The following is a 43,869-nucleotide window of genomic DNA, read 5'->3' on the forward strand; positions in this document are numbered from 1 at the left end:
ACGTTACGGCCGTTCTTCGGATTGATAATATAATAATAAGTGCCCGGCGACAGGTAATTCCCTTTGTATCTGCCATCCCAGGGAACAGGGTAGCCAATTGATGAAAATACTTTTTGACCGTACCGGTTATACACTTCGACCGTATTGTTAGGATATTCATCTAAATATTTCACATCCCAAACATCATTTCTGCCATCGCCATTAGGCGTAAATGCATTGGGTATCACCAGGTATTTTAAAACCTTCACCATAACATCAGCCGAGCTCGAACAGCCATCTGCTGATGTTACAGTTAACCGGTAACTGGTATTTTCTGTAGGGCTCGCAACCGGATTTAATACATCATCATGATCTAAGCCTGTAGCAGGATACCATTTATAACTCAGGTTATGGCCCGTCGCCGATGTATTCAAGGTAACTGTAGCACCTTCAAGCACAGTTGGTGCCCCGGCTGAGCTTACTGTTGGTGATGGGTATACCATAATTTGTTGTTTCACAGTATCAGGACAGCTATTGGGAGTAGTATAAATATAGCTTACCTCAGCAGTGCCTGTACCGGCAACAGCCGGATCAAATAAGCCAGCCCTACTTACGCCCTTACCTGAATACCCCCCACTACCCTGCTGCCCTACTATACTTAAAGGCGCAAGCTGTACGGGTGTGGCTTCGGGACAAATTGACGGCACCTGCATCAAAGTAATAAGGTGGGTAGCTTTTACAACTAAAGGAAATTCCTGAATATTGGCACAAACGCCACCCGAGTAGGCTGCTACATGCACATTAAAAGTACGGTCGCCATCGGTAAATATGGGATAAGTGTAGCGCAGTTGCTGCCCATAAGTTGGATGTTCATACACCTGTAACGAGGAAGCATCTCCCATATCAAAAGTCACCTCCAGCCGGGTTATGTTACCAAAGTTAACCGAAGACCGGTTTTCAAAGAAAACTTCTTTATTACTACATACCGCTGATGGATCTTTTAACACCACGTTTGCTTTAGGAATATCGCCGTTAACTACAAAGGTTTTGGTTTTGGTATAGCTACAGCCATATTTTGAAGTTACTGTTAAAGTCACCTGGTAGTCATCACGCGCCTGGGTATAATGATGCCTGGGATTTTTTTCAGCAGATATATTATTGGCAGCGGTGGCGTTAATGTCGCCAAAATTCCAATGGTAAATAAAATCGGCCTCCGTGTGGTCGGCAATAATGCTACTGTCTTTAAATTGAACATAATCAGCAACGCACGCGTCGGGCAAAATAAAATCAACCACAGGAAGTGGGGTTATCACTACTGTTTTTTGTTTAACCGGGCCTGCACATCCGTTGGCGTTCAATACGGTTAACTTTACATTGTAAGTGCCCCCAATCGGGTAAACGTGTGTAAAAGGAGACTTATCTGTTTTTATTACAACTGCCGTACTGTCTCCAAAATCCCATATCCATTTTGAAATTGTACCATCGCCGGCAACAGACTGATCGGTAAAAGTTATATCCTGTGCAGGACATCCGGATGCAGCTACCTCAAAGTTTGCCACAGGCAAATTACTGATATTCACCGTAGCAGCATCCGATATATCGGCACAGCCATTTTCGTTGGTAATGGTAACCCTTACTGTGTAATTGCCAGCCTTTGTATACAAATGCGACGGGTTTTGTACTACATCGGTGCGCCCATCGCCAAAATCCCACAACCAGGTTTTAATTTCGCGGCCGTTAGTTGCCGATGTATCCCTAAAAAATGTGGTATCGCCCAAACATACTCCCGAAAAGTTGAACTTTGAAACAGGCGGGTCCGAGATGTTGAAGTCGAGCTCGACATCTTCGTCCGAACCACATTCATCGGCAACCGGGTTAAATACAGTTGCCAATATAGAGTAATCGCCGGCTTTATAAACCTGGTCGGCTGCATACTCATATAAATATAATGTTTGCCCGCCCTTTACCGACGTTGATTTTACAACCGGGTTGCTATCATTATAAGTAATACCATTTTTAAAATCCCATTTGATGTGCGTTGTTTTGTAAGGAAGGGTTAATTGTATTTTGTAGGTTACGCCAGAGCAGCCATTTAACGTAGCAGTATTGGTTTTGGGGTCATCCAGCGCTATAAACTGGGTTAAATTTTTCAAGTTGGTGCCCGCGGCGTAACCGTATGATTCGGCGTTGCCGAAGCCATACGCAATGGCGTTAAAACCATCGGATGCGCTAATGTGGTGAACGCCATTATAAACATATATCTGGGCATATGAATAAGCTGGATTATTGCTAACCGGAGTAAATTCAGTATACGGCTTACCGTCAAGCGCAAAGGTGGGTACGGCGGCTGTTTTAATAATTACATTAATATAGTTATTGGCAATCCTGAAATTACCGGTTGAATTTAAGGTGACATGATCAAGCGTTTGTTCAAGCGGATTAAGATAAATCATTTCAGGATCGCCTATATCCTGCGCGGTATCAATACAGTTAATTGTTTTAAATTGAGTTACGGCATACTGCACAACCTGTACAGGTTTATCGGCTTTAATAACATTGGGGCTGGTTGAATTAAACTCGTAATAACGTCCGTTTACAAAATCCGACGGTGAAAGGTTAGTACCATTCAGGTTTACCGTTGTGTTATCATCGCTTTTAACGATCCTGAAAACATCATAATAGCGGCTTTTTAGGGGCGCAGTGATATAATTTTTGCCCCAGGCTGCCGTTGGATAAACCTGTTGAAAAAGATTATCAGATGTATTGTTTTTGGTTATACAACCGATAAGTATTTTTGAACTGCCCGAAAAAACAGCCACTTTTTTACATGTGCCTGCTTGTGTGCTTATAGTACGGATGCGCGTACCTGTTAAATCATTATTTGCCAGTCCCTGGTACACCTGGCCTTTGTTTAAAATTACAGTAAAAGGCTTACCCGGAAGTTCGCCATTAAGCAGGTAGGTGGTTGGTGTTATTTCTACCGTAGTATTATCTTCGGTACCGATAACTGCAAATGTGGAATAAGACGGCCTTTTTTCGCTGCTGAGCGAATTGGATTGCTGGGTGTAACTAATAGAAAGATAATCTTTACCCAGCACATTTACAGGCAGTAAAAGTGTGGCGCCCGAAACGCTTTGAGCGAAAATATGGGCATAAACGGCAACCGGTTTTTGGGCTGTAATGTGAATACCTTTTAAACTTAATCCCTGTTGATCGATAAATGCGCTTGCGGGTATTGCAACAGTAAGTATCTGCCGTGCAACAACATCATAGCTTTGCGAAAAAGTACCATCGGCAATGGCAACCGTTACCCTGGTATTTACATCGGCGGTAATGTAAAGATCCATTTTACTTACAGTACCATTAGGATCGCTTGTTGTAGGTGGATCAATATGATCCATATAAACCGTCCAAAATTCGGTACCCTGGTTTGAAAAACCATTTTGCGCGTTTGCACCTGAATTAAAACACAATAAAAAAAGAGAAACAGATGCGAGATATGAGATTCGAGATTTGAGACTATTAAGTACTGTTAAACATAAACAATCGCACAAATTAGCTTTGCAAATCGTTTTCATGTCAATATTAGCTTTGAAATGTAAGATTTGAAATACTAAACATGTACAGATAATTAATATGTAGTGTGATGCCCGTTAAACCTACCTAAATTATCCCCCGGTTTTATGAAGCGATTCCAGTTCGAGGTTTGCTATTTGCAATTTATAGGTTAGCTCCTTATTTTCCCGTCGTAGCTCATATATTTCTATAGCATTTTGAATATAAATTTTTAGTTCGTCGTTTTGCCAGGGTTTTACCAGGTATTTGTAAACCTGCCCGCGGTTAATTGCATCCATTACCGCATTAACATCCGAAAAACCTGTTAAAAGTATGCGAATAGTATCGGGATACAAAGGTAAAATTGACTCTAAAAATTCGATACCCGTTGTAACGGGCATACGCTGATCGGTAATTATAACGCCTATTTCATAAGTTTGCAGCACCTGGAACCCCTCGGCTGCCGATTGTGCTGTATAAATATTAAAACTTCGCCTAAACGCCGCCTTAAAACTATTTAAATTATTTATCTCATCATCAACATACAACACTCCAACGGGCATGGCAAAAACTTAGGTAATAAATTGGTTCAATAATCGGTATGAAAAGTAAATTTATATAAAGTTTTAATCTTTGCGCGTTTTTTAACAAAAATTGCGGAGAAACGAGAAAAACCGGACCTATATTGCCTGGTATGGATGGTCAAAATTTATAAAAAACAATTCCCACAAATTAAGGCGAATTCCGCAAATCGGGGTTTGCAAAACCGCTTTTATTTGTGGGTAAACCATACAAATTTATAAGCATCTTTTTATATTTTCAAAACCGCAGTTTATTCATGCACAAACGGGTAAAACAGGGCAATTAAACTCAACTTTTCAATCATAAATATGCTATTTATTGAAACAAAAAGTGCATTTATTTACACAAAAACAACATGAGGATATTTTGCGCAAAAAATCAAAAAAAACAGTCTGAAAAACCCGGTATCTCGAACTTTGAAACTGCCAGGCCGGATACTCAAATCCTTAAAAAAACTTCTCGGGGTTTGGTACAAGGTTTAAAAATGACTCGAAATTTTGTTCGTAGTGCGATTGATCGAGCTTATAATAAAACGCTCCTTTTTTTGAGGATAGCTTATCCTTTTCGGGTTGCTTAACCAACAAGCCGGTTGATAACAGTTTACGGCTGAAATTCCTATCGTCGAATTTAGTTTGATAAACCCCTTCGTACAGCGCCTGCAATTGCGGGATGGTAAATTTTTCGGGCAAAAGCTGAAACAGTATCGGGTGAAGCGCTGCTTTATAGCGCAGCTGCCTTAGTGCCAACCTAACCATTTGGGCATGGTCAAATATCAAATCGGGCATTTCATCCAGTAAAAACCATTCCGGGTGATATTCTTCACTCAATTGTTTTTCGTACTGGTGAATATCTATCAACGCAAAATAAGCTATAGAAAGCGTACGTTCAACCGGGTCACGGTCGGGGCTGCCAAATACGCGGAACTGCTCCATGTACACATTTTTAAGCCCGGTACGCAGCTCTAAAACACGGTTAGCGGCATCGTCCGGCGATTCTGAGGGCTGAATAAAGCCACCCATCAAGCTCCATTTATGTTTTTCGGGCTCAAGGCCACGCTGAACCAGCAATAATTTGATATTCCAGCCGTCAAATCCAAAAATGATACAATCGGTAGCCACTAAAATGCGTTTCTGGCCGCTATACTTCTGCATAATTTAGTTAGAGTTTATTTGCAAGTGTAAAAATAATTATGCAATTATTTAGTGTTAATCCGACAACTATTTTGTAAGCCGGTATTATCGGGTGTATATCCCTGTAATACCGGGCTTACCCCGATTGCCTGAATTTTTAAACCATCACCGGTGATGCACTTTTCAAGTACCCCTCAAGCACCTTTGCAATCAATTTAGGAATGCCTACACAACATCTTATCCACAACTTCAACATCCGTTAATTTTATACTAATTTATTATATATCAATAAATTAGTATAAAAAAACAACCTAAAAAATATTTTCTGTAATCAAACAAGGGGCATTTATCGTCATGGATAAACGCCCCTTGTTTTGTTATGTACAAATTTACTAAAACGATGAAGTTGTGCAATTTAAGGCACATGGTTATCGCAGGTAATACGGCAAAAGGATAAATTATCCTATTCCCATTTTTGTTAAATCGTACATATTTATTGTCGGCGTATACATTTCGGTATCGAAGCGCACCATGAAAGTTTTACAGAGGCTTGTTATTAAAACCGAGCGGGACATCATCCTATAGCACCTGGAGGTTTATTTAAAACTCAAACTATCAGCAAATTACTATTCAGAAGCTATTTTTATTGCCAGCTGTACCAGCTTCAAAAAAGCGGCCCATGAGCCCCGCTATCCCCGGCACCAGGGCGATTAACCGGCATTGCGCAGCCACTGGCAGGGTTTTATATTCGCGACATAAGATTAACTTTGGTTATTGATAAAAAATGGCCGGTAATGTGTCGTTATCATTGCCTGCCTTAAGTTATCAGTGCACCATTAGCACTACCAATGCTTACATCAATATACCAATAATACCATCATTTATAAATAAACCCAATTACACCATTATCCTGTTTTATGAAAAAATATCTATGTTGCCTTATCTTGTTATCTGTCGCTACGGGCAGGCTATTTGCCCAGGGCAAACCTATTGATCTGACATCGCCAAATGGCGAGCTTAAGGTAACCATAACTACCGGCGACAAAATTTATTACTCCGTATATGGCAACGGTAAAGAACTGCTAACCAAAAGCCACCTGGGGCTTAATCTTAATGATGTTACCTTAGGCCAAAACCCCAAACTTCTGAACTCAAAGCGTATACACGGCGAAGAAACCATCAAACCATACATCTCCCTCAAATTTTCGACCGCTAAAAGCGTTTATAACGCTGTTCTGTTAAACTTTAAAGGAAACTACTCTGTAGAGTTCCGTGCTTTTGATGATGGGATAGCCTACCGCTTTGCCACCACAAAAAAGGGCGATATAACGGTAATGAGCGAGGATTTTGGTATAAACTTCCCTGAAGATTACGCGTTAACCCTGCAGCAGCCGGGTGGCTTTAAAACCTCCTATGAAGATGCTTATACGCACGTTTCATCGGCTGCATGGAAAGAGGCCGACAAAATGTCGACTCTGCCGGTGTTGATAGATACCAAACAAAACTATAAAATACTGGTCAGCGAAGCCGACCTTTCCGATTATCCGGGTATGTTTTTAAAAGGTACAGGCAGCAACGGCGCCGAAGCTACCTTTCCGAAGGTTCCGCTGGAATTTGGCCCCGACGGCGACCGGAGCCAGAAGATCTTAAAATCGGCAGATTATATTGCCAAAACATCCGGCACCCGTAATTTTCCGTGGCGGTATTTTGTAATAACTAAAAACGATAAGCAACTGTTAGAAAATACCATGACGTTAAGGCTATCGTCAAAAAGTGTTATTGGTGACGCAACGTGGATTAAACCGGGCCAGGCCAGTTGGGAATGGTGGAACGATGCCACCCCTTACGGTCCCGATGTAAACTTTGTTTCGGGCTATAACCTGGATACCTACAAATACTATATCGACTTTGCTTCCAAATACGGCGTTAAATACATTGTGATGGACGAAGGATGGGCCAAAAGCACAACCGACCCGTACACGCCTAATCCTAAAGTAGACCTGAAAGAACTAATTCGTTATGGCAAGGAAAAAAATGTGGGCATCATTTTATGGCTCACCTGGCTTACAGTACATAATAATATGGATTTGTTTAAAACCTTTCATGAGTGGGGCGTTAAAGGCGTTAAGATTGATTTTATGGACCGCAGCGACCAATGGATGGTAAAGTACTATGAAGATGTAGTTAAAGAAGCGGCCAGGAACCAGGTTTTTGTCGATTTTCATGGTGCCTTTAAACCTGCGGGGCTCGAATATAAATATCCAAACCTCATATCGTACGAAGGCGTACGCGGCCTTGAACAAATGGGTGGCTGCTCGCCCGATAACAGCACCTACCTGCCATTTATACGTAATGCCGTAGGCCCTATGGATTTTACACCGGGGGCCATGATAAACATGCAGCCCAACGTTTACAGCGCACAACGCCCCAATGCAGCTGCCATAGGCACCAGGGTTAACCAACTGGCCATGTATGTGGTATTTGAAAGCGGCATACAAATGCTGTGCGATAACCCATCGCTTTACTACCGCAACGCCGATTGTACCGAATTTATAACCAGCGTGCCCACCACCTGGGACGAAACCCGGGCATTAATTGCAGATGCCGGCCAGGTTGCAGTGGTAGCCAAACGCAAAGGCGAAAAATGGTTTATCGGCGGCATAACCAATGGCAAAGAAAAAACCAGGGAACTGGAACTGAATTTCGATTTTTTGGATAAAGACAAAACCTATACCATAACATGGTTTGAGGATGGCATAAACGCCGGTAGCCAGGCTATGGATTACCGCCGTAAAACCAAACAGGTAAAAGCCGGCGATAAAATGACCATCACCATGGTACGTAATGGTGGTTTCGCGGCTGAGTTAAAATGAGTTTCTTTTTAGTAGCCCATTGTTGAAAAATTGGATGACCCGGATGAACTATCATCCGGGTTATTTTGCGTTTCAGCAACGTTTAATCAGGATCCTGAGGGCTTAGGCTGTGCAACAATTTTTCCACTTCATCACCATAGTTTTCGGTGTAGCCAAATTTCAGGGCAAGTATAAAGTTTTGTTTTGCTTCAATTTTGTGTCCTTGCTCCATCAAAACAATACCTCGGTTCTTGTACGCGTAAGAATTTCCCTTATCCAGCTCAAGCGATTTATTAATCATGCCAAGCCCTTGCTCCTTCTCTCCCAGCCTGAACTTCGAGAAACCTAAGTTATTCCAGGCATAGGCAATTGAAGGATCTGCCTGTATAACCTGCTCAAATAAAGGCACCGATTCTGCATAACGCTCCTGCAATTGCAGGTTAAAGCCTTTGTTATTTAAAAACGATACGTTATCCGGCTGTACCTGCAAAAGAGCGGCTAACATCTCGCCGCACTCCCCGTACCTTCCCATCATACCATACAGAAGTGATAATGAAAGTCGTAAATCGGTATCATCGGGCTTAAGCTCTGCCAATTCAGTCATTAGCGACAATGCTAAATCGAAATCACGCAGCTTTTGGCTGGCGAAAGCCATTAACACCTTGAAGTGCATATAATTGGGCAAAAGACTTAAACCTATCAGGCATATTTTTAAAACATCATCAAATTGCCCATAAAAATAAAAGTTAAGGGCATTTCGATACAAAGCGTCAACCCGCTTCTTTTTCGATGCTTTTGACAAAAAAAAGAGTTCTGCTTTGCTATATGGTTTTTCCCGAACAGCTTGTACAGGAGATGGAAACCGTTTTACCGGTTTTTTAAATTCGGCTCCCGTAATATCTTCAATTAATATCCCAGCCTGGCAAAAAGCCTTGCTTACCTCATTATCATAACTTAAAATAGCCAGCAGCAGGTGTATGGTATTGGTTGGGGCAAAATCATCAATGCCCGATATTTGGAAAGCATCCTTTACAACACGTTCGGCCTCTACCGTTAAAGGCATTGAATGTCGCAGTGTTTGCTTGCCGGTTGCAGGATACAACGCTTTTATTTTTGTTTCCCAATAATCCAAATCACAATGCCCTAAGTATTTTGTAGCCTTGCATTTATTTTGCAACATGGCTACAAAAAGGTGGTCGTAATTGATAAAGCCATGATGCCAGGCGATAGCCAATTTGCGCGATTCGGCCGTAACTATCTCAAAGTCACTTTTAATTTTACCTGCCATTGTATCCCAAAATCATTTGCATAAATATAACAACCTTATGGAGAATGCTACGGCGAAATATCTTTTGCTCCCGCGAATTTAGCGCGCCGCAACTGATCGTATTCATAACTTACCTTCCAGCTTAAATTAGGTATACGACCGGTTGGTATTTACGACCTATATATAGTAACTTGGCCATATCAATCTCGGCCGTCAAGCTTTCGGCCCGGTAGATATCATCTTTTAGCAGAGGCGTTAAAAACTGTAATAGAGACCACTACTAATAGTACACCGGTTGTAAAAACGAGCAATGATCTCCATCACAAATACTACCACCTTAATCTACATCCCCAGAATTCAGTGAAACTATATACAGAAAAAATCAGCAGAGGAAAAGTAAGCAATATCACTGTGGTAACGGGAATTGAAGCTTTTTATCACATGGGGTTTGAAATCATCGAAGTAGAGCACTTTGACGATCTTGCCGTATCCCCGCACAACATCTTCTTTGGCAGCATAAGCTTCGTGCAAACTGCCTTGAATAAATTAGACTTTGAAATCCCTGAACATATTGACTACCCTGGTTGCCTTTCGAAATTTTATGGAAGGAAAATAACCGAATCTACAATAGATAAGATTGCAAATAATCCCGAATTGTGGAATGTATTTGTGAAACCCAGGCATAAACTTAAAAAATTCACGGGCAGGCATATTAAAACTACTTATGATTTAATCGGATGCGGTGATATAGAGGGCGATGTACCAATATGGGTTTCTGAACCTGTTGAGTTTATAAGCGAATGGAGGGTCTTTGTAAGATACAAGGAAATACTCGGTGTAAAACTGTACAAGGGAGACTGGAGAAACCAGTATGATTATAAAATTATAGAAGAAGCAGTTAATTCATATAAGAATGCACCCGCCGGTTACGCTATTGATTTCGGTTTAACAGCAGATGGAAGATTTTTGATTGTAGAGGTTAACGACGGATACGCTATTGGAAGCTATGGTCTCTTTTATATCGATTATGCAAAACTTATTTTTGCACGATGGGCAGAAATGACACAGCAGGAAGACCAATGTAACTTTTAAAACTTTCGCTCAATGTGTTTCGCTACCTACAATGAAACAAGCTCCTGTCTTGATTCTTGACTCTTGATTCTTAACTCTACTACCTAACTCACCCTCTTCCCATGCAGCAGCATATCAATCGCTTCATTTAAGCCACCTGCACGTATCACCTCGCCGGAGTTTACAAAGAAAATCTCGTCGGCATTTTCAATAGTGTTCAGGCGGTGGGCTATGATTACGCGGGTGGTGGTTTCGGGCAGTTTGTTCAGGATATCGCTCAGTAGTTTTTCGGTAATGGTATCAATGTTGGCGGTGGCTTCGTCCAAAATCAATATCTGCGGATTACGCAGTACGGCCCGCATAAACGCTATCAGTTGTTTTTGGCCAAGGCTAATGCTATCGCTGCTTGAAAGTACAGGAGTTTCCAGCCCGTTCTCAAAAATAGCCAGCAGGCCACCCAGGTTGGCATCAGTAATCACTTTCTCTAACTGTTCGTTGGTATGCTCCTTGTACATATCATTACTGTACAGGATGTTATCCTTTACAGTGCCGCTAAATAAAAACGGTTCCTGTAAAATAAATCCTATTTTAAGGCTGCGTTCTTCAGCGGTATAGGTACGGATGTCTTTACCATCCAGCAGTACCAATCCTTTTGATGGATCATACAGGCGGGCTATTAATGATGCCGTAGTGGTTTTACCGCCACCTGTTGGGCCAACCAGTGCGTAGGTTTTACCCCGCTCCAGCTTAAAGTTAATGTTATGCAATATCTCTTTGCTTTCATCGTAACTGAAATGCACGTTCCTGAACTCGAGTAATGCTGCATTAGGCTCGGTTATGCCAACCGCTATTTGCGGCAGGTCACTCTCCAGAGATAATATCTGCGAGATCCTGTCCCAGGCAGCCATGGCTGTCTGGAAGTTTGACCATAAAGCGGCAAGTTGCCTCAGTGGGTTATAGAACAAGGTGGTGTATGACAAATAAGCGATAAGAGCGCCTGGGGTAAACAATGATTGACTACCATACAGTTTATGAGTAATAAGGTAAATACCAAATGTAAGCACTATCAATTGGGCTATACTGGCAAACAAGCCATAAACCGGCACAAAAACGTTGTTAGCCAATCCCGCGCCGATGGCCTTTTCATAATTTTCACCGTTGGCGATAGCAAATCGCTTCCTGAAATAATCTCGGCGGTTAAAAGCGATAATCACCTTAAAGTTATTTAAACTTTCCTGGATCTCGCCGCTTAAGCCGCCGGTACTTTTTAAGTTGGCAGCGTTTTTAGCTTTAACCCATGGCGATAGTACAACAGTAAGTAACAGGATCACTAAAACGGGTGCTAATGCTGCCGCACCCAATTCAATGTGGATGACAAGCAAAAATATTCCCGCCCCTACCATGGTAGATATATTACCGATAAACTGCATCAGCGATTGCGAAAAAAACTGGTTCAGTTTATCTGTATCATTATTTACGCGGGATATAAGGTCTCCCGCCTTGTTTTGATTAAAAAAACCGACCGGCAATTGCTGCAGTTTGTTAAATATCGCGTTACGCAACGTAAACAGCATGCGCTGCCCCACGCCCCCCATCAGCGTAGTTTGCTTATAGCTGGTAAACAAGGCCGCGGTGTACATACAAAGTAATAAAATGGCGTTGTGTATAACGCCATCAAAATTTTTATGAAGCACATAATTATCGATGGTATGGCCGATAATGAAGGGGCCCAGAAGGTTCAGCGTGGAGTTGACCAGGATGGCTATTAACGCTATAATGAGCGTTCGCTGCTCGTGCGATATCAGTTGGATCAGCTTCCGCAGGCCTGCCCAGGTTGATGTTTTTGGCGCAGTTTTACCAAGCTGGTTAAGATCGTAATTCATTTGTTGATAATATTTTTTGTGATACTTATTTAGAAGTTCTGAGTCTTAAGTCCGAAGTCTTAAGTCGTGACTCCAAGGAAGTTTTTTACTTCCGACTTAAGACTCAAGACTTTCAACTTAATACTCAGGACTTAACCGATTCGTAATTACTTGTACTTTGTTGCGAGTTAAATATCTGTACGTAATCGGTACTGGTTTTCATCAGGTCGTCATGTACACCGCTGGCTACAATTTCGCCTTCCGTCAATAAAATTATCTGGTCGTAATGTTCAACAGAGGCTATTTTTTGGGTAACTGATATCAACGTTAAACCCGGATAGTTTTGCTGAATATTTGCAAGGATCTTTTTCTCGGTGTTGCCGTCTACCCGGGCGGTAAAATCATCCAGTAACAAAACTTTAGGGTTAACCGCCAATGCACGGGCCAGCATGATACGTTGTTTTTGCCCGCCCGACAAACTGGAACCACGTTCGGAAACAATGGTATTCAAATGCTCGGGCAAACTGCCGATGAAGTCCTTCAACTCCGCGGTGTCGATAGCCTTTTGCAACGATTCATCGGTAACTGTATCGCTGAAAGCTATGTTTTCGCGGATGCTCATATTAAATATAATGCTGTCCTGGAAAACAAAGCCTACCTGCCGGTGAAAGGATTCACTGTCATAAGCCGCTATGCTTTTATCATCATATAAAACCTCGCCGCTTGTTGCATTGATAAGCCCGGTTAGCAGGTAAAGCAATTGGGTTTTACCTGCGGATGTTGGCCCTATAATGGCAATTTTTGACCCAGCGGTAACTTTTAACGATATTTCCTTAAGCGCCAGTTTTTGTCCATAAACGACTGATACATCCTTCAACTCCACATTGCCGCGAAGTGCATCTTTTAAATCGCCCCCTTCGGCAACATCCGGTGCATCCAAAACAACGCTGATACGGGTATATGATGCACTGGCCTGTGCTATCAGGTTGCTCATAAAACCAAGCACAAATATGGGGAATATCAATAGCGATAAATAACTGTTGAACGCCGCGAAACTACCAAGGCTCATGGTGCTGTTTATTACAAAATGCCCGCCCATTACTAAAATGGTTAACCCGGCCATGTTGGCGGTAAAGGTTACTATAGGAATTAACCCGGCAAAAAAAGTCAGGATTTTTAAACCGTAGTTTTTGGCTTCGGTGTTAGCTGCCCAAAATTTATTAAACTCCAGCTGTTGCGAGTTAATAACTCTGATAAGTGCCGCCCCTAAAATACTTTCGTTGATAACTTTGTTAAGCGTATCTATTACCCCGCGGCTTTTCATGAATAGCGCCCGCACATTTTTCAAAACGTAAGCAAACGTACCACCTATAATGGGAATAATAACAATAACAGCCAGCGCCAAACGCCAGTTAATAGTGAGCAGCATTACGCTACAGCCAACAATGGTTATAATCGACGTAACTATTGATACCAGCGCCTGCGATACAAATAACTTTATAGAATCAATATCGGCCGTAAGATTAGTTAACAGTTTTGATGGATTGGCCTGCTCGATAAAGGCATGGCTTTGGCGCGATATTTTATCTGCCAGCTTTTCGCGCAAGTCCTTCGCTACCAGTTCTGACGAGTAAGTTTGTATCACACTCTGGATAGAGCTGAAAATAAACACCAGTATTGCCGCCAGTGAAAACTTTTTAATCACATCGTTAACTACAAACTGGTGATGGGTGTAGGCATCAATACCATTGGCAATTATTTTGGGCAGCCAAAGGTTAATTGCCGTAGCCGCTACAGAAAACACTAATAATAGCGTAACCCAACCCAGGTATGGCTTCAACAGGCTGAATACGCCGGGTGTTTTTTGATTTGGTTTGGTTTTATTGGGTTGCATATGCAAGTTATATTAGATGCCGTAAAAATATATTACAAATAAACGCTACTTTATTGGACGATTGATAATCAAAAACATTTTAACACGATTTAAGGATTTATCGGAATTTACAGGATTTTGAAAAAAATTGAATAGCTCCAAACTAAACTCTTTTTATTTCTTCGCTAAATTAAAGAAATGTAAACCTTTCTTAATGCCTCAATTCAACTACTACCAATCCGAAATAACTTTTCAAATATATTACCATTTAGGAATAAATAAAACTTTTTAGAAATATTTTTTTATTTTTATGCCGAAATAGGAACATCATGAAGCCCGTAGTCGAATTAATTAAAGCTTGGTCGGAATTTGAGGAGGTAAGTGCGGACCATACCGTTGAAACATTTTGCAGATACTACCTGCAAAAACAACGACCGCAGCCCAAACATCCGGGTAAAAAAGGCGAACGCATTATGAATGGTGCCTTCCTGTTAAAGACCATCGGCCGCATCATGAGTGCCTATAGCCTTTATTTTCGTGCGGCGGTAAAACATATTGCGCTCCCCCCTGCCGAAAGCTTCTACTATCTTAATGGCCTTAATCATTTAGGCGAGGTACGAAAAAGTGACCTGATCAACTACATGTTTGCCGAAACCACCACCGGTATGGAGGTGATTAACCGACTGATAACCGAAAAGAAAATTGACGAGCGTACATCGCCAGACGATAAACGTGCCAAACTCATTAAAATAACCGGAGAAGGACTGCGCGCGCTGGAGGAATATTACAAGATATCGGGCAAAGTTGTGGAAATGACTTTTAAAGGCGTAGATGATAACATTTTAATTGATTGCTTTGAAATGCTCCGCTTTTGCGAGCAACGCAACTCGGGCGTAGCCATCGAGCTGAAGAACAAGCCGTTTGACCAGATGTATGAGCAGGTGATGGCCGATAAACAAGTGTAATAAAAACATCGCTTTGCCAAAAGGTAGTTGGTTGAGCACATGTTCTATTCCCCTATAGGTGACGGGAAGATTATTCAACCGCTTTTAAATAAAATTATTCTATTGATGTCAATTTAAATAGCGTCAGCGTATCTTTGGCTATGCTTAGCCAGGAAGATATTCAATTTTATATTTCTATTTTAAAGGGAGTAAATATTATTGATATATACAGGCTTTTTAAAACAGCAAAAACAAAAAAAATACGGGCGGGAGAAATTTATATTCACGAAGGAACAGCCTCCACAAAGATGGGCCACATAAAAAAGGGCCTGATGAGGGCATACCAGTTAAAGCCCAATGGCGACGAAATAACAGTATTAATACGCTGGGAAAGCCAATTTGTTGGTTCGTATGATACCATCATGTGGCAAAAGCCTTCCCGTTTTATTTTCCAGGCCCTGGAAGATACCACGCTTACGGAAACGGATTATAACCTGGTGCAGGAAATGGCCGACCGAAACTCTTCGATAGGCGCCTACAGATCTATCTTCCAGGTAGATATGCTAAAGGAAGCAACAGATAGAATAGAATCTTTTGTGCTGCTGTCGCCTACAGAAAGATACCTTAAACTGATTCACGAAAAACCGGATATAGCTAACCGGGTGCCTGATAAATACCTGTCTACCTATTTAGGGGTTACGCCGGTTTCGCTTAGCCGTATTCGTAAAAGAATAGCTTACGGACAACAGCATTAATTAGCTTTTGTTAATTTTTTTAACGTGGCCCGCTTATAGGTTTGCAGTTGCATAAATGCAAAACACTATGAGCAATCAATATCATTTCCCTGCCGGCAATAACACGCTTCAAAGCTTAGCCGGATCATTCAAAGCAATAAAAGATCCGCTAAGCTATGTCTCCGGGGAAATAAAAAAGTTCGGGGGTACTTACTCCGGATTTATGCCTGGAAAAGGGCGGGTAATAGTTACCAGGGATAGCAGTTTTGTCAATTATGTCCTTCGGGAAAATCACACCAATTATCAAAAAGCCAGGCTGGATACAGATGTAGTTAACAAGCAATTAGGCACGAGCCTGCTTTTTGTAAACGGGGATGACTGGCGAAGACAAAGGCGGCTTATACAGCCTGCCTTTCACCATAACAGTATAAACCAACTGTATGAAACGGTGATGAATACCGTGAATACCTATATAGCCAATTTTCCGCAGGGGGCGCAGGTCGATGTATATCCGTTAATGCGTGAGCTCTCCTTTTCGGTGTTGCTCAATTCGTTATTTAATATCGATATGTCCCGTGAGATGACCGATGAATTGTGCCGGGGCTTTATAGATCTGCAGGACTTTATGGCCAAAGATGTTCTTCAGCCTTTCAGAAGATTTTTATACCCCGTAACAGGGGCCGAGAAAAAGCTGATTAAGCAATGGGATGGTATCAGGGATATGCTAAGAGGTATTATCGCGCAGCGGCGGACAGATGAAACGGGACATAACGACTTGTTAGCAATGCTGCTAAATGCTCGGTATGAAGACACCGGACAAGGAATGTCTGAAGAACAACTCATCAGCGAGTTGCTTATCCTGCTTTTTGCAGGGCATGAAACAACTGGCAGCACACTTTCATGGCTATTATATCTTATTGCCTCAAACCCGCAGGTTTGTGAAAAATTAATAGACACGACAGGCGAAATAGATATGTTGGACAGCCCGCGCGATAGCTATATAAATGCCATAATTAATGAAGGTATGCGCCTGTATCCTTCAGTGTGGATAAACGAGCGGGTAGCTATAAAAGACGATCAGTTTGGCGGCTTTTCGTTCCCGGCAGGCACCAGCATTTTAACTTATATTTATGGGATGCACCGGTATGAAGGTTATTGGGAGAGCCCGCTGACATTTAATCCCGAACGGTTTTTAACCCCGGAAGGATTAATTGATAAGAACATCAGAAATTACCTGCCGTTCGGCGCAGGTCCAAGAATGTGTGTCGGCAATAATTTTGCGATGGCCGAAATGGCGTTTGTTCTTTATGCTATTTTTAAATCGTTTAATATTAGTACTACAGAGAAAATCCCGGCAGCATGGCCATTACTCACTTTACGTCCACGGGAGGTTATACTCAATATTAAGAAGATATGATGAAAAGACCACTCAGGTTAATACACTATCTTTAAAATATCAATCTAATCATGCAATGTAAGAGGCTATTAAACGTCTGCCAGTGTTGATTATAAGAACTTATAAGCAATTTAATACACAACGAAGTTGCGGATTGCATAATATTGACTAACAAAGAGTTGGAGGAAAAAAATACTGGATAAGTGCTGATTTACAACACTTATCCAGTATGGTGGAGCCGGAGGGAAGGGGTTAGAACCTAATCCTATTTCATTGCTCGAAAACGAAGATTTTTTGTTTTTACTTAAAGATTTTCTTAAAGTAATTGATGCCATGGAAAAATCTAATCAATCAACCTATTTATGATAATTCTAATAGTTAGATTTACGTTGACCTTAATAACAATCTATGTTTGGCTTATTCAAAAGGAAAACGATCAAAGAATCAGAAACTCATCAATACCAAAATCAAGAATATCAATTTAAATGGTATGAGTTAGGTGATGAGAACCCATTTAATAAACACATACTCGATATCAGAAGCTTAACACAAAATACCTTGTCTTTTACTAGGGATAAATTCGTTGCAGAATTATTCAATAAACAAAGACAAAGTATCGGACAAGAATTAATTGGTTTTAAAATGGATGGCAGCCAGATGCTGGATGTAAATCTGGAGTATCCACATAATGGCTCGAAAATAGAGGGAGCTGCTTACAAGGCTAAGTGCATGGAAGACAAATGGGACATTTATGGTTGGAATGATATTATATACCTTACAAGAAGTTGGACTGGCGCGGTTGTTTATAAAGCTTTCATAAATGTATCAGATACAAATTTTTCAGTATACAAGATAGAATATGTCCCAACCGAGCATAAGCAAGACAAATTACTGGCTATAAATAATGTGCATTTTTTGATTAAAACACTTGCCTTTGGTGTTGTATACCCCCACATGGTTCCAATATCTTTATCGACAGATAAGGATATTGCATTATACTCCTTCAATCAATTTGGACATAATTGTTGGTACGCATCTTTTGATGAAATACTTGACACCACTTTAAAACCCAGAAAAGAGCAGAATTAATAACAAAAAACCGTAAGCCAAACATACGTTCAACTTACGGTAAGTAATTTTGTGGAGCCGGAGGGATTCGAACCCTCGTCCAAACATGGTATAAGGTAAGCTTTCTACATGCTTAGCTTCTGTTTAATTGTCGGGAACAGGAAGGTCAGTCGCTTACCTGTACCGTGTTCCGTAGGTGCTTTATCTCGCCCGCTTATCACACCCCAAGCAGGCCAGTTTCATTTGTCGATGCCCCTGATGCCGATCCAATGAAACGCAGAACCGGCGGGACAAAAGCTATGCTAATTCTAAATTAGGCAGCTAAGGCGTAGTTATTTTCGCCATTTGTAAGTTTGAGCGTTCAGATTAAAGCGCTAATTCACCCAACGCGCTGCATGCTTACCTACTTATCTCCATCCTGTCAATTCCGGTCGACCCCATTTTTTTGAGTTCGCAATTTGCCGGTGGGCAGTTTGCAGTTAAGGGTACAAAGGTAGTTAAAAAGTTGGCAGTTTTGAGTTAGCAGTTTGCAATATTTATATACGCATTGCTATTTTACGCACACAAATCAACCATTATAAACTACACGCTCGCCATTTACAGTTGCAAAACCCTTGTTCACGGCAATATTAATACCACTTAGCATAGCGCTTTCCACATTGGCGCCTATCCTGGCAAAACCAAACAGCTTCGCCCCTTCCCTTACGAGGTCGGCCCGGGCCAGGCTTACCTGGTTATGAAGAATTTCGCGTATCGCATTTGCTACCTCTTCGGGCGGCAGGTCATCAGCATCCCGTTTATCGGAATCGGTTTTGGCTACGCGGTAGATGCTATAGTTTTCGGGACTTTGGTCTACCTTCCAGAAATAAACATTGCCCCCTGCGGTTTTGGTTTGGGTAAGGTTCATCTGCTCAAATACTCCATCCAGGTGATTAACAAACCGCGCCGTTACCCGGCTAATTCCCCACGCTGCCAAAACCCGCCTGATGAGCAGATCCTTGCTTATGGGCGATTCTGTTTGCAATACATTAAATACCTGCGCTTTCAGCTTGCCACGGTTATGCTGCATAATAAAATCGTCGGCCGTTAGGGTATGAACAGTATCTAAGTGGCTAACCTCGTATTCCTCGGCAACTTTTGAAATAGCCGGGGCTGCCGGCGGGGCTTGCGTTTCCGCAGCAGCCTGGTTAAACGATGGTTTGTTGTTTAAATCTTCGGGGCGCGGTGGTACCGGTTTAGCTTTTTCGGTTACAGCCGGTTCGGCGGCTTTCTTTTTACTTTCTTCTGCCTTAGTAACCGCGTCCATTATGCCGCTGATAACCTTGTCCGGCTTCTCCCACCATTCTGTCGACCAGATTTTGTGCACATTCCATCCTAACGACTTTAACACATCAACCTGTACTATCTCCCTATCGCGCGAGGTGGTTGCCGCATGATAGTTTTTACCATCGGTTAACACACCTAAGATATATGCCGATGGATTTTCCTTATCCACAATGCCAAGGTCGATCCTGAAATCAGAACATCCTATCTGGCTGTGCACTTCATAACCATGTTTACGAACCGATTCGGCTATGCTCAGCTCAAACCCGCCATCTTCTTTTAGTTTTACCGATGCGCGTGGCGGCAAAGCGCTTTTTCCTTTTTCGGCATAAGCTAAAAATGCTTTTAGCCCTGCTACTCCTTCAGATGATGTGCGGTTAAGGTCTATCTGATCTGACCTTAAAGTTGAAAATACTTTCATCTCGTACCTTGCCCTTGATACGGCTACATTCAGCCTCCTCCAGCCGCCATCGCGGTTTACCGGGCCAAAGTTCAGGCTTACCTTCCCCTTCTCGTCCGGCCCATAGCCTATCGAAAACAGGATAACATCGCGTTCATCCCCTTGAACGTTCTCCAGGTTTTTGATAAACAGGGGTTCGCCGGTTTCCAGGGCAATCTTTTCCAGGTCGGGCCTAAGTACAAAGACCTCTGTTAGCATATCATCAATCAGCAGTTGCTGCACCGAGCTAAATGTTACAATACCAATGCTCCTTTTGGCCAGCAACGGATCAGACAATCGCTTAATCACCTCATCAACAATCGCTTTGGCTTCGTACTTGTTTTGCCTGCTCTTGCCTTTATCGTAGTGCCCTTCAACAGGCACAAAACTTACTTTGCTGGTAATATCATCTGTTGACGGAAAGGTAAGCAGCTTGTTATCATAATACTTGGCGTTGCTAAACGCAATTAAACTTTCGTGTTTGCTCCTGTAATGCCACAGCAAGTGTTGTGATGGCATGGATAGCGCGAGGCAATCGTCCAGGATGCTTTCAAGGTCTTCCTTCTCCACATTGTCCTCATCAAAGTTATTGGTGGCAAAAAAGCTGGTCGGCGGCATTTGTTTAGGGTCGCCAACTACTATTACATTTGTACCACGGGCAATGGCGCCAACTGCTTCGCAGGTGGGCAATTGGGATGCTTCATCAAATATCACCAGGTCGAACTTGGGGTTCCCGGCATCAAAATACTGGGCTACCGATATCGGGCTCATCAGCATACAAGGGGCCAGCCGGTGCAGCAAATTAGGAATGCCGTCAAAAATCTTCCGGATAGACATAGCGCGGCCATTATTCCTGATCACCCGCTGCAACATACCAATTTCCGAACTTTGTGAAGCCTCCTGCGTAAACGACGGGATGTTTGCTGCCAGCCTTGCATATAACTCCTGCCGGGTAAGCATTTCAAACTTGCTGCTCACCTCGCGAAATTTTCTTATTTTTTCGCCAAACAGGCCACTGTTAAAACTGGCCAGCTCCGGGTGCAGGCTTAATATATATTCGGCTGCCGAGCGGTAAAATCCTTTCTGAAACTGCCTCACCAGGTCGGCATTTGCCATATTACCTTTTTCGTAAGCGGTAAGCAAGGGGTCTAATCCCGCGGCCAGGGCTTTATCCCGTGTCAATGTCCAGTTGTACCAATCTTTCAATTCATCCAGGTGTTGCACCCACTTAACGGCCTCATCAATCAGGTCGGCAGTGTAATCGCCGGTAACAATGGGCAACGTGGCAAAGTTTATACCCAACAGTTGTTGAATTTGCCCTTCGGTAGTTGTCACTTGCTGTTCTGTAGCTAGTAAGCCGCTTAGCGTGCCGGAGTTTTGGATAATAAACGCCCTGCTGCCTTCGGTAAACTCGCGCGATAATGTCGCTCGCCACTCCCTTAACTGGGTAGCACCTACATGCGTTCCTGCGGCGCGGTTAATATTGATAACGGCGTCGCTGATACGGATCAACGCGTCCCAGTCGGGATCGCCATTTTTCCATAAAAAGCCGAGCAGGCCGGGTAAAAAAGAGGATTTGTCAATCACATCCTGTTCTGCACGGAAGGCTATCACCTGCTGCAAGTCCTGAACTATAGCCGATTTATCAATTTGCCCTGTGGCCGAAAGCGCACGCATATTTTTAACAATTGCCCGCTGGCCCAACCACCGTGGTAAAAACCATTTACCGTCGGCAATATTCCATTCAGATAAAATTCTTTGGGCTGGTATACTTAAAACCTCCTTTTGGTACCGGCCAAGCAAGGCCGAACGTAGTTTATCGCGCTGTTGCCCGTGGGTCGCAACGCCTACCACCTGGGCAAAGGTTTGCTCCAGGAAATCGGCCTGCAGCAATGAAGCCGGGATATCGGGCAATTCAAGCAGTAAGCTTACCAGGGTATGTAACGATTGCTGCTGTTCCTTGCTTTTAACCAACCCGTTTATTTTCAGCAACCTGCTTACACCAACAAGCTGGCTTTGGTATTTGCTTAAATGGTCAAGCAGGTGCTCAATCAATTGGCCGGCATCTTGCTTTACCTGGTTATTATACTGCTGCAAACGCATGTATTGCAGGGCATGATTGGCCGGCTGCCCTATCAGTGCACCGGCTACCTGTAATTCTTCGGCCACATCGTGCCAGGCAGTTAGCTTTGCAGGGTTTAGCTGCGCTATCGCGGCTGATGCAAAATATACCCTATCCTCCCCTTTTTCAAAACGGCTGTAGTTGCTAAACAGATCAAACAACGAATACCCGAACAGGTATTTTTTATGCAGCACTTCAACATAGGTATTCAACTCATTTCGCAGGGCAAACAGGCGGTCGGCCTCGTCGCGGTGGCTTTCGGGGGCGGCTTTACGGGCCACCTCGGTAGCTGCTTTCAGCTGCTCCAACACTGCTGTTTTTTTTGATTTGTTGGAATGTAGTTCGAGGCAGAAATCGCCTATGCCTATCGATTCCAGTCTATCTTCTACCACCTCAAGAGCAGCTTTTTTTGCAGCTACAAAAAGCACCCGCTTCCCTGCATATAAGGCATTGGCAATAATATTGGTAATAGTTTGCGACTTACCGGTTCCCGGGGGCCCGTGCAGCACAAAGCTTTTATCCTGGCCCGAACTCACGATGGCCTGCAACTGCGACGAATCGGTACTGATGGGGAGCGCGATATTTGCCGGGTGCAGCTGGCTATCCTGTATCAGCGATACATCGGCATTTTCCTGTGCCTGCCACTCCAGCTTGCCCGATACCAGGCTGGCTACCACCTTATTGCGATAAAGATGTTCGGCATTGTTATGAATATCGTTCCAGAGGATAAATTTACTGAACGAGAATGTACCCAGTACCGCCTGTTCCTCCACATCCCACCTTGATTTGGCCATAATGGCCTGGCGTACAATGTTAAATATCAGCTTTACATCTACCCCACTTTCGTCTTTAGGTAATGTATCCAGGCCGCCAATGGTGATTCCAAAATCCTGCCTTATCATTTCAAGCAAGGTAATGTTCACCATGGTTTCCTCGTCGCGGCTACGAATTACATAGCCTTTTTGAGCCGATTTACGGATGATCTCGACCGGAATAAGCAACACAGGAGCATACCTTGGCCGCTCGCTGGCATCAGTTTCGTACCATCTTAGCAAGCCCAGGCCGATATAAAGGGTGTTAGCTCCATTCTCCTCGATGGATAACCGCGAGGCCCGGAATAAACCGGTAAGGCCGTTGGTTAGCTCCGGCTCGGGTAAAAAGCTACGGATACGTTTTTGACTCAGCTCGTGCTGTATCAGCTCGGCAATCGGGTCCGATTGGTGCAGCGCCTGGTACATACCGGCATCGCGCAGCGAGTTATCCCAATCGGCCGGCCTTGGCAACACCTGGAATTCCTGCCCATCGGCAAGGGCATCTTCCAGTTTACCTACATTCACGGTCATAAACTGTACTACGCTTTTGGTTATCCGGATATTGAGCAGGCTATTACGCAACGTAAGGTCAAGTAATTTACGTTCCCAGAGGCGTTGCTTGGAAATCTCGATATGATCTACATTTTTTAGCTTTTGCCCGGCGTAAATTTCGTCGGGCAGGGCGTTGGCCCGCTCCTGGCGGCTTTCTTCAATAATCTCCCAGCCTGCAGCGGTTTGTATCCGCAAGGGCAACGGTCGTATCCCGCTAAAACGGGCCCGCTTAATATCTATAAACAATATAAATTCGCTGGCGTTCAGCATCTTTTGCCCCGCCGATGCCGCAGCCGAATCAAATGAGGTATTGTTGCCGGCATTCATGCAGGTAGCTTCTACAATGGCTATCTCGCTTATGCCATCCGCCGTACGTTTGGTAATAAGCGATGGATCGTCATTCACTGCATCGGCAAATGATTCGTCAACCAGCCAGCCGCCGGCAACGGCGTGCCCTTTCACTATGATAATAATCGGGTGGATACCCACGGCCTCCATACAGGCGGCGTATAACAACGATAGGTCGAGGCAATTGGCCAGCCTGTTGGCAAATATGGCATCGCACAAACGGATGCGCTGTCCGCTTTCTTCAAAGCTGGCAGGTACGGTACAATATATCAGTTGCTGCTCGGCAATGGCCTCGTAAATGGCGGCCATTTGCTTACGTACCCTATCGGGGCTGCGGCTTTGGTAATCATCAAATGACGGGTTATCCGTCCAGCTTTGTAAAATGGCAGATGCCCGGCGAAGGATCTTCGGTATTTCCGGGTGATTAGGTGTTACAAAAGCCGCCAGCATCTCGGGCAGCAAGCTCAATCCGTTCCATTGGTCGTAAGCAAGCAGTTCTATCGGGCGATTTTCAGCCAATAGCAGTTCATCGCCGTTACGGATAATGATATTTATGGTACCCGATACCTTCTCGGTTAATTCGGCCAGGTATTGGGCTGATAGATTGAGCTGTATAGCACCTGTTTCAAAGGCATCCCCTTGTTTTACATACCCGTAAATCCTTTTCCATGAAGGCGCAAAAGTCGGTTCAACAGTAATTTCAACTTCCAGGGCATTCCAATCGGCCCCGGTAGTGTTGTTAATTACCAGCGACCGGATTACCGGCACATGGTTTTGCTGAAGGGCGAAATTGATTACAGGGGTATATGTAAGGTTGATATCTGTTGCTGTTAAAATACGCGTGCTCATATTAGTTGAAAAGATAGATATTTATTTTTATCTGTTCCATATTAAACGCTGCGAATGTGTTTTTTTAATATACCCAGGTAAAATATGGGTATTGGGGCTGGTAGAAGTGGCCCATTCTGAATCTCCCCCGGTTGGGGAGGCTTAATTATATTCCTCTGAGTCTGCCCGAACAAGTTGTTTCGTATACACGAGCCTTATGTAAAAAAAGTTGTCATTTCGAAACGAGGTACGAGTGAGAAATCTTGTACGCCCTGCATCACAATTATCCGCCCGGAATGCAGGGCGTACAAGATTTCTCCTCACGCCAGCGTTCAAGCCCCTCCCATGTTCGTTCGAAATGACATTTTTTCCTTACCGATACACTTCTACAAAACCCTGTACACGCCGTAACCTCACGTCGAGCATTTACATGCACCTTAAATTTTACATTTCTTAAAAAGCAACCATTTACCCTTTTTTAGAGTAATGACTAATAAAATCAACTACATCTTAAATTAAAACCTATGAAAAATTACAAGTTACCTCATGCTATCATTGCTGTGTTTGTAAGCATTGTGCTGTTGGGCTCCTCATGCAGTAAAAGTTCGAACCGGATTATACCAACGCCGGAATTAACCGGAGTTGTGCTGACCGATAATGCCACCTTCGGCAAATTACTTACAGATAACAACGGATTCTCGCTTTATTTTTTCTCTAAAGATGTAAGCGGCGCTTCGGCCTGTGTTGACGGTTGCGCTACTACCTGGCCCGTATTTTACAAAGCAGGGTTGACCATTGGCGCCGGCCTGACATCATCAGATTTTGGTGTGATTGACAGGCCCGACGGCAGTAAACAAAGTACCTATAAAGGATGGCCATTATATTATTACAGCAAAGACCTTAAAGCCGGTGATACCAATGGTGATAAGGTTGCCAACCTTTGGGCCATAGCCAAAGCCGACTATACTATTATGTTTGGCAACGCCCAGCTTATCGGGCTGGACAAAGCCCAGTACACCGATCAAGGCATTGCAGGCACGGGAGCATCGCAATTTATAACTGATGACAAGGGGCTTACATTGTACATGTTTAGCAAAGATGCATCCGGCAAAAACAATTTTACCAAAGCCGATTTTAGCAATAATGCCGCGTGGCCCATTTTTGAGGTTACCGGGGTAGCCAGCATCCCCTCAATTTTTGATAAAACCCAGTTTACCACTATTAACGTATTCGGAAAAACACAACTTGTTTATAAAGGGCATCCGCTATACCATTTTGGACAGGATGCCGCAACCCGGGGCAATACCAACGGCGTAAGCTTCCCTGTACCAGGTAGTGCTATCTGGAAGGTGACTAACAGTACAACAGTAGCTTTATAAATTGACAAAAAACATTTTAACCGGGCGGGTGACATTTATCACTCGCCCGGTTTTATATTTCCCGGGTTAATTACAATTTCAGTTCGCCCCAACCATGCCGGTAAGTACGGCGGATGTATTGGTTGGCGGGTTCAAAGTTGGTTACGCGCATGTTTTCGCCATCCCAATTCAAGCCGGTGTACCTGCCGCTGAATTTGTAGCCTTCCATGTTGCCATAAACCGGATCGTTGCGTTTTATTTTCTCGCGCAGGTTAAAGGTGCGCAGCAACAGGTTGCCCATCAGCACTGTTTCTGTCAATGGCCCTGCATACCCCACAAATGGCGAATCCACCTCCATTTTGCCGTAACCAGCTATACTGGCATCAACCCACTGCCACCAATGGCCATCCATACCGCCGGCAACGCGCGGGTATTTTTCGGGTACGTTTATATCCTTGTTTAGCGACAGCGGCAGCAGTCGGGGATGGCTCCCTCCCCATCCGCAGGAAACTTTTCCTTTGGTGCCGATGAATAATGTACAGCCTTCAAAATCATTTTCGCCGGGGAAATCGCCCAACGCTTCATTCATGTTTAAGGCTGGGTCAAGCTCGTTAAGGCGCTCGGGCGTTATGCCGCCGTCCATCCAATGCAAATCGAGGTTTTTACCATTTTGCTGCTTAAATTTAAACTTGATAGCACTGGATACCGGCCCGCTTTCGGGGTAAATACCTTCTTTAAAAATGCCGCTGTAAACGGTGCTGGCACTGCCCGAAACTTCGGTTGGATAACCCAGGCCAAGCAGTTTAAAAGGAGGCCCCATAATGTGGCATCCCATATCGCCCAGCGCACCGGTGCCAAACTCCCACCAGCCGCGCCAGTTAAAGGGCACCAGGTTATCAATATAGTTGATTTGCTTTGCAGTACCCAGCCACAAATCCCATTTGAGTTCTTTAGGAATTGGCGGGCTTGTTTTTGGCCAGGAAATGCCTTGCGGCCAAACCGGCCTGTCGGTCCAGCAGTATACTTTCTCGATATCGCCTATCAGGCCGGCTTCAAACCATTCGCGCATGGTGCGCATACCATCACAGGATGCACCCTGATCGCCCATTTGGGTTACCACCTGGTATTTTTCGGATGCCTGGGTTAATATACGGGCTTCGTAAATATCGTGTGTTAATGGCTTTTGCAGATATAAATGCTTTTTGAGCTGCATGGCGCTCAACCCAACCAAAGCGTGGTTATGATCGGGGATGGCCACGGTTACAGCATCAAAGTTTTTATGCTGCTTATCAAACAACTCGCGCCAGTCATGATAATAAGGCGCTTTGGGGAACTCTTTGCGGCGTGGTGCGGCCTGCCTGTCGTCAACATCGCATAAAAAGGCTATAACGGCATTTTTTTTAGGCGCGGTGGCAAAGTGCTTAATATCGTTCTCGGCCTCCCCGCCGCAGCCTATCGCGGCAATATACAGCTTATCGCTTGGCGCGGTGTAACCCTTGCCACCCAGCACAAAACGGGGTACAATGTAAAAACCGGCCGTAGCTATAGCGGCCTTTTTTATAAAGTCGGCACGGCTTATGCCATTATTGCCTGTTGCTTCATCCAATTGCTCCATAGTCATTATTTATGCAATGGTTTAACAGCTACTTCCTTAAAAAAAACCACATCGTCATCGCCATGGTTTTGCAAGCCTATGTAGCCCTCATTGGGGCGGATGCCGCGGAACGGCTCAAAATCAAATTTACGTGCCGGTGTCGGGTCCCCCTCCTTATAGTCGGTTACTTTTTGACCGTTAACAACAACTATAGTTCGCGGGCCATCCAGTGTAATTTCCATGGTATTCCACTGCGGGCCGGGCTTGCCGGGTTTGGCCAATGGCTTGGTAAGCGAGTACAGGGTGCCGGTAATATGGTAGTCGTCCTCTTTGGAGGTTTCCGGATGGTTATCTATCTGCACTTCATAACCATAAAATACGGGCATCCATTCCTCGCGTGGCTCCAGCGGTATGCGGATGAATACACCGGCATTGCTGTTAAACTTTTGCATTTTATAAACTACGCGGATGGTGCAATTGCTAAATTTTTCTTTCGTCCAGTACAATAAGCCCATCCCCCCGTGGCTGCCGGTTAAGCCATCCTTTACATAGCGGCTGCCCTTGCCCACCTGTTTCCAGCCGTTAAGGTCTTTACCGTTAAAAAGCTGTCGCCAGCCATCCTTATTTTGCGCTTTGGCATCTACAGAAAATAAAATAACGAAAAACAAACAGCCAAACAGGCCTTGCTGAAAGTGCGTTTTGATCATGGCAGACAGGAATTAAATGGTTTATAATTGGTTGTACTAATGTATAGATATTTATTGGAATGATGCAAGCGGGGGTGGATTCTGCAGGCTGATTTAATACAGATACATGAACGCATTTACGATAACCTTACCTATATCATAACATAAAATTTAATACACTACCCGGTGCTGAAAAACTCAATCAAGCTTAAAATTGAGCAATAAACAGCAATAACGACTTACGGTGAATAATATCGCAATTGATAGCATTGGCAATAACAACAGGCTTACCAGCTAACAGTGGATAGCAAAACCAGTGGTCTAAGAAATTGTAGCCTAAACGATATTGGATACTAAATAACTTCCTCTTTTTGTTGATTGACCAACCTGTTTATTCTTGGTTGTAATATCCAGATGCCGATGCAGAAAAACCAGATGAGGAAAAACTCGCCGGTAAAATCGCTAAAGGTAACCTCGCGCTGAAGCTCGACTGTTTTAATAGTTTTTGCGGCAAAATACATACAGTAAAAAATGCAGAACATGCTAAATAAATGCAGCGGAACAATAACTGAAAAAGCCAATAAAATTGGTGCCGGGTTATGAACGTTATTAAAATGGGGAGACAAAAATAAGGTAGGAAGAGTTATACAAAGGACTGTTATATATATTACAGGGATAAGCAGAAAAACCTTAAATAAAGTACCTTTCATTTTTATACCCGCAGGAACCATGCTTTGTAAGCCTGTGGCCACCGACCAAAACCAGCCAAACATTGTGCCCATAAACAGCAACATAAGCAGCGGAAAAAATTTAAAATAGCTAAATATAAAATCGGGACCGGCGTTAGGGCTCAAACCCGTAATAATACTGCCCATCATTACTATTTGCAGCAACATAGGGATACCAAACGATAAAAGGAACAATTGCCAGTGTTTGGCGCGTAAAAAAATATGCATAGCGGTTTGTGGGTTTAAGGTTTAAAACAACGAGTAAAGATCGCGACTTTCAATGGCTAAGATAATTGTTTTGTTGATTTTTTAACGGACCTAATTATATATTTTGCAAGGCACTTGATAGTACTAAGTAAAAAGAACGGTGAAGCTGGCCTTCCGGTTATTCAACAATCATCAGGCAGCAAATAAAATAAGGCCGAAAAACTCTCGCAGTTTTATCGGCCTTTACATCTACCTATGAAAAACAATCCTTTGAGAAGGATATTAAGTTATATTCAATTGCAATGCCAATTATTAAATGTGGGTTAAAAGCCTTAAAACAGCACTTAATTTTAAGTTGCGTAATAGTTTGTGGAAATTACGCCACTATTATTGTGTAATAATGACGCAGTGGGGCGGTTGGTCATTGGTCATTGGTCATTGGTCATTGGTCATTGGTCATTGGTCATTGGTCATTGGTCATTGGTCATTATAGAAAACTCCTTGACTTATGATTATTTTAACTATTTAACATAATGCCAACTCAGAACTCAGAACTCAGAACTCAGAACTCAGAACTCAGAACTCAGAACTCAGAACTAAAACCCCTTTCGTCGGCACATTTCAGCCGCTCGTCTATTGTATTTAATACGATGGATAAATGCGTTTACCTTAGCCCGCATGTTTAACCGCATAAAGCCGGCGCTTGTTATCGAGGTGTTTATCCACTTGCTATTTTGGGCGCTTATTATTTATACCCCTATTATTTCCCGACCGGACATGCGGGGCATGCCCCAGCACTTTTTTTCGCCCGGGCGTATTATCACCTTCAACCTGGTACTTGCCGCCGAGTTTTACCTGAATGCCTTTGTACTCATTCCCAAGGTTTTAAAAAAGAATATCTGGTTTTATTTTTTGGCTTTACTGGCATCATTTGTAGTTTTTAATATCGTGTTATTATATGCCAGGCCGCATTTCCCGCTGCCTAATGTGAAAGATATGGAAGGCCGGGCACCACACGGGCCTTTCTTTGTACTGTTTCCGTTACTATCTATAACTGCCGGCAGCTTCGCCTACCATTACCTTGCCGATCAGTTTAGGGCGATGAATAAAAAGAAGGATATAACCAATGCCTCGCTCCTGTCCGAACTGGCTTTTCTGCGTTCGCAAATCAGTCCGCACTTTATATTTAACGTTATAAACAGCGCTGTGGCATTATCCAGGTTAAATCCTGCGGCAGTTGAGCCTACGCTTATACAATTATCAAAATTATTGCGTTACATGCTGTATGTTACTGATGCCGAAATGGTAACGGTGCAAAAAAAAGAAGATTACCTGCGCAGTTATATCGACCTGCAACAACTGCGCTTTGGCGACCTGGTAAAAATTTACTTTAAATCGGATATAAAAGCGCCTGATAAAACTATCGAGCCCATGCTGCTGATCCCTTTTGTGGAGAATGCCTTTAAGCACGGTACCGGCGATATTGCCAGGCCCGATATAGCGGTCACGCTTTTTGCCGACGAAGAAACACTGCGGTTTACAGTACAAAACGTGTATAACGCAGCGGAAAAGCAAAAGGATAATGACAGCGGCATTGGTTTAGCCAACGTAAAACGGCGGCTGGAACTACTTTACCCCGGTAAACACAACTTATACATCAATAAAAACGAACAAACTTATATTGTAATGCTGCAAATTGAACTTAAATGATGCGATGCCTGATTATTGACGACGAGCCGCTGGCCCTTGACCTGCTGGAAGATAACCTGAAACATGTGCATAGCATACAAATAGCAGCGCGCTGCCGCAATGCCGGTGAAGCCATCCTGGCCATGCAGAAGGAGCAGATCGACCTGATATTTTGCGATATCTATATGCCCGGCATCAATGGTTTACAGCTTATTAAAAGCCTCACCCAGCGCCCCATGGTGATATTCGTAACGGCTTATGAAAAATTTGCACTGGAAGGTTTTGAACTGGATGTAATTGATTACCTGGTAAAACCGGTGCCGCTTGACCGTTTTTTAAAAGCCTGTCACAAAGCTATCGACCTGTTTGAACTTCGCCGGAGTTATGTACCCCAGCCTGTGGTAAAAAATTATTTCTTTTTGCATGCCGATTACAACCTCATCAAAATCAGCTTTGACCAGGTGGAATATATTGAAGGGCTCAAAGACTATGTGAAGGTTCATTTCACCAATCAGCAAAAACCGGTATTATCACGCATCAGCCTTAAGGCTGTGGAACTGCAATTGCCTGCCGAGCAGTTTTTCAGGGTGCATAAATCATTCGTGGTAAACCTGCAGCACGTATCCCAGCTTCGCAGAGCCCGCATAAAACTCGTCAATACCGAAGTGCCCCTAAGCGACAGCTACAGGGAGGTGATTAATAAAATGATTGGGAAGGTGTGAGTTGGTGAGGGTTGATTGGGTTGATTAGTTTATTCATGTAAGAAAATATAAATTTTCCCTTACTCCAACTTAATCTAACCCAATCTAACTTAATCAACCACTCACCAACCCACTACACATTCCCCCCATTTATCTACACAAGGTCTCCTGATGTCGCATTTATTTTAAGTGGATGAAAATAGGGTGCAATTTCGTTGCAAAGAAAATACACCCCTAATGAAGAGATTTTCCTTATTGTTATTTACCATCGTAGCTTTAGGCCATTCGGCCACACAGGCACAGCAAACACAAAAAAAGCTGAAGGACATTATCGTCAACCACTTTTTTTTGTGCACGCTTGATCAAATGCTTGATACCATATCAACCACCTACCAAATCCGTATTGTGTATGATAAAAACCAACTGGAGGGTATGGATGTGGTTGAGCATTTTTTTGAAGAGCCTTTAAAAAACATCATCAAACAAGTTTGCCAGGAACACGATTTGAAGTACTGGATTGAATCTACCGGCACCATTTACATTCTGAAAAACACCGACGACCTGGCCCGGCTGAAAAAACTAAACCAACTTTCGTTACAGGCGGCAAATGCCAAAATAAAACGTAAAAAGACCGATGATGACGACCAGGACATAGCGCCAAAGATAGCCCCCAAGCACTTTATGTTCAGCATAAACGGGCGGGTGATCGATCAGCTAACCGGCGAGTCGCTTCCATCAGCTTCGGTGAAGATCCGGAACTCCGACCTCACCGCAATGAGTAATTCTGATGGTTATTTTACTTTTTTACGGGTACCATCAGACACCTGTGTGGTAGAAGTATCCTATTCGGGCTACCAAACAGACTATTTCAGGCTTAGCAGCGATAAAATCAACAACACGCTGATATGTGGGCTGTACGCATCGCTAAACACATTAAATGAAGTTAATATTACCGGCAAAAAAAGCGGAGTTATGAACACTGATAGCAGGCAGGTGGGCGTGCTCCAGCTTTCGCCGGCAAATTTAGATAAACTGCCAACCATGGGCGATAAGGATATTCTGCGTGCCTTTCAGCTGATGCCTGGTGTGAGCGGCACAAACGAATCATCGTCGGGCGCCTATGTGCGTGGCGGCACACCCGATCAAAACCTAGTTTTGCTGGATGGCTTTACCGTTTACCAGGTTGATCACTTATACGGCTTTTTTAGCGCCTTTAACGCCAGTGCAGTTAAGGATGTGCAGCTTTATAAAGGTGGCTTTACCTCCAAATACGGCGGCAGGCTATCAAGCGTTACCGAAATTAACGGCAAGGAAGGCAATAAAAACGAAACCAATATGGGTGTCGACCTGAGCTTATTAAGCGCGAGCGGCTTCCTGGAGACACCGCTTTCCAAAAATGAAACACTGTTGCTCTCCATCAGGCGATCATACCAGGGGCCTTTTTATAACAAGATATTTAACCAGTTTAACCAGACAACCACATTCCAGGGAGGCGGTGGCGGCGGTTTTGGCGGCCGTGGAGGTGGCGGCTTTGCCAACCAGGTAACTCCGGCCTCGTATTTTTACGATGCCAACGCCAAATACACCTATACCATCAGCGATAAGGATAAACTTTCGGTAAGCTATTACTCCGGAACCGATAAAACCGATAACAGCCGTACCCTTGGCTTACCTCCGGGCCTGTCAGGATCGGGCAGCGGAATTGGCATTACCGATTACACCAAATACGGCAACCTGGGCAGCAGTGTAAAATGGTTCAGGCAGTGGGGTAAAAAACTGTACTCCAACAATTACATTACCTACTCCTCGTATTTCAACAACCGGGAACGCGCCAGTTCGGGCGGCTCGTTGCTGGATAGCAATGGTATTGCCCACACCTTTAGCAACAGCACGGTAGAAACTAATCACCTGAAAGATGTTGGCTATAAATCTGAATGGGAATGGCAAGCCGGCGAAACTTACAAGCTGCTTTTTGGTGGTTTTGTTAACTATAAAAAAATTGATTACGAATACACACAAAACGATACCGGCAAACTGATTAACCAACATAACAACGCCATGCTGGAGGGTGTTTATGCCGAGCTTTCTATCGACCCGAATAACAACTTCCACATCCAGCCTGGCTTGCGGACCAGCTATTATGGCCCAACGGGCAAGCCTTATTTTGAACCCCGGGTATCGGCCAGTTATAATTTGAACGAACATTTTACGGTAAAGGGTGCTACCGGGCAGTTTTACCAGTTTGAGAACCAGGTGATACGGCAAGACATCCTTGCCGGCGACCGTAACTTTTGGGTATTATCCAACGGCGGCAATATCCCGGTTGGCATGGCCCGGCATTATATAGGCGGCCTTAGCTATGAAAATGATGAATTTTTGATTAGTGTGGAAAGCTATTACAAAACCCTAACCGGGCTTACGCAATACACCGTGAAGCAAACCCAAACGGGGGGTGGCGGTTTCAGGATGGCCGCGCCGCAAACACAAACTGTTACCGAAGATTTTTACACAGGTACCGGTCGCGATGCCGGTGTTGAATTACTGATACAAAAAAAACTGGGAAACTACACCGGCTGGGTAAGCTATACGCTTGCCAAAGCCCAGAATAAATTTGCCGCCTTCGGCGATTATTATTACGATGCTAACCAGGATGTAAGGCATGAGTTTAAATCCATCAATATGTACCATTACAACAGGTTTAACTTTGCAGCAACATTCCTGTTCAGTACCGGCAGGCCCTATACTGCCCCCCTATCAACTTATACCATTCAAACAGCCGACGGTAACAGTAAAACTTACCTGAACATCAGCGATAAAAACGGCGAACGCCTGCCCGCCTACCACCGTCTGGATATGTCGGTATCGTATGACCTGCTGAAGATTGACGGGCATAAAGTAGGCTCGATAGGCCTGTCATTCTTCAACGTTTACAACCATACCAATACCTGGTATAAAGAATACCAGGTGCAAAATAACCAGGTGATAACCACCAATGTAAATTACCTGGGCTTTACCCCCAACCTAACACTCAGCTTAAGATGGAAATAAAAACATATACGCGCTATATCGCATTGAGTTTAATGAGCAGTTTGCTACTGCTGGCATCGTGTAAAAAAAATCAATCGGATATATTGGCTACCAATAAACCGGTGGTAGAATCATACCTTATTCCCGGCCAGGTATTAAGTATCAAAGTTTACCAGCAAAAGGCCCTTACCGATACTACAACTTACGGAGCGGCACTTACAGGTTTAAGCATCAGCGTATCTGATGGCAGCAAAAGCGTTAAACTAACCGAAAGCGCAAGCGGCACGTATACCTATGCCGATCAATCGTTTATCGCTACCGGTAAAACGTATACCATGCAGTTTACCTATGCCGGTGTAGAGATCAGTGCGACTACTATCATGCCGGGCAAACCTGCAGATTTTACCCTGTCGGATAGTATATTTCATGTCCCCAGCACCATCAACCCCTTATATGCTGATGTGGCGAGGGCGAGCATTAAATGGAGTAACCCAGATTCGCTGTACCACCTGCTGGTGTTCAAAAATCTTGACAACGATCCCTATTATATATCTTACATCCGCAGCAATAATAAGCCCAGCTTCCAGATTAACGCGGAGCGGGCATCTTATTACAACCTGGTACAATCGTCATTTAACTATTACGGCCATTATAAAGTGATATTAATGCGGGTTAACCAGGAATACATCAACATACTGACAACCAATATCACCCGCGATTCGCAGGCTTTGCTTAACGAGCCCACCAATGTTACCAACGGCCTGGGCATTTTTACGGCTATGCAAACAGATACGTTGAGTTTAAGGGTGACTACGCAATAAAAAGTGATATAAAACTCTTAACTTAAGAAATCGTTTAAGAACTAAATTAATTAACTTACTTTCGATTTTTGATCGCAGTATTTTATTAGGGTAGTATAAACAATTATGTGGGAGTATAATAAATCGAAGTTTTGCTATGGCGCATAAACTGAATAACATACTTATCGAGGGGTTTAAATCGATAAAAAAACTTGATATAGAAATAGATGACCTTAATGTTTTAATTGGCCCTAATGGTGCAGGTAAATCTAATTTTATAGGGTTGTTTAAATTTTTAAGGGAGGTTATTGAAAGCCATCTTCAAATTTATACTGGTGTCAATGGCGGCGCAAATAAGCTATTATATTACGGCAGTAAAACCACAAAAAAATTACACGTATCGTTAAATTTCGCCCCTAATTATTACGAATTTAGTTTATTGCCCACCGCGAATGATTCATTCTTATTTGAAAACGAATATTGCTATTTCGACACTTCGGTAGATACTGTTTTCAAAGAAAATATAAATAATGGAGGTAGGGAATCTAAACTTGAAGAAACGATAAACAGAAAGGTTATCAAAAGCGTTCAGACATATGTTTTTGATGTATTAAAAAGCTGGCGACTTTATCATTTTCATGATACCAGTTCAAGTGCCGCTGTAAAAAAAACGGGCGACATAACTGATGTAGATTATCTGCGGGGCGATGCCTCAAATTTAGCTGCATTTTTTTATCACATGAAATTGGTTAATGAAAAACACTATAACCGGATTGTAAAAACGGTGGAATTAGTTGTGCCGTATTTTAAAGACTTTGTACTAAGACCTAACCCTTTCAACAAATCAACGATTATGTTGGAGTGGCAGGATAAAAATTCTGACGTGATATTCAACGCCAACGATTTATCTGATGGTTCGTTACGTTTTATTTGCCTGGCGACATTATTATTGCAACCTGAGCTTCCACCGTTAATATTATTAGATGAGCCAGAATTAGGTCTGCATCCATCGGCAATAACCTTATTGGGATCATTAATCAGGAAAGCATCTAAAAAAGCGCAGATTATTATTTCAACCCAGTCGGTTAATCTTGTAAACGAGTTTGAGCCCAAAAACATCCTGGTGGTTGAAAATAAAGATGGCAGTTCAACATTTACCCGTTTGGATGAGGGAAGCTTAGGTTCCTGGCTTAAACTTTATTCAATAGGCGAACTATGGGAGCAAAATGTATTGGGAGGTAAACCGTGATTCGAATAAATATAATATGCGAGGGTTCTACAGAAGAAAACTTTATCTCCAAAGTCCTTTATCCCCACTTTATTCTTAAAAACATACTGGTAACCGCCCGCAATATAAAAACCGGATCAAGTTACGGTAAACTTAAGGCGAATGTTATTCAATGGTTAAAAGAAGATTCCGGTGCTTACGTAACAACACTTTTAGACATTTATGGCATGGGAAATAAGTATCCGGGGTATGAAGAAAGCAAAGCTATGGAACCCTATGCAAAAGCTATAGCTATTGAGCAGGCGTTTAAATTGGATATTAAAAACGCGGATTTATCTGTTTATAGGTTTATACCTCATTTTCAACTTCATGAATTTGAAGCCTTGCTATTTTCAGATTGTGTTGTTCTTGAAGAATTTTTATCGTTAGATTATAATTTCCCGGTTGGAGCATTGCAAAATATCAGAAACAAATTTGAAACTCCCGAACATATTAACGATAGTCCGCTAACCTCGCCGTCCAAGAGAATACTATCTGTTATACCGTCCTATGAAAAAGTTGCAGACGGAATTTTGATTGCAGAAGCAATAAGTTTAGATAAACTAAGGGCCGCTTGTCGCCATTTTAACAATTGGCTTACCACACTTGAAAACTTAAAATCAGCGTAATAGTTTTTTTTCGGATAGATGATTCCCAATTACAACAGCGGCGATAAAAGTCTGATGAGTTTTTCGGGCAGTTGTTTAAACAGGGTGCGTTTGGCCCAGGTTTTTGGATTGATTTTAACGGCATCTTTAATATCCGCGTAAAAAGCATCGCTTAACTGGCCGGCTATTGTATCGTCATATATCATGCTGTTCACTTCAAAATTAAGTTCAAAGCTCCGGTGATCCATATTGGCGGTGCCAACAATGGCCAGTTGCCCATCGGCTACTATGGTTTTGGCGTGTACAAATCCTTTGCGATACAGGTAAATTTCGACACCGGCCTCTAAAATTTCGCCATAGTACGACCGGGCAGCGGCGTTTACCAATGCAGAGTCGGACTTGCCCGGAACCAGGAGTTTCACCTTAACGCCGCTACGCGCGGCTACATTAAGTGCATCCAGGATACTTTCGCCGGGGATAAAATATGGCGAGGTTATCAGCAGCTCCTCTTCGGCCATACCAATGGCCTGGATGAGCGAGAACATGATGGTAGGTATGTCCGAGTCGGGTCCGCTGGCGGCAATTTGTACTACGGCCTGCCCCTTGTCACTTTTGGTCGAGCAGAAGAAATTCTTCTCCAAAGGCAGTTTTTTGCCCGAACTAAAATTCCAGTCGCAGATAAAAAGATATTGCAGGTAATATACGCCGGGGCCATTGATGCGCACATGCGTGTCCCGCCAATACAGCTTTTTTTTGCCCTGGTTGTTTATATACCTGTCGCTTACGTTAATGCCTCCTACAAAGCCTGTGCAGCCATCAATCACGATGATTTTGCGATGGTCGCGGTAATTAGTACGGTTGGATAGCGCTATGAACAGGATCTTATAAAAAGGATAAGCCTCCACCCCTCCGGCTATTAACTCGGGCACCAGGGTGTGGCGTATGGAGCGGCTGCCAAAATCATCATAAATAAAACGCACTTTAACCCCCTCGGAAGCCTTTTGGATCAGGATATCTTTTATCTGGTTGCCAATGTTATCATCCTCATAAATATAGTATTCCATGTGGATGTGGTGCCTGGCATTTTTTAAGGCAGTTATTACATCAGGAAATTTCTCTTCGCCATTAATGTAAAGTTTAACATCGTTATTACAGGTTAGCGGGCTGTTGTCATTCAGCAGCATGCGGGCCAATTTTTTATGGCCTTTTAATTCTTCTTCCCCACTATTCCAGCTCCTTTCGGATTCCTTTATCACCTGTTCACGAATCTCGGCTAATAGCTTGCTGTCGCTTACTATCTTTTTGGAGTAGAGTTTATTTTTGCGGTAATTGGCACCTACGGCAAAATAAATAACCATACCGATTACCGGCATAAGAATGGTAACAAGCAAATACGCGAAAGTTTTAGTTGCCGACCTTATATCATATAAAATGCGCAGACAAACAAAAACAACCAGGAGAAGATAAATGCCAATTGCGGGTAAATACCAGTTCATTATTAAATTTTGTGATTAGGTTTATTTTCGATAACTGATTTGCCCAGTATACGCTTTACATAAATTTTAAGCGTATAACCGTCCCAGCCGCTCAGGCGGCCTTTTTGCAGCAGCATGGCCTGGTTTTTACCGGCAACCAGCGGATAACTAAAGGCAAACGGCGCATCGGTAACTGCCCAGCCCTGTACCTGCCCAAACCGCAACACGTTGATATTGATGTCATTTCCCGCTTTGGTTATGGTGTAGTATTTGTCGGAAAACCTAACCAAGCTATTTACTACGGTTTTGTTTTCAACGCCATTTAATAACGAATCATTTTGGGCATGAAACTGATAAGCTAATGAATTTTCATTATCATCAAATACCGAACTATAGGCCGTGTTATAACCATTGTTTACCGGCGCAACAATGTACCAAAACATGCTGGTAAAGGGCGCTGGCGTAATTAAATAGGGTGGTTGAACCTGGCCTATTTCGAGCGAAGCCTGCACCTTGCGGCTTATATACAATTTGCTGAAACAGGCCAGGCACAAGTATAACCCCGAGAGCATAACAGCCGCAAAAGCCCATTTTGCCCGGCCTCTGTAGCTGATATTTTTAAATACCAAAACCACGAAGGCTACAAGCAAACCCATGGTAAATAAAGGATCGGCCACATAAAGCAGGTTGACCGAAAATCGTTGATGGCTAAAAGGTTCCAGCAGGCCGGTGCCGTAGGCATTACAGGTATCCAACAAATCGTGCAGCATCAATTGCGTACAAAAAAACAGTGCAAGCATAATAAACGGCAGGTAAACCTTATGATGTATACGCCGGGCCAAAAAGGCTAAGGCCAAGCCGACAACTACCCCGAAGACTAAGGAATGGGTTACACCACGATGAGCCAAAAGCGCCTGTTCAGGCGGAAGAAATAAAGCCCCGGCGGCATCAATATCAGGCAGGCTTTGGGCTATCGCTCCCCATAGCAATGCCTGTTTGCCCAATTTTTTACCCAATACAAGTTCGCCAATGCAGGCGCCTAAAGTAATATGGGTAACTGAATCCATTGGCCGGTTTTATATTTTGTTTTGATAATGAATTTTCGCAGATATTGTTTGCGGCTTATTAATTATTGTATTGGTTGCTATCCAACCAAATGTTTAATTACCGGCACCTTGCTCATGCCATATACCAACAGCCACGACAGTAAAAAGCAAACAAAAGCTATTAACGGAATACTTACTACCGGGTTAAAAATGGTAAAGTTAATATCGTTTAAATCAAATATATTTAGCACCAAAGCGTGGCTTAAGTAAATGCCAAAGGTATATTTACCGGCATTATTACAAACACGCTTCACGGTTGTATTAAGCTTCACTTTGGTGTATTTAGCTATCAAAAAAGCGCATGTGGCCAACACAACAACAAAAGGCCCAACCGGTTCATAAAAGAATGTTTTAAGTTCATGATCTTTTACCTGTAGATAGTAAGTCCCCCAGCTTATTAAAGCCACCAGGGCGACGAACACAAGGGCAGCAATATATGGCAATGCCCGTAAGTTGAACCGCTTATAAGTGAGGTAATGCCCTAATACCAGGTAGCCAATATAGCCCGTAAAATTATGAAGATCGACAGCGGTATTAAAAATGCTTAAATATGGCGTGGCCAGCAACACCGCCAAAAACCAAATCACCAGAAAATACAATATTTCCTTTTCGGTGGCATGCTGTACAAACTTACTTAAAACAGGAATAAACAGGTACAGCCCTATTAACAGGTACACATACCATAAATGATAATAAGCTCCTGATTTTAGTTGATTTAAAACAAATTTTACATCTGGCCACAAATGACCGGTAAATGCAAACTCCTCGTTATACAGGCGGTAGGCAACGTAAACCAGGCTCCAGAAAATAAATGGGAGGATTAACCGGCCAATCCGTTTTTTTAAAAAATCGCCCAACTCATACTCGCGATGCAGTAATAAAGCCCCGGTTATCATTACAAAAACCGGCACCGCAAAACGTACCAGTGCGTTGTAAACATCGCCCGTGAGCCAATCATTTAAAGGCACACTTTTATAGCCAAAAAGCAAGGGCGATGCAGTATGTAACACGATGACGGCAAACATGCTGATTAGCCGCAAATTATTTATCCATTCAATGTTGTGATCTTTATTGTTTACAACCGCTTCGCTAAATTTCATTGGCTAAACTTATGTATTTTTTTGATTTGACAAGATGCATTTTATTTATTGACGACCGATTTTCAATTGGATTTTAAGCTGATAACGGCGCTTCGCCACCATCCTGCCAAAAAACATTATCTTTGCCTAATGCTGTCCAGGTTAATGAAATCTTTATTGGTGGTTACTTTGTTCTTCGCTTTGCATATGAGCGGGCCTGGACAGGTACACGCTTATACCGGCAAACAGGGCAGCAATAAAGCGAGTGTCAAACAAAACACCCGCCATGACCAATTAATTGCCGAGACGAATACCGAGGTTAACGCGCCTGCCTTACAGGTTACGGCACATCCGGCAGCTTTCTTTACCGCTGTTGAACTGGGCGCACCTTATACGCTTGCAAGGCTCAATATTAGCAAGGCTTCAAATGTGCCACCGTCCCGGTTTTACCGGCTCATCCTTTTCCCCTTTCATGGTTTTTGGTAAACCCATGCTGATTTAATTTTTTTATAACTCCTTGCGTTTAATATAACGCTTATTTATTCAATTTTAATTATCAAGCATGAACCATATAACGGAAAATGCCCTGGTTGCGGGCACCCTATTAGCTGTATTTATTATCCCGGTAGTGATTATCACCCGCCGATCAAAACAAAAAAGATTTGCCGCGCTAAACCAGCGCCTGCAGGCAATTGCAAATGAACATCACCTCAGTTTAAGCCGGTCGGAGTTTATCGGTAATAAGATCATTGGCTGGGCACAATCGGGTAAAGCTTTGCTCTTTGGATCGCAGGAAACCGTGACCGTAAACGACCTGAATAACGCTACCCGCTGTTATATTTTAAAAAGCATGAATGGCACTGCGGTAAAATCAATCATTTTGCAAATTGCCGACCAGGCCAACAGGCAGGTTTGCAGCATACCGTTTTACCAGCAATTTATTGACAATGAATTAAAGCTGAAACAACTGGAAACCCAGGCAAAAGACTGGGAGGCTTTACTAAACAGCCAGTTTCAAAAATAATTTATCTGTTAAAGAAAACCCCGGCTAATTCGCCGGGGTTTAATTCTTTTTTTAGTTCTTCACCCTGTTTTGCTCACTTTCGGCACCGTTTGCATCGTGTTTGCGCAAACCGGAAATTGTTTTGCCAAAGCGATAGCTTAACGATAGCGCAATGTTGCGGCTATCGCCAAGGTTTGTCCAATTGGCGCGGGTATTTGCCAGGTTGTTAATAACGCCGCCGCCATTGAATGTATAAAAAATATCATTGGCCACCAGGCTGACGGTAAAGGATGGTGAAAACTTTTTAGATACAGATGCATTAACACGCCCCCTGCTTTTTGTTACAAACTGGGCATTTGTTATTTTACTTTGATAACCGCCATCCAGTTGGGTTGTCCAATCATGCGGTAGTTTAAACTTGAATACCGGCCTTACAAAAAAGTATGTTCCCTGTGTGTTTAACGTACCGGTATAAAATTCGCTTACCGAGTGTATATTGGAAACCCTTGAATACAAATGAAAGTTAAGCCATTTGGCAAGATCGAAACCCGCGTCGGCTGCGATACCCTTTACCGTTATACTGCCTAAATTGCCTGGCCGGCTATAGTAAATACCATTTAATATCTCGATAGTTTCGTTTACATCGTCCTGCGTATTGCTGTAGTTTAGGGTTACTGTAACGTTTTTCCAGTTATAGGCCAACTCAATGTTGTTGGTATACGATGGCTTAAGGAATGGATTACCGGTATAATAGGTAAACTTATCCAGGGGCGACAAAAAAGGATTTAAGTCCTCGTAATACGGCCTGTCAATCCGCCGTCCATAATTCAGGCTGATGCTCTGGCTGCCTGCTGTATCCAGTTTATATTGCAGGTAAACAGTTGGAAACAAACCATTGTAATTTCGCTTAAACGTTGAATCGGTTTTTTGCACATTGCCTAACTGGTGCCCGTTTGATGCGGTGTTTTCAAACCTCAACCCGGCCTGCGCCGAAAATCGCTTCCAATCTTTACTTGTATTAATATAGGCGGCGTTTATTTGTTCCTTGTAAATAAAGTGATTGGTTTTACCATAATCGGGGTTGGTTACATTGTTGATGGTATAAAAGTAGTTGGCAATATTATCCGTTTGGGTGTTACTGATTTTAACCCCGGCCTCCAGTTTAACGCCGTTATTTAAAGGGTGTGTATAATCTGTTTTGGCCGAGTAGATGTGAATATTTTCGGGCAGGTTACCTGTGAGCAGGTCATTACTTATCACTGTTCCATCCGGTAAATAGCCGGTATTCAAAAACGATTGCTTTGTGCTGTTATCGTAGTTCAAATAATCAAAGTCGACTGTAAGCTCCTGCCCTTTTTTGTTATACTGGTGGCGGTAATTAAGGTTTACATTGCCGTTCTTAAAGTTAATATGCTCCTTATTATCGGCTACAATAGTCGAATCCAAAACGTTGGCGGCATCAAGTAATTTGCTGGTATTACGGGTATTGATATCGCCGGGATTTAATAAGCCAAATATATTGATGCCGATTGTAGTTTTATCAGATACGTAGTAGTCAGCCAGGGCTGACGCATTAGAAATTTTTATTAGCGATAAGCGTTAACAGAAATTTATGGTTCCAACCAGCCATTTTTCGTTTGGCCTTCAGGCTGGCCTTGCTGGTTTTATCAGCTTTCAGAATATTTAAGGCTATTTTTCTGACGACTGCCAGGTTTTGAGCGGCCTGCCTGTTGCGTGTGGTATTGTAGTCTTCGCCAAAACCAACATCCAGTTGCCAGTGCAACTGATTTTCTATCCCCCAATG

At 43.1% G+C, this 43,869-nt stretch carries 30 protein-coding genes and 1 other RNA gene (1 of these 31 only partly in view); 15 read left to right on the forward strand and 16 right to left on the reverse strand.

Features of this window, described 5'->3' with window-relative positions; translation table 11 throughout:
• The 3 genes from AC1DU2_RS22450 to AC1DU2_RS22460 form a co-directional block, all read right to left on the reverse strand.
• A protein-coding gene (locus AC1DU2_RS22450; RefSeq protein WP_477387011.1) for a PKD domain-containing protein crosses the window boundary here: on the reverse strand, positions 1-3,452 show its 5' portion. 31 nt of this gene lie to the left of the window's left edge; 3,452 of the gene's 3,483 nt are visible here — the first part of the coding sequence; the start codon lies at positions 3,450-3,452; its stop codon lies off the left edge, out of view.
• A 195-nt stretch (positions 3,453-3,647) separates the two neighbouring features.
• Complete coding sequence (locus AC1DU2_RS22455) at positions 3,648-4,097, reverse strand: response regulator (RefSeq protein WP_477365725.1); 450 nt, start codon at positions 4,095-4,097, stop codon at positions 3,648-3,650.
• A gap of 465 nt (positions 4,098-4,562) precedes the next feature.
• Positions 4,563-5,267: an NUDIX hydrolase gene (locus AC1DU2_RS22460; protein ID WP_147059327.1), complete on the reverse strand. Its 705-nt coding sequence runs from the start codon at positions 5,265-5,267 to the stop codon at positions 4,563-4,565.
• Between the two features lie 896 nt (positions 5,268-6,163).
• Between AC1DU2_RS22460 and AC1DU2_RS22465 the strand changes: the two genes are divergently transcribed.
• On the forward strand, positions 6,164-8,119 hold the full coding sequence (locus AC1DU2_RS22465) for a glycoside hydrolase family 97 protein (RefSeq protein ID WP_477387013.1): 1,956 nt from the start codon (positions 6,164-6,166) through the stop codon (positions 8,117-8,119).
• Between the two features lie 82 nt (positions 8,120-8,201).
• Here AC1DU2_RS22465 and AC1DU2_RS22470 read toward each other — a convergent pair whose 3' ends face one another.
• Positions 8,202-9,386, reverse strand: a complete 1,185-nt coding sequence (locus AC1DU2_RS22470) for a tetratricopeptide repeat protein (RefSeq protein WP_477387015.1) — start codon at positions 9,384-9,386, stop codon at positions 8,202-8,204.
• A gap of 339 nt (positions 9,387-9,725) precedes the next feature.
• Here AC1DU2_RS22470 and AC1DU2_RS22475 point away from each other — a divergent pair, with 339 nt between their 5' ends.
• Positions 9,726-10,457 carry an ATP-grasp domain-containing protein gene (locus AC1DU2_RS22475; protein WP_477387017.1) on the forward strand — a complete coding sequence of 244 codons (732 nt, stop codon included), beginning with the start codon at positions 9,726-9,728 and terminating at the stop codon, positions 10,455-10,457.
• A gap of 83 nt (positions 10,458-10,540) precedes the next feature.
• Here the strand turns inward: AC1DU2_RS22475 and AC1DU2_RS22480 are convergent, their stop codons facing one another.
• Both AC1DU2_RS22480 and AC1DU2_RS22485 read right to left on the reverse strand, forming a co-directional pair.
• A complete protein-coding gene (locus AC1DU2_RS22480) occupies positions 10,541-12,319 on the reverse strand; it encodes an ABC transporter ATP-binding protein (RefSeq protein WP_477387019.1) in 1,779 nt (592 codons plus the stop codon).
• Between the two features lie 124 nt (positions 12,320-12,443).
• Complete coding sequence (locus AC1DU2_RS22485; protein WP_477387021.1) at positions 12,444-14,192, reverse strand: ABC transporter ATP-binding protein; 1,749 nt, start codon at positions 14,190-14,192, stop codon at positions 12,444-12,446.
• A gap of 308 nt (positions 14,193-14,500) precedes the next feature.
• On the opposite strand from AC1DU2_RS22485, the gene AC1DU2_RS22490 reads away from it, so the two are divergent.
• From AC1DU2_RS22490 to AC1DU2_RS22505, 4 genes are all read left to right on the forward strand, one after another.
• Complete coding sequence (locus tag AC1DU2_RS22490; RefSeq protein WP_477387023.1) at positions 14,501-15,136, forward strand: MarR family winged helix-turn-helix transcriptional regulator; 636 nt, start codon at positions 14,501-14,503, stop codon at positions 15,134-15,136.
• A 140-nt stretch (positions 15,137-15,276) separates the two neighbouring features.
• The gene (locus AC1DU2_RS22495) at positions 15,277-15,870 is read left to right on the forward strand and encodes a Crp/Fnr family transcriptional regulator (protein WP_477387026.1); all 594 of its coding nucleotides are present in this window, start codon (positions 15,277-15,279) and stop codon (positions 15,868-15,870) included.
• 67 nt (positions 15,871-15,937) lie between these two features.
• Positions 15,938-17,266 (forward strand): cytochrome P450, encoded by a 1,329-nt coding sequence (locus tag AC1DU2_RS22500; protein WP_477387028.1) that lies wholly within the window; start codon positions 15,938-15,940, stop codon positions 17,264-17,266.
• 387 nt (positions 17,267-17,653) lie between these two features.
• Positions 17,654-18,334 (forward strand): hypothetical protein, encoded by a 681-nt coding sequence (locus AC1DU2_RS22505; RefSeq protein WP_477387030.1) that lies wholly within the window; start codon positions 17,654-17,656, stop codon positions 18,332-18,334.
• 49 nt (positions 18,335-18,383) lie between these two features.
• Here AC1DU2_RS22505 and ssrA read toward each other — a convergent pair.
• Positions 18,384-18,752: a transfer-messenger RNA gene (ssrA, locus tag AC1DU2_RS22510) on the reverse strand.
• Positions 18,753-18,881: 129 nt separating this feature from the next.
• The gene (locus AC1DU2_RS22515) at positions 18,882-24,758 is read right to left on the reverse strand and encodes a DUF3320 domain-containing protein (RefSeq protein ID WP_477387032.1); all 5,877 of its coding nucleotides are present in this window, start codon (positions 24,756-24,758) and stop codon (positions 18,882-18,884) included.
• Between the two features lie 503 nt (positions 24,759-25,261).
• Between AC1DU2_RS22515 and AC1DU2_RS22520 the strand changes: the two genes are divergently transcribed.
• Entirely contained in the window at positions 25,262-26,116 is an 855-nt protein-coding gene (locus tag AC1DU2_RS22520; protein ID WP_477365758.1) for a hypothetical protein, read from the forward strand.
• Between the two features lie 70 nt (positions 26,117-26,186).
• Here the strand turns inward: AC1DU2_RS22520 and AC1DU2_RS22525 are convergent, their stop codons facing one another.
• From AC1DU2_RS22525 to AC1DU2_RS22535, 3 genes are all read right to left on the reverse strand, one after another.
• Complete coding sequence (locus tag AC1DU2_RS22525) at positions 26,187-27,710, reverse strand: Gfo/Idh/MocA family protein (RefSeq protein WP_477365761.1); 1,524 nt, start codon at positions 27,708-27,710, stop codon at positions 26,187-26,189.
• 5 nt (positions 27,711-27,715) lie between these two features.
• Positions 27,716-28,396 (reverse strand): 3-keto-disaccharide hydrolase, encoded by a 681-nt coding sequence (locus AC1DU2_RS22530; protein ID WP_477387034.1) that lies wholly within the window; start codon positions 28,394-28,396, stop codon positions 27,716-27,718.
• 332 nt (positions 28,397-28,728) lie between these two features.
• A complete protein-coding gene (locus tag AC1DU2_RS22535) occupies positions 28,729-29,331 on the reverse strand; it encodes a hypothetical protein (RefSeq protein WP_477387036.1) in 603 nt (200 codons plus the stop codon).
• 657 nt (positions 29,332-29,988) lie between these two features.
• Here AC1DU2_RS22535 and AC1DU2_RS22540 point away from each other — a divergent pair.
• The 6 genes from AC1DU2_RS22540 (at position 29,989) to AC1DU2_RS22565 (ending at position 37,423) form a co-directional block, all read left to right on the forward strand.
• The gene (locus tag AC1DU2_RS22540; protein ID WP_477387038.1) at positions 29,989-31,020 is read left to right on the forward strand and encodes a sensor histidine kinase; all 1,032 of its coding nucleotides are present in this window, start codon (positions 29,989-29,991) and stop codon (positions 31,018-31,020) included.
• Positions 31,017-31,721, forward strand: coding sequence for a LytR/AlgR family response regulator transcription factor (locus tag AC1DU2_RS22545; protein WP_477365773.1), 705 nt, complete (start codon positions 31,017-31,019; stop codon positions 31,719-31,721). The genes AC1DU2_RS22540 and AC1DU2_RS22545 overlap by 4 nt, the downstream gene beginning before the upstream one ends.
• A gap of 216 nt (positions 31,722-31,937) precedes the next feature.
• Positions 31,938-34,748 carry a TonB-dependent receptor gene (locus AC1DU2_RS22550; protein ID WP_477365776.1) on the forward strand — a complete coding sequence of 937 codons (2,811 nt, stop codon included), beginning with the start codon at positions 31,938-31,940 and terminating at the stop codon, positions 34,746-34,748.
• Positions 34,739-35,548 carry a DUF4249 domain-containing protein gene (locus AC1DU2_RS22555; protein WP_477387040.1) on the forward strand — a complete coding sequence of 270 codons (810 nt, stop codon included), beginning with the start codon at positions 34,739-34,741 and terminating at the stop codon, positions 35,546-35,548. Before AC1DU2_RS22550 ends, AC1DU2_RS22555 begins: the two co-directional genes overlap by 10 nt.
• Before the next feature lie 136 nt (positions 35,549-35,684).
• Positions 35,685-36,776, forward strand: coding sequence for an AAA family ATPase (locus tag AC1DU2_RS22560; protein WP_477365782.1), 1,092 nt, complete (start codon positions 35,685-35,687; stop codon positions 36,774-36,776).
• Positions 36,773-37,423: a DUF4276 family protein gene (locus AC1DU2_RS22565; RefSeq protein WP_477387042.1), complete on the forward strand. Its 651-nt coding sequence runs from the start codon at positions 36,773-36,775 to the stop codon at positions 37,421-37,423. Before AC1DU2_RS22560 ends, AC1DU2_RS22565 begins: the two co-directional genes overlap by 4 nt.
• A gap of 29 nt (positions 37,424-37,452) precedes the next feature.
• Here AC1DU2_RS22565 and cls read toward each other — a convergent pair whose 3' ends face one another.
• The 3 genes from cls to AC1DU2_RS22580 form a co-directional block, all read right to left on the reverse strand.
• Positions 37,453-38,898 (reverse strand): cardiolipin synthase, encoded by a 1,446-nt coding sequence (cls, locus tag AC1DU2_RS22570; protein ID WP_477387044.1) that lies wholly within the window; start codon positions 38,896-38,898, stop codon positions 37,453-37,455.
• A gap of 2 nt (positions 38,899-38,900) precedes the next feature.
• Entirely contained in the window at positions 38,901-39,944 is a 1,044-nt protein-coding gene (locus AC1DU2_RS22575) for a metal-dependent hydrolase (RefSeq protein WP_477387046.1), read from the reverse strand.
• Between the two features lie 77 nt (positions 39,945-40,021).
• A complete protein-coding gene (locus tag AC1DU2_RS22580; protein WP_477365794.1) occupies positions 40,022-41,083 on the reverse strand; it encodes an acyltransferase in 1,062 nt (353 codons plus the stop codon).
• 129 nt (positions 41,084-41,212) lie between these two features.
• On the opposite strand from AC1DU2_RS22580, the gene AC1DU2_RS22585 reads away from it, so the two are divergent.
• Together AC1DU2_RS22585 and AC1DU2_RS22590 are read left to right on the forward strand one after the other, a co-directional pair.
• On the forward strand, positions 41,213-41,548 hold the full coding sequence (locus AC1DU2_RS22585; protein ID WP_477365797.1) for a hypothetical protein: 336 nt from the start codon (positions 41,213-41,215) through the stop codon (positions 41,546-41,548).
• Positions 41,549-41,624: 76 nt separating this feature from the next.
• Positions 41,625-42,086 carry a hypothetical protein gene (locus AC1DU2_RS22590; RefSeq protein ID WP_477365800.1) on the forward strand — a complete coding sequence of 154 codons (462 nt, stop codon included), beginning with the start codon at positions 41,625-41,627 and terminating at the stop codon, positions 42,084-42,086.
• Between the two features lie 51 nt (positions 42,087-42,137).
• Here AC1DU2_RS22590 and AC1DU2_RS22595 read toward each other — a convergent pair whose 3' ends face one another.
• Together AC1DU2_RS22595 and AC1DU2_RS22600 are read right to left on the reverse strand one after the other, a co-directional pair.
• The gene (locus AC1DU2_RS22595; RefSeq protein ID WP_477387048.1) at positions 42,138-43,511 is read right to left on the reverse strand and encodes an outer membrane beta-barrel family protein; all 1,374 of its coding nucleotides are present in this window, start codon (positions 43,509-43,511) and stop codon (positions 42,138-42,140) included.
• Between the two features lie 127 nt (positions 43,512-43,638).
• On the reverse strand, positions 43,639-43,869 hold a 231-nt coding region (locus tag AC1DU2_RS22600; RefSeq protein WP_477361980.1), incomplete at its 5' end, for a transposase.

Source organism: Mucilaginibacter sp. P4_C11 (assembly GCF_056402115.1).

Excerpts from the sequence above, each read along its gene's own strand:
- AC1DU2_RS22575 (WP_477387046.1), bottom strand. The coding sequence starts at position 39,944 with ATGGATTCAGTTACCCATATTACTTTAGGCGCCTGCATTGGCGAACTT.
- AC1DU2_RS22540 (WP_477387038.1), top strand. The coding sequence starts at position 29,989 with ATGTTTAACCGCATAAAGCCGGCGCTTGTTATCGAGGTGTTTATCCAC.
- AC1DU2_RS22480 (WP_477387019.1), bottom strand. The coding sequence starts at position 12,319 with ATGAATTACGATCTTAACCAGCTTGGTAAAACTGCGCCAAAAACATCA.
- AC1DU2_RS22535 (WP_477387036.1), bottom strand. The coding sequence starts at position 29,331 with ATGCATATTTTTTTACGCGCCAAACACTGGCAATTGTTCCTTTTATCG.
- AC1DU2_RS22465 (WP_477387013.1), top strand. The coding sequence starts at position 6,164 with ATGAAAAAATATCTATGTTGCCTTATCTTGTTATCTGTCGCTACGGGC.
- AC1DU2_RS22545 (WP_477365773.1), top strand. The coding sequence starts at position 31,017 with ATGATGCGATGCCTGATTATTGACGACGAGCCGCTGGCCCTTGACCTG.
- AC1DU2_RS22585 (WP_477365797.1), top strand. The coding sequence starts at position 41,213 with ATGCTGTCCAGGTTAATGAAATCTTTATTGGTGGTTACTTTGTTCTTC.
- AC1DU2_RS22485 (WP_477387021.1), bottom strand. The coding sequence starts at position 14,192 with ATGCAACCCAATAAAACCAAACCAAATCAAAAAACACCCGGCGTATTC.
- AC1DU2_RS22580 (WP_477365794.1), bottom strand. The coding sequence starts at position 41,083 with ATGAAATTTAGCGAAGCGGTTGTAAACAATAAAGATCACAACATTGAA.
- AC1DU2_RS22530 (WP_477387034.1), bottom strand. The coding sequence starts at position 28,396 with ATGATCAAAACGCACTTTCAGCAAGGCCTGTTTGGCTGTTTGTTTTTC.
- AC1DU2_RS22495 (WP_477387026.1), top strand. The coding sequence starts at position 15,277 with ATGCTTAGCCAGGAAGATATTCAATTTTATATTTCTATTTTAAAGGGA.
- AC1DU2_RS22555 (WP_477387040.1), top strand. The coding sequence starts at position 34,739 with ATGGAAATAAAAACATATACGCGCTATATCGCATTGAGTTTAATGAGC.
- AC1DU2_RS22550 (WP_477365776.1), top strand. The coding sequence starts at position 31,938 with ATGAAGAGATTTTCCTTATTGTTATTTACCATCGTAGCTTTAGGCCAT.
- AC1DU2_RS22520 (WP_477365758.1), top strand. The coding sequence starts at position 25,262 with ATGAAAAATTACAAGTTACCTCATGCTATCATTGCTGTGTTTGTAAGC.
- AC1DU2_RS22455 (WP_477365725.1), bottom strand. The coding sequence starts at position 4,097 with ATGCCCGTTGGAGTGTTGTATGTTGATGATGAGATAAATAATTTAAAT.
- AC1DU2_RS22505 (WP_477387030.1), top strand. The coding sequence starts at position 17,654 with ATGTTTGGCTTATTCAAAAGGAAAACGATCAAAGAATCAGAAACTCAT.
- AC1DU2_RS22560 (WP_477365782.1), top strand. The coding sequence starts at position 35,685 with ATGGCGCATAAACTGAATAACATACTTATCGAGGGGTTTAAATCGATA.
- AC1DU2_RS22500 (WP_477387028.1), top strand. The coding sequence starts at position 15,938 with ATGAGCAATCAATATCATTTCCCTGCCGGCAATAACACGCTTCAAAGC.
- AC1DU2_RS22525 (WP_477365761.1), bottom strand. The coding sequence starts at position 27,710 with ATGGAGCAATTGGATGAAGCAACAGGCAATAATGGCATAAGCCGTGCC.
- AC1DU2_RS22515 (WP_477387032.1), bottom strand. The coding sequence starts at position 24,758 with ATGAGCACGCGTATTTTAACAGCAACAGATATCAACCTTACATATACC.
- AC1DU2_RS22590 (WP_477365800.1), top strand. The coding sequence starts at position 41,625 with ATGAACCATATAACGGAAAATGCCCTGGTTGCGGGCACCCTATTAGCT.
- AC1DU2_RS22470 (WP_477387015.1), bottom strand. The coding sequence starts at position 9,386 with ATGGCAGGTAAAATTAAAAGTGACTTTGAGATAGTTACGGCCGAATCG.
- AC1DU2_RS22490 (WP_477387023.1), top strand. The coding sequence starts at position 14,501 with ATGAAGCCCGTAGTCGAATTAATTAAAGCTTGGTCGGAATTTGAGGAG.
- cls (WP_477387044.1), bottom strand. The coding sequence starts at position 38,898 with ATGAACTGGTATTTACCCGCAATTGGCATTTATCTTCTCCTGGTTGTT.
- AC1DU2_RS22460 (WP_147059327.1), bottom strand. The coding sequence starts at position 5,267 with ATGCAGAAGTATAGCGGCCAGAAACGCATTTTAGTGGCTACCGATTGT.